57 protein-coding genes and 2 tRNA genes (1 of these 59 running past the window's edge) are annotated in these 57671 nt (G+C 33.4%); 26 read left to right on the top strand and 33 right to left on the bottom strand.

The window, feature by feature from the left end; translation table 11 throughout:
• The 5 genes from ACFS3A_RS21220 to sufD all read left to right on the top strand — a co-directional run.
• Positions 1 to 318, top strand: partial view of a HesB/IscA family protein gene (locus ACFS3A_RS21220; protein ID WP_012023267.1) — the 3' portion only. The gene continues 12 nt to the left of window position 1, outside the view; the window shows 318 of its 330 coding nt (coding positions 13–330); the start codon falls outside the window, past its left edge; it ends in the stop codon at positions 316 to 318.
• Between the two features lie 83 nt (positions 319 to 401).
• Entirely contained in the window at positions 402 to 1850 is a 1449-nt protein-coding gene (gene sufB / locus ACFS3A_RS21215; protein ID WP_379827565.1) for a Fe-S cluster assembly protein SufB, read from the top strand.
• A 159-nt stretch (positions 1851 to 2009) separates the two neighbouring features.
• Positions 2010 to 2756: a Fe-S cluster assembly ATPase SufC gene (gene sufC, locus ACFS3A_RS21210; RefSeq protein WP_029271512.1), complete on the top strand. Its 747-nt coding sequence runs from the start codon at positions 2010 to 2012 to the stop codon at positions 2754 to 2756.
• Positions 2757 to 2841: 85 nt separating this feature from the next.
• Positions 2842 to 3231, top strand: coding sequence for a four helix bundle protein (locus ACFS3A_RS21205; RefSeq protein ID WP_379827564.1), 390 nt, complete (start codon positions 2842 to 2844; stop codon positions 3229 to 3231).
• Between the two features lie 106 nt (positions 3232 to 3337).
• On the top strand, positions 3338 to 4654 hold the full coding sequence (gene sufD, locus ACFS3A_RS21200; RefSeq protein WP_379827563.1) for a Fe-S cluster assembly protein SufD: 1317 nt from the start codon (positions 3338 to 3340) through the stop codon (positions 4652 to 4654).
• Between the two features lie 106 nt (positions 4655 to 4760).
• Here the strand turns inward: sufD and ACFS3A_RS21195 are convergent, their stop codons facing one another.
• A complete protein-coding gene (locus ACFS3A_RS21195) occupies positions 4761 to 6110 on the bottom strand; it encodes a serine hydrolase domain-containing protein (protein WP_379827562.1) in 1350 nt (449 codons plus the stop codon).
• Positions 6111 to 6329: 219 nt separating this feature from the next.
• On the opposite strand from ACFS3A_RS21195, the gene ACFS3A_RS21190 reads away from it, so the two are divergent.
• The 6 genes from ACFS3A_RS21190 to ACFS3A_RS21165 all read left to right on the top strand — a co-directional run bounded on the left by ACFS3A_RS21190 (position 6330) and on the right by ACFS3A_RS21165 (position 10432).
• Positions 6330 to 7544 (top strand): aminotransferase class V-fold PLP-dependent enzyme, encoded by a 1215-nt coding sequence (locus ACFS3A_RS21190; RefSeq protein ID WP_379827561.1) that lies wholly within the window; start codon positions 6330 to 6332, stop codon positions 7542 to 7544.
• A 10-nt stretch (positions 7545 to 7554) separates the two neighbouring features.
• Positions 7555 to 7980, top strand: coding sequence for a hypothetical protein (locus ACFS3A_RS21185; protein WP_379827560.1), 426 nt, complete (start codon positions 7555 to 7557; stop codon positions 7978 to 7980).
• A 2-nt stretch (positions 7981 to 7982) separates the two neighbouring features.
• On the top strand, positions 7983 to 8408 hold the full coding sequence (locus tag ACFS3A_RS21180) for a SufE family protein (protein WP_379827559.1): 426 nt from the start codon (positions 7983 to 7985) through the stop codon (positions 8406 to 8408).
• 89 nt (positions 8409 to 8497) lie between these two features.
• Positions 8498 to 8821: an SUF system Fe-S cluster assembly protein gene (locus tag ACFS3A_RS21175; protein ID WP_017494560.1), complete on the top strand. Its 324-nt coding sequence runs from the start codon at positions 8498 to 8500 to the stop codon at positions 8819 to 8821.
• 73 nt (positions 8822 to 8894) lie between these two features.
• Positions 8895 to 9404 carry a DUF2480 family protein gene (locus tag ACFS3A_RS21170; RefSeq protein WP_379827558.1) on the top strand — a complete coding sequence of 170 codons (510 nt, stop codon included), beginning with the start codon at positions 8895 to 8897 and terminating at the stop codon, positions 9402 to 9404.
• A gap of 77 nt (positions 9405 to 9481) precedes the next feature.
• Complete coding sequence (locus ACFS3A_RS21165) at positions 9482 to 10432, top strand: DUF3078 domain-containing protein (protein WP_379827557.1); 951 nt, start codon at positions 9482 to 9484, stop codon at positions 10430 to 10432.
• 180 nt (positions 10433 to 10612) lie between these two features.
• Here ACFS3A_RS21165 and hflX read toward each other — a convergent pair whose 3' ends face one another.
• The 9 genes from hflX to ACFS3A_RS21120 all read right to left on the bottom strand — a co-directional run bounded on the left by hflX (position 10613) and on the right by ACFS3A_RS21120 (position 20812).
• On the bottom strand, positions 10613 to 11842 hold the full coding sequence (gene hflX / locus ACFS3A_RS21160) for a GTPase HflX (protein WP_179000738.1): 1230 nt from the start codon (positions 11840 to 11842) through the stop codon (positions 10613 to 10615).
• 164 nt (positions 11843 to 12006) lie between these two features.
• Positions 12007 to 12864 carry a hypothetical protein gene (locus tag ACFS3A_RS21155; protein WP_379827555.1) on the bottom strand — a complete coding sequence of 286 codons (858 nt, stop codon included), beginning with the start codon at positions 12862 to 12864 and terminating at the stop codon, positions 12007 to 12009.
• 498 nt (positions 12865 to 13362) lie between these two features.
• Positions 13363 to 13959: a transposase gene (locus ACFS3A_RS21150; RefSeq protein WP_379827554.1), complete on the bottom strand. Its 597-nt coding sequence runs from the start codon at positions 13957 to 13959 to the stop codon at positions 13363 to 13365.
• Positions 13960 to 14088: 129 nt separating this feature from the next.
• Positions 14089 to 15252, bottom strand: coding sequence for an IS3 family transposase (locus ACFS3A_RS21145; protein WP_379827552.1), 1164 nt, complete (start codon positions 15250 to 15252; stop codon positions 14089 to 14091).
• 235 nt (positions 15253 to 15487) lie between these two features.
• On the bottom strand, positions 15488 to 16708 hold the full coding sequence (locus ACFS3A_RS21140) for an MFS transporter (protein WP_379827551.1): 1221 nt from the start codon (positions 16706 to 16708) through the stop codon (positions 15488 to 15490).
• A 444-nt stretch (positions 16709 to 17152) separates the two neighbouring features.
• Entirely contained in the window at positions 17153 to 18196 is a 1044-nt protein-coding gene (locus tag ACFS3A_RS21135; RefSeq protein ID WP_379827550.1) for a Gfo/Idh/MocA family oxidoreductase, read from the bottom strand.
• A gap of 85 nt (positions 18197 to 18281) precedes the next feature.
• Positions 18282 to 19352, bottom strand: coding sequence for an NADPH dehydrogenase NamA (gene namA, locus ACFS3A_RS21130; RefSeq protein ID WP_379827549.1), 1071 nt, complete (start codon positions 19350 to 19352; stop codon positions 18282 to 18284).
• A 141-nt stretch (positions 19353 to 19493) separates the two neighbouring features.
• Positions 19494 to 20129, bottom strand: coding sequence for an ATP-binding cassette domain-containing protein (locus ACFS3A_RS21125; RefSeq protein WP_379827548.1), 636 nt, complete (start codon positions 20127 to 20129; stop codon positions 19494 to 19496).
• The gene (locus ACFS3A_RS21120) at positions 20123 to 20812 is read right to left on the bottom strand and encodes a hypothetical protein (protein ID WP_379827547.1); all 690 of its coding nucleotides are present in this window, start codon (positions 20810 to 20812) and stop codon (positions 20123 to 20125) included. Before ACFS3A_RS21120 ends, ACFS3A_RS21125 begins: the two co-directional genes overlap by 7 nt.
• Positions 20813 to 21289: 477 nt before the next feature.
• Here ACFS3A_RS21120 and rseP point away from each other — a divergent pair, with 477 nt between their 5' ends.
• The 3 genes from rseP to ACFS3A_RS21105 all read left to right on the top strand — a co-directional run bounded on the left by rseP (position 21290) and on the right by ACFS3A_RS21105 (position 22902).
• Positions 21290 to 22633, top strand: coding sequence for an RIP metalloprotease RseP (gene rseP, locus ACFS3A_RS21115; RefSeq protein WP_379827546.1), 1344 nt, complete (start codon positions 21290 to 21292; stop codon positions 22631 to 22633).
• An 83-nt stretch (positions 22634 to 22716) separates the two neighbouring features.
• A tRNA-Asn gene (locus ACFS3A_RS21110) sits at positions 22717 to 22790 on the top strand.
• Positions 22791 to 22828: 38 nt separating this feature from the next.
• A tRNA-Asn gene (locus tag ACFS3A_RS21105) sits at positions 22829 to 22902 on the top strand.
• A gap of 372 nt (positions 22903 to 23274) precedes the next feature.
• Here the strand turns inward: ACFS3A_RS21105 and ACFS3A_RS21100 are convergent.
• Together ACFS3A_RS21100 and ACFS3A_RS21095 are read right to left on the bottom strand one after the other, a co-directional pair.
• The gene (locus ACFS3A_RS21100; protein WP_379827545.1) at positions 23275 to 23952 is read right to left on the bottom strand and encodes a hypothetical protein; all 678 of its coding nucleotides are present in this window, start codon (positions 23950 to 23952) and stop codon (positions 23275 to 23277) included.
• Positions 23953 to 24102: 150 nt separating this feature from the next.
• Positions 24103 to 24423, bottom strand: coding sequence for a hypothetical protein (locus tag ACFS3A_RS21095; RefSeq protein ID WP_379827544.1), 321 nt, complete (start codon positions 24421 to 24423; stop codon positions 24103 to 24105).
• Between the two features lie 173 nt (positions 24424 to 24596).
• On the opposite strand from ACFS3A_RS21095, the gene ACFS3A_RS21090 reads away from it, so the two are divergent.
• Positions 24597 to 24992: a helix-turn-helix domain-containing protein gene (locus tag ACFS3A_RS21090; RefSeq protein ID WP_379827543.1), complete on the top strand. Its 396-nt coding sequence runs from the start codon at positions 24597 to 24599 to the stop codon at positions 24990 to 24992.
• A gap of 76 nt (positions 24993 to 25068) precedes the next feature.
• Here ACFS3A_RS21090 and gapS4b read toward each other — a convergent pair whose 3' ends face one another.
• The 3 genes from gapS4b to ACFS3A_RS21075 form a co-directional block, all read right to left on the bottom strand.
• Entirely contained in the window at positions 25069 to 26193 is a 1125-nt protein-coding gene (gapS4b, locus tag ACFS3A_RS21085; RefSeq protein WP_379827542.1) for a GapS4b family protein, read from the bottom strand.
• Between the two features lies 1 nt (position 26194).
• The gene (gene gapS4a / locus ACFS3A_RS21080) at positions 26195 to 27127 is read right to left on the bottom strand and encodes a GapS4a family protein (RefSeq protein ID WP_379827541.1); all 933 of its coding nucleotides are present in this window, start codon (positions 27125 to 27127) and stop codon (positions 26195 to 26197) included.
• Between the two features lie 217 nt (positions 27128 to 27344).
• Positions 27345 to 28541, bottom strand: coding sequence for a C1 family peptidase (locus ACFS3A_RS21075; protein ID WP_379827540.1), 1197 nt, complete (start codon positions 28539 to 28541; stop codon positions 27345 to 27347).
• Between the two features lie 230 nt (positions 28542 to 28771).
• On the opposite strand from ACFS3A_RS21075, the gene ACFS3A_RS21070 reads away from it, so the two are divergent.
• The gene (locus ACFS3A_RS21070) at positions 28772 to 29569 is read left to right on the top strand and encodes an AraC family transcriptional regulator (protein WP_379827539.1); all 798 of its coding nucleotides are present in this window, start codon (positions 28772 to 28774) and stop codon (positions 29567 to 29569) included.
• Positions 29570 to 29645: 76 nt separating this feature from the next.
• A complete protein-coding gene (locus tag ACFS3A_RS21065) occupies positions 29646 to 30506 on the top strand; it encodes a CPBP family intramembrane glutamic endopeptidase (protein ID WP_379827538.1) in 861 nt (286 codons plus the stop codon).
• A gap of 60 nt (positions 30507 to 30566) precedes the next feature.
• Here the strand turns inward: ACFS3A_RS21065 and ACFS3A_RS21060 are convergent, their stop codons facing one another.
• The 15 genes from ACFS3A_RS21060 to ACFS3A_RS20990 all read right to left on the bottom strand — a co-directional run bounded on the left by ACFS3A_RS21060 (position 30567) and on the right by ACFS3A_RS20990 (position 46675).
• The gene (locus ACFS3A_RS21060) at positions 30567 to 31727 is read right to left on the bottom strand and encodes a BamA/TamA family outer membrane protein (RefSeq protein ID WP_379827537.1); all 1161 of its coding nucleotides are present in this window, start codon (positions 31725 to 31727) and stop codon (positions 30567 to 30569) included.
• Between the two features lie 268 nt (positions 31728 to 31995).
• Positions 31996 to 32961 carry a SphA family protein gene (locus ACFS3A_RS21055; protein ID WP_379827536.1) on the bottom strand — a complete coding sequence of 322 codons (966 nt, stop codon included), beginning with the start codon at positions 32959 to 32961 and terminating at the stop codon, positions 31996 to 31998.
• A 74-nt stretch (positions 32962 to 33035) separates the two neighbouring features.
• Positions 33036 to 34211, bottom strand: a complete 1176-nt coding sequence (locus ACFS3A_RS21050; protein WP_379827535.1) for a helix-turn-helix domain-containing protein — start codon at positions 34209 to 34211, stop codon at positions 33036 to 33038.
• A 125-nt stretch (positions 34212 to 34336) separates the two neighbouring features.
• Positions 34337 to 34915, bottom strand: a complete 579-nt coding sequence (locus ACFS3A_RS21045; RefSeq protein WP_379827534.1) for a DUF4136 domain-containing protein — start codon at positions 34913 to 34915, stop codon at positions 34337 to 34339.
• A gap of 240 nt (positions 34916 to 35155) precedes the next feature.
• Positions 35156 to 35881, bottom strand: a complete 726-nt coding sequence (locus ACFS3A_RS21040; RefSeq protein WP_379827533.1) for a DUF6515 family protein — start codon at positions 35879 to 35881, stop codon at positions 35156 to 35158.
• 19 nt (positions 35882 to 35900) lie between these two features.
• Positions 35901 to 36641 carry a DUF2092 domain-containing protein gene (locus tag ACFS3A_RS21035; RefSeq protein WP_379827532.1) on the bottom strand — a complete coding sequence of 247 codons (741 nt, stop codon included), beginning with the start codon at positions 36639 to 36641 and terminating at the stop codon, positions 35901 to 35903.
• 25 nt (positions 36642 to 36666) lie between these two features.
• Positions 36667 to 38067: a DUF2252 domain-containing protein gene (locus ACFS3A_RS21030; protein ID WP_379827531.1), complete on the bottom strand. Its 1401-nt coding sequence runs from the start codon at positions 38065 to 38067 to the stop codon at positions 36667 to 36669.
• Positions 38068 to 38121: 54 nt separating this feature from the next.
• Entirely contained in the window at positions 38122 to 38925 is an 804-nt protein-coding gene (locus ACFS3A_RS21025; protein ID WP_379827530.1) for a hypothetical protein, read from the bottom strand.
• Positions 38926 to 38992: 67 nt separating this feature from the next.
• The gene (locus ACFS3A_RS21020) at positions 38993 to 40009 is read right to left on the bottom strand and encodes an HAD family hydrolase (RefSeq protein WP_379827529.1); all 1017 of its coding nucleotides are present in this window, start codon (positions 40007 to 40009) and stop codon (positions 38993 to 38995) included.
• Between the two features lie 68 nt (positions 40010 to 40077).
• Positions 40078 to 41760, bottom strand: a complete 1683-nt coding sequence (locus ACFS3A_RS21015; protein WP_379827528.1) for an arylsulfatase — start codon at positions 41758 to 41760, stop codon at positions 40078 to 40080.
• Positions 41761 to 42134: 374 nt separating this feature from the next.
• Positions 42135 to 43568: a pyruvate kinase gene (gene pyk, locus ACFS3A_RS21010; protein ID WP_379827527.1), complete on the bottom strand. Its 1434-nt coding sequence runs from the start codon at positions 43566 to 43568 to the stop codon at positions 42135 to 42137.
• A 5-nt stretch (positions 43569 to 43573) separates the two neighbouring features.
• On the bottom strand, positions 43574 to 44062 hold the full coding sequence (locus ACFS3A_RS21005) for an IPExxxVDY family protein (protein ID WP_144216172.1): 489 nt from the start codon (positions 44060 to 44062) through the stop codon (positions 43574 to 43576).
• 125 nt (positions 44063 to 44187) lie between these two features.
• Positions 44188 to 44928 carry a ribonuclease III gene (gene rnc, locus ACFS3A_RS21000; protein ID WP_091490410.1) on the bottom strand — a complete coding sequence of 247 codons (741 nt, stop codon included), beginning with the start codon at positions 44926 to 44928 and terminating at the stop codon, positions 44188 to 44190.
• A 10-nt stretch (positions 44929 to 44938) separates the two neighbouring features.
• A complete protein-coding gene (gene fabF / locus ACFS3A_RS20995) occupies positions 44939 to 46192 on the bottom strand; it encodes a beta-ketoacyl-ACP synthase II (protein ID WP_379827526.1) in 1254 nt (417 codons plus the stop codon).
• A gap of 246 nt (positions 46193 to 46438) precedes the next feature.
• Positions 46439 to 46675, bottom strand: coding sequence for an acyl carrier protein (locus ACFS3A_RS20990; RefSeq protein WP_007137004.1), 237 nt, complete (start codon positions 46673 to 46675; stop codon positions 46439 to 46441).
• Positions 46676 to 46850: 175 nt separating this feature from the next.
• Between ACFS3A_RS20990 and purN the strand changes: the two genes are divergently transcribed.
• Together purN and rnhA are read left to right on the top strand one after the other, a co-directional pair.
• The gene (gene purN, locus ACFS3A_RS20985) at positions 46851 to 47426 is read left to right on the top strand and encodes a phosphoribosylglycinamide formyltransferase (protein WP_379827524.1); all 576 of its coding nucleotides are present in this window, start codon (positions 46851 to 46853) and stop codon (positions 47424 to 47426) included.
• A 70-nt stretch (positions 47427 to 47496) separates the two neighbouring features.
• Positions 47497 to 47973, top strand: coding sequence for a ribonuclease HI (rnhA, locus tag ACFS3A_RS20980; RefSeq protein WP_379827523.1), 477 nt, complete (start codon positions 47497 to 47499; stop codon positions 47971 to 47973).
• A 56-nt stretch (positions 47974 to 48029) separates the two neighbouring features.
• Here rnhA and ACFS3A_RS20975 read toward each other — a convergent pair whose 3' ends face one another.
• Positions 48030 to 48377, bottom strand: coding sequence for a DUF6249 domain-containing protein (locus ACFS3A_RS20975; protein ID WP_379827522.1), 348 nt, complete (start codon positions 48375 to 48377; stop codon positions 48030 to 48032).
• A 399-nt stretch (positions 48378 to 48776) separates the two neighbouring features.
• Here ACFS3A_RS20975 and ACFS3A_RS20970 point away from each other — a divergent pair, with 399 nt between their 5' ends.
• The 7 genes from ACFS3A_RS20970 (at position 48777) to ACFS3A_RS20940 (ending at position 54481) form a co-directional block, all read left to right on the top strand.
• On the top strand, positions 48777 to 49364 hold the full coding sequence (locus ACFS3A_RS20970) for an RNA polymerase sigma factor (protein ID WP_379827521.1): 588 nt from the start codon (positions 48777 to 48779) through the stop codon (positions 49362 to 49364).
• Complete coding sequence (locus ACFS3A_RS20965; protein WP_379827520.1) at positions 49348 to 49752, top strand: hypothetical protein; 405 nt, start codon at positions 49348 to 49350, stop codon at positions 49750 to 49752. The genes ACFS3A_RS20970 and ACFS3A_RS20965 overlap by 17 nt, the downstream gene beginning before the upstream one ends.
• A gap of 1 nt (position 49753) precedes the next feature.
• Complete coding sequence (locus ACFS3A_RS20960; RefSeq protein ID WP_379827519.1) at positions 49754 to 50653, top strand: alpha/beta hydrolase family protein; 900 nt, start codon at positions 49754 to 49756, stop codon at positions 50651 to 50653.
• Between the two features lie 148 nt (positions 50654 to 50801).
• On the top strand, positions 50802 to 51056 hold the full coding sequence (locus tag ACFS3A_RS20955) for a hypothetical protein (RefSeq protein ID WP_379827518.1): 255 nt from the start codon (positions 50802 to 50804) through the stop codon (positions 51054 to 51056).
• On the top strand, positions 51014 to 51355 hold the full coding sequence (locus ACFS3A_RS20950; RefSeq protein ID WP_379827517.1) for a type II toxin-antitoxin system RelE/ParE family toxin: 342 nt from the start codon (positions 51014 to 51016) through the stop codon (positions 51353 to 51355). The genes ACFS3A_RS20955 and ACFS3A_RS20950 overlap by 43 nt, the downstream gene beginning before the upstream one ends.
• 221 nt (positions 51356 to 51576) lie before the next feature.
• Positions 51577 to 52500, top strand: a complete 924-nt coding sequence (locus tag ACFS3A_RS20945; RefSeq protein WP_379827516.1) for a PfkB family carbohydrate kinase — start codon at positions 51577 to 51579, stop codon at positions 52498 to 52500.
• Between the two features lie 82 nt (positions 52501 to 52582).
• Positions 52583 to 54481, top strand: coding sequence for an amidophosphoribosyltransferase (locus tag ACFS3A_RS20940; protein WP_379827515.1), 1899 nt, complete (start codon positions 52583 to 52585; stop codon positions 54479 to 54481).
• Between the two features lie 1294 nt (positions 54482 to 55775).
• Here ACFS3A_RS20940 and ACFS3A_RS20935 read toward each other — a convergent pair.
• Together ACFS3A_RS20935 and pth are read right to left on the bottom strand one after the other, a co-directional pair.
• On the bottom strand, positions 55776 to 56387 hold the full coding sequence (locus ACFS3A_RS20935) for a superoxide dismutase (protein WP_179000806.1): 612 nt from the start codon (positions 56385 to 56387) through the stop codon (positions 55776 to 55778).
• Between the two features lie 139 nt (positions 56388 to 56526).
• Positions 56527 to 57156 carry an aminoacyl-tRNA hydrolase gene (pth, locus tag ACFS3A_RS20930; RefSeq protein WP_379827514.1) on the bottom strand — a complete coding sequence of 210 codons (630 nt, stop codon included), beginning with the start codon at positions 57154 to 57156 and terminating at the stop codon, positions 56527 to 56529.
• Positions 57157 to 57671: the final 515 nt, after the last annotated feature.

The following is a 57671-nucleotide window of genomic DNA, read 5'->3' as shown; positions in this document are numbered from 1 at the left end:
TCTGATACTGCCAAAAAGAAAATCATCGATCTGATGACTGATGATGGTTTTGACGCCGCAAGCGACTACGTAAGAGTAGGTGTAAAAAGCGGTGGATGCTCTGGTTTGTCTTATGATTTAAAATTTGACAAAACTAAAGGAGAAGACGACAAAATATTCGTTGACAACGACATACAAATTGCTGTTGAGAAAAAATCATTTCTATATTTAGCCGGAACTATTTTAGAATTTTCTGGCGGATTAAACGGAAAAGGATTTGTTTTCAATAATCCAAATGCAAGCAGAACTTGTGGCTGCGGTGAGTCATTTTCACTATAAAAACACAAAGAGAATACCAAGACTAATAAAGATTTAATCTTTGAAATTTCTGAGATTAAATCTTTGAATCTTTAAAATCAACAATGAGCAAATACACAGAAGACGATTTAAAAATCGAACTGGAAACTAAAGAATATGAATACGGATTTTATACTAATATAGAATCTGAGACTTTCCCTATTGGCTTAAACGAAGAAATTGTAAGAGCTATTTCTCTTAAAAAAGAAGAACCTGAATGGATGACCGAATGGCGCATCGAAGCTTTCCGTTCCTGGAAAGAAATGATCGAGCCAGAATGGGCAAACGTACATTACGAAAAACCAGACTTTCAGGCGATCTCTTACTATTCAGCTCCAAAACAAGTAGATCCTAATAAAACTTTGGACGATGTTGATCCGGAATTATTAGAGATGTACAAAAAGTTAGGAATTTCTGTAGATGAACAAAAAAAGATGAACAATGTCGCTATGGATATTGTAGTCGATTCTGTTTCGGTAGCAACAACTTTCAAGAAAACTTTGGCAGAAAAAGGAATTATTTTCTGTCCAATTTCTGAAGCGATCAAAGAGCATCCGGAATTAGTTAAAAAATATTTAGGAACTGTTGTACCGCAAAAAGACAACTTCTACGCAGCATTAAACTCAGCGGTTTTCTCTGACGGAAGTTTCTGTTATATTCCAAAAGGCGTTAAATGTCCAATGGAACTTTCAACTTATTTCAGAATTAATCAAGCAGGAACGGGACAATTCGAAAGAACTTTGGTTATTGCTGACGAAGGAAGCTACGTTTCTTATCTTGAAGGATGTACAGCTCCAAGCCGTGACGAAAATCAATTACACGCTGCTGTGGTTGAATTAATCGCTTTGGATGATGCTGAAATTAAATATTCTACAGTTCAAAACTGGTTCCCCGGAAACAAAGAAGGAAAAGGTGGAGTTTACAACTTCGTAACAAAAAGAGGTTTATGCGAAACAAACGCTAAAATTTCCTGGACACAAGTTGAAACAGGTTCTGCTGTAACCTGGAAATATCCATCTTGTGTATTAAAAGGAGATAATTCAGTAGGAGAATTTTATTCTATCGCCGTTACTAATAATTATCAACAAGCGGATACAGGAACTAAAATGATCCATTTAGGAAAAAACACTAAATCGACTATTATTTCTAAAGGTATTTCGGCTGGAAAATCACAAAACAGTTACCGTGGTTTAGTGCAGATTTCGCCAAGAGCGGAGAATGCAAGAAACTTTTCACAATGTGACTCCTTATTAATGGGTAACAATTGTGGTGCACATACTTTCCCTTACATCGAAAGTAAAAATCCATCGGCTAAAATTGAGCACGAGGCAACTACAAGTAAAATTGGAGAAGATCAGGTTTTCTACTGTAATCAAAGAGGTATTCCGACTGAAAAAGCGATCGCCCTTATTGTAAACGGATTCAGTAAAGATGTATTGAATAAACTTCCAATGGAATTTGCTGTTGAAGCTCAAAAATTATTAGAGATTTCTTTAGAAGGATCTGTAGGTTAAAAAAAGTTTCAGGTTTCAGGTTTCAAGTTTTTGATCCGAAACTTACTTTTACAACCATTAAAAAAGAATTTTATATCATATTAAAATAAAAGATTTTTCAAAGTTTCGTTTTTCAGCACAACTGAAAACTTGAAACTTGAAACTTTAAACAAAAAAAAGATGTTATCAATAAAAAACCTTCACGCCTCAATTGGTGATAAAGAAATCCTTAAAGGAATTAATATAGAAGTTAAAGCTGGAGAAGTTCACGCGATAATGGGACCAAACGGTTCTGGAAAAAGTACGCTTTCTGCTGTTATCGCAGGAAACGAAAACTACGAAGTTACAGACGGAGAAGTTATCCTAGACGGAGAAGATCTTGCTGATTTAGCTCCAGAAGAAAGAGCACACAAAGGTGTTTTTCTTTCGTTTCAATATCCTGTAGAAATTCCTGGAGTTAGCGTGACTAACTTTATGAAAACCGCTATCAACGAAACTCGTAAAGCAAACGGACAAGAAGAAATGCCGGCAAACGAAATGTTGAAAGTAATTCGTGAGAAATCTGAACTATTAGAAATCGACCGCAAATTTCTTTCTCGTTCTTTAAACGAAGGGTTTTCTGGAGGAGAGAAAAAAAGAAATGAAATTTTCCAAATGGCAATGTTAGAACCAAAATTAGCAATCCTTGACGAAACGGATTCTGGTCTTGATATCGATGCTTTAAGAATCGTAGCAAATGGTGTAAACAAATTAAAAAGCGACAAAAACGCAATCATTGTTATCACGCACTACCAACGTTTATTAGATTATATCGTTCCTGATTTCGTTCACGTTCTTTACAACGGAAGAATTGTAAAATCTGGAGGAAAAGAATTGGCTTACGAGCTGGAAGAAAAAGGATACGACTGGATCAAAGCAGAGAATTAAAATTTGTTTCAGGTTTCATGTTTTTTTAGTTTCAAGTTGAATTACATTTTGTAAGTTTAAACTTAAAATTATTTAAGCAGAAATTATGGCGACAATCACTCGATTTGAAGATTTAGAAATCTGGAAAGAGGCTCGACGATTAGCAAAAGAAATTCATCTTATTGCGGTCCACACAGAGTTAAGATCCGACTTAAGATTCAAAAATCAAATAAAAGATTCTTCGGGCTCTGTAATGGATAATATTGCAGAAGGTTTTGAAAGAGATGGAAATTTAGAGTTTCGACAATTTTTATCAATTGCAAAAGGTTCAGCTGGAGAAACGAGATCTCAATTATATCGTGTTTTTGATTTTGAATATATTTCAGAAGAAAAATTCGAAGCTTTAAAAAAGGATTATGAAAATTTAAGCGGTAAAATAAAAAACTTTATCACTTATCTAAATAAAAAAGATTTCAAAGGAAATAAGTTTCATTAGAAAAACATGAAACATTAAACCTGAAACAATATGGATTCACGGGAGTTAAGTTCCAACAGTCAACCTGAAACTTGAAACCTGAAACTCCGAAGGAAACAAAAGAACAATGGATTTAAAAGAAAAATTAGTATCGTCTTTTATGGCTTTTGAAGAGCGTGTCGATGTACATTCAGATTTACATGACATACGCACAAATGCTTTAAAAAACTTCGAAAATAAAGGTTTCCCAACCAAAAAAGAAGAAGCTTGGAAATATACATCGCTAAATGCCATCTTAAAAAATGACTTTACGGTTTTTCCAAAGCAGGAAAATGCAATTGAATTTAACCAAGTAAAAAAATACTTTTTACACGAAATTGACACTTACAAATTAGTATTTATCGATGGCGTTTTTAGTTCGCATTTGTCTTCTACAACGCATGATGGAATCGATGTTTGTTTGATGTCATCGGCATTGACCAAACCAAAATATAAAATGGTTATTGATACTTACTTCAATCAAATTGCAAGTAAAGATGATAGTTTGACTTCATTGAATACAGCTTTTGCAATTGAAGGAGCATTTATCAATATTCCGAAGAAAAAAGTGGCCGACAAACCAATTGAAATTATGTATTTCTCAACTGGAAATGAAACAGCTTTAATGGTGCAGCCTAGAAATTTGGTAATTGTTGGCGAAAATTCACATGTTCAAATTATCGAGCGTCACCAAAGTTTGAACGAAAATCCGGTTTTGACAAATTCTGTTACCGAGATTTTTGCTCAAAAACGTGCAATTGTTGATTATTACAAAATTCAAAACGACAATAGCGAAGCGAATTTAGTTGATAATACTTATGTTTCTCAACAACAAGAAAGCCACGCTTCAGTTCATACTTTCTCATTTGGAGGAAATCTGACTCGCAATAACTTAAACTTTTACCATTTCGGAGAAAGATTAACAAGTACGCTTAACGGAATTTCTATTTTGAATGACAAACAACACGTTGATCATTATACTTTGGTAAACCACGCGCAGCCAAACTGTGAAAGTTTCCAGGATTATAAAGGAATTTTCTCTGATCGTTCGACAGGAGTTTTCAATGGAAAAGTTTTGGTTGAAAAAGAAGCTCAAAAAACAAATGCTTTCCAAAAAAGCAACAATATTTTATTGAGCGATAAAGCAACGATCAACGCAAAACCACAATTAGAGATTTTTGCAGATGACGTAAAATGTTCTCACGGTTGTACTGTTGGACAATTGGATGAAACAGCAATGTTCTACATGCAGTCACGCGGAATCCCGAAAAAAGAAGCTAAAGCTTTATTGATGTACGCATTCTCAAATGCCGTTATCGAAAGCATCAAAATACCAGAATTAAAACAAAGAATTACTAAAATCATTGCCATGAAATTAGGCGTGAATTTAGGATTTGATTTGTAGATATTCTTAACCGCAAAGAGCGCTAAGGTTTACACAAGGTTCGCAAAGTTTTTTATTAAGCTTTGCGAACTTTGCGCTTTTTACTTGGCGTCTTTGCGGTTAAATTTTATTTTTTCACAGAAGAAATTATCCCTTTCAAAAACCCATTAAAATCAAAACTTTTATCACCTTCCCTCACTCCCATTCTCACAATAACCATATCCAAAGATGGAATAATCGCTACCATTTGTCCTTGATAACCACTGCAATAAAACATATCACGCGGAACGTCTGGGAATTTTCCTCCGGCATTTAACCAAAATTGAGCACCATATTTTCCTTCAGAAGTATTTGTTGGCGTTGCGGTATATTTTACCCAACTTTCATCAAGGATTTGTTCACCGTTCCAGTTTCCTTTATGAAGATATAATAATCCAAATTTTGACCAGTCGCGTGGCGTCGCCCATCCGTAAGACGAACCTACGAAAGTTCCGCTCATGTCTTGTTCCACAATCATCGAGTTCATTCCGATTTTGTCGATTACGGCGCTGTACCAAAAATCCAGATATTCTTGCTGTGTTTTAAATTGTCTTCTTAAAATCAGAGATAATAAATTGGTTGTTCCTGATGAATAATTCCAATGTGTATTAGGTTTGAATTGTACTGGTTTATCCAATTGTACTTTTCCCATATCTTCTGCCTGAAAAAGCATTTTTGTAGCATCGCAGATCGTGCTGTAATTTTCTTCCCATTCTAAACCTGAATTCATATGAAGTAAATCATTAAGTGTAATATTTTTACGTTCATCGTTTTTCCATTCTACAACTGGAGCAGGTTTATAAATATCAATTTTTCCCTGTTTCGCCAAAACACCAAAAGCCGAACTTGTAATGCTTTTTGTCATCGACCAGCCTAAAATTTTACTGTTTTTATTAAAACCTGTATCGTATTTTTCGCCGATTAATTTGTCTTTGTATAAAACCACAACGGCGCGGGTGCGTTTTGCTTTTCCGCCATCTTTATCAAAAGAATCATCAATTGCTTTTTTTAATTTTGTATAATCCACATTCGCGAAAGCGGTATCTTTCGGTTCGTTATTTCCATATGGAAAAGGAAGATTATTAACCAATTTTGTTCTCTTTGGAAGCAAATAAGGTTTCGAAACATCATAATTATCATTAATTAATAAAGCGCCTAAACCTTCTCTGTAAATTGCTTTTCTTTCTTTCAATCCGTAAACAGAAGAAACAGCAAATTTTCCGGCATCATCAATGGAGTTTTTAGCCAAATCAATCATATCGATATCATTGTCGGTTTTTTGAATTAAATCTAACGAACGATTATCAATAAAATGTCCGGATGCAACACTTTTAGCTGAAAAACCAGAAATTAAATCAAGCTTTGGATAAGTTGTAAATCCGAAATACAAAAATGCAAGAACCACTACAAGTAAAAGTACTTTGAGAATTTTTTTCATGATATGTGAGTTTTTTTATTGCAATATAAATAATTTATGTTCATGATATTAGAACTCAAATCACAAATCTGTTCGGGATAATTCAGAAAATTGATTTGATTTTTATGGAATCAGCATTTGCGCCTTATAACAATGGTGCCATAAAAGGAAATTATAGAATTGATGCATAAACAAATTTAGTTTTAGTACTTTTGTAGATAGATTTTTTCTAAATAAGACATGCTAGATATTCAAAAAATAAGAGCTGATTTTCCTATACTTTCACAAACTGTAAACGGAAAGCCATTAGTATATTTCGACAACGGAGCGACTTCGCAAAAACCACAAGTTGTGATCGATGCAGAAGTAAAATATTATAACGAAATTAATGCCAACATTCACCGTGGTGTGCACACTTTAAGTCAGTTAGCGACTGATGCTTATGAGGTTTCACGCGGTAAAGTAAAAGATCATATCAACGCAAAACATGCTCATGAAGTTCTTTTTACTTCGGGAACAACACACGGAATCAACCTGGTTGCAAACGGTTTTGCCTCGATTTTAAAACCTGGTGACGAAGTTGTGGTTTCTTCTTTGGAACATCACAGCAACATTGTGCCTTGGCAGATGTTATGCGAAAGAACTGAAGCAGTTTTAAAGGTTATTCCTATTGATGAAAACGGAGAATTAATCATTTCAGAATTCGATGCTTTACTTTCGGAAAAAACGAAAATTGTTACCGTAAATCATATTTCAAATGCATTGGGTGTAATCAATCCAATCAAATATATTATTGATAAGGCGCATGCTGTTGGTGCTGCAGTTTTAATTGATGGCGCTCAGGCCGTTCCGCATTTAAAACCAGATGTTCAAGAATTAGATTGCGATTTTTATGCTTTTTCAGGACATAAAATGTGCGGTCCAACCGGAACTGGAATTCTGTATGGAAAAGAAGAATGGTTGAACAAACTCCCTCCTTATCAGGGCGGAGGCGAAATGATTAAAGAAGTTACTTTCGAAAAAACAACTTACGCTGATCTTCCTCATAAATTTGAAGCCGGAACGCCAAACATCGCTGGCGGAATTGTTTTAGGAACTGCAATTGATTATTTAAACGAAATTGGTTTTGATAAAATTCATGAATATGAAAATGAATTGTTAGAGCACGCAACAAAACGTCTTAATGAAATTGAAGGCATTAGAATTTACGGAAACACTAAAAATAAAGCTTCTGTAGTTTCGTTTAATATTGATGGAATTCATCCTTATGATATTGGTTCTATTATCGATAAATTAGGAATTGCTGTTAGAACCGGACATCATTGCGCACAGCCAATCATGAATTTCTTCTGTATTCCGGGAACAATTCGTGCTTCTTTTTCTTTTTATAATACAAAAGAAGAAATCGATCAAATGGTGGATGCAGTTAAGAAAGCGCAAACAATGCTAAGCTAAAAAATATCTTATGAGAATATTGTCTTTATTGCTTTTAACTCTTTTTGTTGCGACTGGATGCTGCAGTCAGAAAAAAACAAATATGACTTCAACTCAAATTGAATATTCAGCACACTCAAGAGGTTATTACAAAACCATAGTTGTGCAAAACAAAACTGTTTTGATTACTAAGCAACGTAATGCTGAGCCTGAAAAAATCAATATTGATGATGCAAAATGGAACGAAATAGTAGCTGCATATTCAAAAGTAAATTTAGACAATCTTTCTTCTTTAAAAGCTCCAACAGATAAACGAACTTATGATGGTGCTGCAATAGGAAATTTAAAAATAACTAAAGAAGGTAAAACCTATGAAACACCTGGTTTCGACAATGGTTTCCCTCCAAAAGAAATCGAAAAACTAGTGAATTTATTAGTTGATTTTGCTAAAGAATAATTATGACGATAAAAGAAATACAAAACGAAATAATAGACGAATTTTCGATGTTCGACGACTGGATGCAGCGTTATGAATACATTATCGAACTAGGAAAAAGTCTTCCGTTAATTAAAGAAGAATACAAAACCGACGAGAATTTAATCAAAGGCTGTCAGTCTAAAGTTTGGTTGCAAGGCGAACAAAACGATGACAAAATTGTTTTTACAGCCGACAGTGACGCTATTTTGACAAAAGGAATAATTGCAATTTTAATCCGTGCATTCTCAAATCAGAAAGCTAAAGATATCTTAGAAGCTGATACTGATTTTATAGATGAAATTGGCTTAAAAGAACATTTATCAGCAACGCGCGCCAACGGTTTGGTTTCAATGATAAAAAACATCAAAATGTACGCTTTGGCTTTTGATGCTAAAAACAAAAATTAAATTTTTTCGCCACGAATTTCACAAATTTCCCGAATTAAAATTAGTGTGAATTCGTGAAATTCGTGGCAAAAGAAAAAACAAATAACAAAATGGAACAAGAAATAGACACAAACGAATTAGGAGAATCAATCGTAAAAGTTTTAAAAGGAATTTACGATCCTGAGATTCCTGTAGATATTTATGAATTAGGATTAATTTACGACGTAATGGTAAACACAGATTACGAAGTAAAAATCCTTATGACACTTACTTCACCAAACTGCCCTGTTGCAGAAAGTCTGCCAAGAGAAGTTGAAGAGAAAGTAAAAACAATTGAAAACATTAAAGATGTTGACGTTGAAATTACTTTTGATCCGCCTTGGAGTAAAGATTTAATGAGCGAAGAAGCGAAGTTAGAATTAGGAATGCTTTAATAAGTATACAGTTCACAGTCTCAGTCTCAGTGTTCAACTGCGACTGAAAACTGCGACTGAAAACTAAAAAGAAATGGAAGAAATCATCAATAAAGTAGCCAATAGTGCTTTAGAAGTTTTTGATCTTGAGGATTATTATCCAAAAGGAATTCGTACTCAAATTGACATTTCACAATGGCTTTTGGAAGGATTTCTATTGAAAGAAAAAGACTTTAGAGAGTATCTTAAAAACCATGATTGGTCACAATATCAGGATCAATATGTTGCTGTGAACTGTAGTACAGATGCTATTATTCCGGCATGGGCTTTAATTCTTGTTGGAGTTCATTTGGCGCCTTTTGCAAAAAAAGTAGTAAACGGAACTATTGAAGATCTTGATGCAAGTCTTTACGAAGAAATTCTAAGTAAAATCGATTATTCAGTTTATGAAAATAAACCTGTAATTGTAAAAGGCTGTTCCAGAAAACCAGTTCCAATGCGTGCTTATATTTTAGCAGCAAATAATCTTCAGCAATTTGCACGAAGCATCATGTACGGAGAGGCTTGTTCTGCAGTACCTTTATACAAACAATCTAAGAAATAACCTGCAATAACCGCTGGTGAACCTTTATCTTTCGATTGGTTTTTAGTATATTTGATAATACACTTAAACTAAATACCATGAGAAAGATCTTTTTATTACTCTTCGTTTTAGCAAACCTTACTTTTGTTCAGTCCCAAAATACCGAAAAAGAATTAGCCCAAAATACCGAAAAAGCCGTAAAAAAGCTCAATGACACAATTGAGAAAGATGGCTGGAAAGCAAAAGGTACAGTCTCCCTTTTATTAAATCAATCAAGCTTTAACAACTGGATCGCGGGTGGTGAAGATAGTTTCTCTGGAACTTTAGGAATCAATTATGATTTCAATTATAAAAAAGACGATGTAACTTGGGACAACAAAGTCTTGGCTTCGTACGGTTTATTACAAACCAAAAATACTGATTTCAGCAAAAAAACAGACGACCGTTTAGAGTTTAACTCAATCGTAGGAAAAAGAGCTTTTGGCGAATGGTATTACTCTTTCTTCTTAAATTTTAGAACTCAATTTACGACAGGATATATTTATGGACAGGATGCTAATGGAAAAGAAATTAGAACGGAACAAACTAAATTCATGTCTCCTGGATATCTGACTGCTGGACCTGGTATTTACTGGTCAAAAGATGAAAATCTAAAAATAAATTTTGCCCCTCTGACTTCAAAATTTACTTTTGTAGACAATGCTTATACAAGTGGAATTGATCGATTTACAGGCTTGCCTTATGTTGATGGCGATTATTTTGGTGTTGACGAAGGAAAAGCCATGCGATATGAACTGGTTTTTTATGCATCAGTTTATTACAAACTAGCCATTATGACTAATGTAACAGCAGAAAACACACTTAATTTATATTCTAATTATCTGGAAGATCCTCAAAATGTAGATATCAATTATTCTTTGAACATCATTATGAAAATCAACAAATTCTTGTCTGCCAATTTTGCTTTTCAAGCGATATATGATGACAATGCTTTCAGAGGACTTCAAACCAGACAAGTATTTGGTTTAGGCGTTAATTTTGGATTTTAATAATTAGAAGCCAAACAATAGGCTTTTTAATAAACATAGTTCCCGCTCTCGGCTTTATCTTACTAGCCCGACGTCGGGCTAGCAAGGATACCGCCTCCATCGGGGCTAAATTCAAACAATAGGCTTCTTTTAAACATAAAAAAACGGCTTTTGAAAATTTTCAAAAGCCGTTTTCTATTTTTATTCTTCTTCTTTTTCTATTGCATCTTTATAATCCGGATACAAGAATTTATTATAAGGAAAACGTGTAATGTGAATTTGTCGAACCGCTTCGTAAACTACTTCTCTGAATTCTTCAAAATTCTCTTTATTTCTAGCCGAAATAAATAAGGCATTATCCTCTCCAACGTTACTCATCCAAGTTTGTTTCCACTCGTCAAGCGTCCAGTGTTTTCTGGTTTTTTCAGTAATCAAATCATCTTCATCAATGGTCAGGTGTTTATAAGCATCAATTTTATTAAAAACCATAATGGTTGGTTTATCATTGCTTTTAATTTCCTGCAAAGTCTTGTTCACAGATTCAATATGATCTTCAAAATCAGGGTGCGAAATATCTACGACATGTAAAAGTAAATCGGCTTCACGAACCTCATCCAATGTACTTTTAAAAGAATCTACCAATTGTGTTGGCAGTTTTCGAATAAAACCAACGGTATCAGAAAGTAAAAACGGCAGGTTTTTAATTACCACTTTTCGAACTGTTGTATCTAAGGTTGCAAACAATTTGTTCTCTACAAAAACATCACTTTTTCCGATTGCGTTCATCAAAGTCGATTTTCCAACATTCGTATATCCAACCAAAGCCACACGAACCATTGCGCCACGATTGCTTCGCTGAATACTCATCTGTTTATCGATCGTTTTGATTTTATCTTTCAATAACGAAATTCGGTCACGTACAATACGTCTATCTGTTTCAATCTCTGTTTCTCCAGGCCCACGCATCCCGATACCTCCTTTTTGACGCTCAAGGTGTGTCCATAAACCAGAAAGTCTTGGCAGTAAATACTGACACTGTGCCAGTTCTACCTGAGTTCTTGCGTATGAAGTTTCGGCTCTCTGCGCAAAAATATCCAGAATCAAATTGGTTCTGTCCAGAATTTTACAATCAATAATTCTAGAAATATTTTTTTGCTGTGAAGGCGTAAGCTCATCATCAAAAATTACTGTCGATATTTTGTTCTCTTTTACAAAAAGATTAATGTCATCAATTTTTCCCGTACCCACAAAAGTTTTGGGATTTGGGCGCTCCATTTTTTGCGAAAAGCGTTTAATGACTTCACCGCCTGCGGTAAAAGTCAAAAACTCCAATTCGTCTAAATATTCATTTAGTTTCTCTTCACTTTGATTTTGAGTAACGATACCTACAATTACGGTTCTCTCAAAATTTATAACTTCTTTTTCTAACATAGTCTTGAATAAGCTGCAAATTTAATGATTTGTAAGCTACAATCAATTATACAATTTCGTTTTTAAATTTATATATTGCTTACAGACAATAAAAAATGGAACCTCGTTAAGTTTTACCTCAACAAAATTCCATTTATCTGAATTGGTCTCTCAGTATGAAACGTTTACTCGTAAATAAACGTTTTTTCGGTTTTTACAATTCCATTCTCTTCAATTTGAGAACAAGAAATTGGAAAGTTTAATTTGTTGTATTTGTATTTTCTGCTTACCGCAACTAATGCTGTAGATGACGGACTGAAATTCATTTCATTGTTGTATGAAATCGCTTCAAAAGGAAATTCCTCTTCATGGTAGGAGATCATTGGTACAATCACTTTATAATTATCTCCAAAAAGATTCTGAACAATCAATTGATCTACCGATTTTTTATCATCATAGGTATAGGTTTTAGAGATTTTATCTCCAACTAAACCTTTGTGTTTAGACACGTTATCGTTTACATAAACGTATTCCAATTTTCCAATTATAGCTTTATTTCTATCACGAGAAGTACGTCTCACAATAATTCCGTTTTCAACAAGATATTCGATATCATCTAATAAATTTTGGTGATTAGTACTGCTCTTAGTAGTTACTTTTACCCTTGCTCCTTCATAAACGAATGCAACCGTTTTAGTAATGTAATTTGGCCCTTCCTGATATTTTTTTACAAATTTGGTAATATTATTATCAGCGTTGTAAGTATAATTAATTACTTCTTTCCAATCGCTTCCTATTTTATCCTTAACGGTCATATCTAATAATCCGTTTTTATTGTAATAGAAATGCTGTACGACATCTGAAGTTGTGATTGTCTGAAGTTTCCCGTCTTTAAAGACCATTGTTTTATTTACAATTTCACCGTCTTTAGAGTTTTGGTAATTTGTTTTTACAATGTTAATCTGCTTTAGTTTAACATCATCCTGACTATGCATCAAGAATGGAAACACCATCAATAAGATGGCAGCAAAGTAGGTTCTCATATTTGTTTTTGTATTGATTTGGGATGACCAAAATACAAAATTCAATTAGATTTTAAGAATTTGAAATACAAAAACTACAAACTTTTCAATAAAAACCTAAAAACCAACCCATTATTTATTAAAATAAAAATTATCTCCTACTTTTCACCAAATAGTTTTACACTGATTTTTGTTTATATTGTTTTATCTATTTGAAAAACAAAAAATTAAAAATGCAATTTAAAGTTCTTAAAAGTTTATGTATACGATTTAAGTATATCAGAATAGTGCAATAAATCGTAAATAACGAAACAAACTATTTGTAAATAATTGTCAGCTCTCAGTTTGTGATATATTTCAAAAACACAATATCTAAAAGAGATGACAAAATATTAACTTAAAAATTCAGAGAATCGAAAAAAAATGCACGAGAAAATTTGTTGCTTTAATTTCAACATTAAACTTAATTAGTTTTGGTTTTTATAATAAAAAGCAAAGACAGGTTTATCCTGCTTTAGTTTAATTTTTAGAAATTTTACAATATAAACCTAATTCACACATATATCTTTTTGTCGTTGAACTAGATATTTTATAACCGTTTTTTTGGAGTATTTTTGCTATTCTTTGCGCACCATATCGCTGTTGAAAATTGAAAAAAACTTTCGTAATTTCTTCTTTTATTAAAATTCTTTTTTGTTGTGTTTCCGAAAGACTCTGGTTTTTCCAATTACTATAGGTACGTGTACTAAAATTTAATACTTTGCACATCTTTCTTATAGAGTAATTTTTTTCATGATTTCGTATAAATTGAAAAATTTCAAATTTTCCTTGATACATACAATCTCCTGCTTTCTTAAAAATTTCAAACTTCAAATCTAAATCTTTAATTTTTTTTTTAAGTTCATATTTTTTTTTATCATCTGGACTTAATCTCAAAGTACCTGTACCCGGAAAACTTCCAGTTCCATATTTTTGATAATCCTGTCGCCATCTGGTAAGTAATGAAGAAGTTATATTAAGTTCTTTTTCAACTTCTGCAATATTGCCTCTTTCATAACTTAATTTGACAGCCTCTACCTTGAAATCAAAGCTATAAACCATTGGTTTCTTTTTCATTTTTGCAAAAATTTTATTTACGTGCCTTAAATATTAAATTAGAAAATGGTTTTTGATAAATAAATTCATATCATTAGTAAACTACTTTTAAGTTTTAAATTGATAATTAAAAAAAGCTAAATCTCAAAGTTAATTATCTTGGTTAAACTCTTCTATGTTTTTAAAATTCAAAGCAGAATGTATTCTTTTTTTATTGTACCAATTTTCTATAAAATCAAATATTTTTTCTCTCATTTCTTCTTTAGATAGGAATTTAGTTTGCCTATGTATTAATTCTCTTTTTAGCGTATTGAAAAAGCTCTCAGCTACGGCATTATCAAGATGATTCCCTTTACGGTTCATACTTCTTGTTACACATTGATAAGAATCTAATTTATGTACAAAAGCTCTACTTGCATATTGTACCCCTCTATCAGAGTGAAATATTAAAAAGTCTTTAATTTCTCGATTACTTATTGCCGTTTCCCAGGCAGGTAAAACGGTACTTTTAACAGACAAACTAGTCCCTAAGTTCCAACCAATTATTTTTCTATCATATAAATCCATAATTATAGTCAAATACATAAATCTTTTATCTATTTGTATATAGGTTATATCTGAAACCCATACTTTTGAAGGTGCATTTACAGAAAAATTTCTGTTTAATACATTTGGAGAAGTAAATAAATTGTGTTTTGAATCTGTAGTTACTTTAAATCTACGTTTAAGCTTCCTATACAAGCCCATTTCTTTCATGTGAAATGCTACTTGTGCTATTGATATTTTGGTCCCTCTGTTATTAAGTTCTCTGGTGATTTTAACAGATCCGTATTGTTTATTAAACTCATAATAAATTGAAATGATTTTTGTTCTAAGTAGCAATATTCGTTTTTGACTTTCTGAAATAACTTGCTTTTTCCATACACGAAAAGTGCTTTCAGATACTCCTAAAATCTGACACATTTTATTTATAGGATATATTTTTTCATTTTCACTAATGAACGAAAAAACAAAAGATTTTCCCATTGATAGATACTTCGAACCATTTATCAAAATATCAAATTTTTGTTCAGATTCTTTGAGTTTTTGCTCAAGTTCGAAAATTTCTTTTTTATCCGGATTTATCCTTTTCTTACCCGTTCCAGGAAAACTTCCTTTACCAAATTGTTGATATATCTGACGCCATTGAGTTAATCTTGCTGGGTTTATTTCAAGTTCAATGGCCAGCTCTTTAAGAGTGGCTCTTTTATAACTTAAATTTACCGCTTGTTCTTTAAAAAGAGGAGAATATATTATTCTTTGCTTCCTTAACATCAGATTTAATCAATTAAAATACTGATAACTAAGTTAATACATTTTATTCAAAATATTTAATATTCTCTACAAATCATTTTTTGATTAAAACATTCTTTTAATCATGAGTTTTACAAATTAGATTGCGATAAGTTCCCTTTACTCAAATGAAACGATATAAAAAATATCTACATATAAAATCAAATAAATTTCGTAAAAAATCAATAATAAACTGTCGTTTTTTAAGCTTTAAATCTTAAACTGTCGTTCTAATTTTAGAAACCATAAAAGCAATCAGCACTCCAAAAATTCCAATAAAAGCAAAAGAAAACTGAAGTCCAAAACTTTGAGCAATATGCCCAATTACCGGAGGCCCCATTAAGAAACCAAGGAAGCTCACACTCGAAACAATTGTTAAAGCTTCTCCTGCTGGAACCGTTGGATTTTTACCTGCAATGCTATAAACAGTAGGAACAATAGTTGCAACTCCCAAACCAACAAACATAAAGGCAATGGTGCAAGGAACGATATAAGGAAGAAAAACAGCCGTAAAAAGTCCAGCCGAAATCATAACGCCGCTAATCTGCATGACACGCTCACGACCGAATTTATTGATTAGGCCATCGCCAAGGAATCTGCCGCTGGCCATCATAATCATAAAAGAAGTATATCCTAGAACAACCAAAGGTCCCGGCGCTTTTACAATATCTTTAAAATAAACACCACTCCAATCGAACATTACGCCTTCGCTCGCCATACTGCAAAATCCGATAACACCCAGCCAAAGCAAAGCCGAATCTGGTTTTACAAATAGCTTTTTTTTCTCTTCTTTGGCTTTTGACTTCTCTTTGGCTCTAACCAAAAATTTAAAATTAAATGCCACCATCAATAAAACAATGATTCCAACAATTATAAAATGATGCAACGGATTTAATTTTAAAGTCAACATCCCCAATCCAACCAATGCTCCTGTGAATCCTGCAAAACTCCACATTCCGTGAAACGACGACATTATTGTTTTTTTGAATAAAACTTCAGTATAAACGCCTTGTGTATTTACGGCAATATTGGCAAGATTTCCAAACAAACCGAACAGAAATAACCCAAGGGATAATTGCAATGCTGTTGTTGCCAATCCTAAATTAATAAGACAGAAAACATACATGATAAGAGAGAAAATCAAAATACGATGGCTTCCAAATTTTGTTACCATTTTTCCTGAAAACGGCATAATGGCCAATTGACCAACCGGAAGTGCAAAAAGTATAGAACCTAAATCGCCTTCTGTTAAATGCAAGGCTGTTTTGATGTCAGGAATTCGGCTCGCCCAAGTTGCAAAACTTAATCCCATTCCGAAATAAAACATTCCAACGGCAAATCGAACTCGGTTTAAATAAGAGGCTTTTGCTTCTCTAAATACTTTCTTGATTTTCCCTTTGGTTTGAAAAAGCGCTAATGGATTAAAGTTTATCAGCATATTGAATTTTTATTGAATATTGTCAAAAATACTAAAAACGCTTGGTAAAGTGTACAGAGCCTAGGGTTATGCACAATTTACAACGTTATTGTTTATAAATTCGAAGGTTATTAATTGAAATCTTCTTATTAAAATTACAATTTTTCGGGTTTAGTCGAATTATAATTTGTTACGTTTTTTAATTGAAGCAAAAAAAAGAAGCAACATCAAAATTGATACGGCTTCTTTTTGTTTAATCGATTGTTCCGTAGGAACATCTCATCGGTAGAAAAATATTATTGTTATCATTAATTTTACGTTCCATAGGAACGTTTGATTTTTGACATCATTTTCCACATTCCAACCTATCAAACGTTCCTACGGAACGTAAATCGGATGGGTATTATTTTTTTTACCGATGAAACATTCCTACGGAATGATAACGTTATCAAATAATTACAATCCTTATGATATACTGATTACCTTTTGTTGGGCATTACTTGCAATTGCAGCTTCTATAATCTGCATTACTTTTACGCCTTCATCTGCGGTAACAGGCTCTGGTTTATGATTTGCAATAGAATCGTAAACGCCGTCAAAGAAACTAAAATAATTGCCTTGAAGCGTTGATACTTTCTCTCTCACAATTTTTCCATCTATTTCGGTATGTAAAAGTCCCTGCAGATTTTCATCTTCTGTTCCCCAAGAATCTAAATTTGGCTTTTTACCCACTTTTAAATCATCTTCCTGAACATCTCCACGAGGTTTTAAAAACGATCCTTTTTTACCATGAAGTGTATAAGCCGGATTGGCTTCTCTAACAAAAAAACCTGCTTTTATTCTAACTCTGAAATTAGAATAAAATAATGTCAAATCGATCCAATCGTCTACAACAGATTTTTCTCTTGTTACGCGAATATCTCCAAACACCGATTTTGGACAGCCAAATAAACTCACTGCCTGATCGATAATATGTGGCCCTAAATCTTTCAAAACTCCCGCACCATCGTTTGCCGTTTCTTTATGCGCTTTCGGACTCAATAACGGATTGTATCTGTCAAAATGAAATTCGGCTTCTACTAAATCTCCCAAAACGCCGTCATCGATAATTTTTTTAACGGTTTTGAAATCACTGTCCCATCTTCTGTTTTGAAAAACGGCTAATTTCAATCCTTTGTCTTTTGCAATTTTTGCCAGTTCTTTTGCTTCCGCCGCGGTTGTGGTAAACGCTTTTTCTACAACCGCATGTTTTCCTGCCAGAAGTACTTTTTTTGCATATTCAAAATGCGTTCCGACTGGCGTGTTTACAATTACTAAATCTACATCGTCTGCCAAAAGTTCGTCCAGAGTGGCATAACTTTTCACGTATGGATAATCTTCCTGAATTAACTTTTTACTTCTTTCCCAAGAACCTAATAATTCAAATCCTTGATGAATATCTAAAAACGGAGCGTGAAAAACTTTCCCCGACATTCCGTATGATAATAATGCTGTTTTTATTTTCTGCATGTTGTTATGGTTTTTTAGCCACGAATTCACGAATTTTTTTTTTTTAATAAAACCTTTAATTCGTGAATTCGTGGCGGAAAAAATATTAAAGTTTAGCTCTTTCGTATTGTTTTGGCCATTGAATATCGGCGTTTAGTTCTTTGGCAAAATCCAAAGGTAAATTCGGATTTCTCAGTGATTCTCTTGCGAATAAAATCAAATCGGCCTGACCGTTATTTAAAATTTCTTCGGCTTGTTTGCCTTCAGTAATTAAACCAACTGCTCCAGTTGCGATATTCGCTTCTTTCTTTACTTTTTCAGCAAAAGGAACCTGATAACCCGGGCCAAGTGTAATTTTTTGATGCGAAACCAATCCGCCTGACGAAACATCGATTAAATCTACTCCTTTTTCTTTTAATATTTTGGAAAGTTGTACCGATTCTTCTGGATTCCATCCCCCTTCTGCCCAGTCCGTTGCTGAAATTCTAACCAATAATGGAAGATTTGAAGACCATTCGGTTTGAACGGCTTCTAAGATTTCTAACGTAAAACGAATTCGGTTTTCAAAACTTCCTCCGTATTCGTCTGTTCTAACATTGGTTAAAGGTGATAAAAACTGGTGCAATAAATAACCGTGTGCAGCATGAATTTCCAAAACCTGATAGCCTGCTTCGACTACTCTTTTGGTTGCTGATTTGAAATCGGAAATTACTTTTTGAATTCCGTTTTTATCTAAAGCTTCCGGAAGAAACGGTTCGTTGTCGTGATATGGAATCGCACTTGGCGCAACCGTCTGCCATCCGCCTTGAGCGAAATCCAACTTTTTATTGCCCAGCCAAGGAGCCGAAACACTGGCTTTTCGTCCGGCATGAGCCAATTGAATTCCGGGAATCGAATTCTGAGAAACAATAAATTCGTTAATTTCTTTTAGTTTTTCGATATGCTCGTCTTTCCAAATTCCAAGATCTGAAGGAGAAATTCTGGCTTCTGGAGAAACTGCAGTCGCTTCCTGAATAATTAAGCCTGCTCCTCCGCTGGCACGGCTTCCTAAATGAACCAAATGCCAATTGTTTGCAAAGCCGTCTTCGGCAGAATATTGACACATCGGAGAGATTGCAATTCTATTTTTTAAGGTAATATTTTTTATAGTTAGGGGAGAAAATAATTGTGAAGCCATACTTGTAACTTTTAATGGTTTTATACTACCAATTTATAAGGTAATGTTCAAAAAAGTAAAGTTACGGCATCTTGTTAAAACGAGATATTGAAATGTTTATTAATTAACAAACATTTAAATGAAAGTTTAGTTCATGATTGTTTATCTCAAAAATAATTCTTTCTCAATTTCTGAATACTGGCTTTTTTCAAACTCAGTAAGATTTTTATTTTTGAGCAGAAAAATTTTATCACAGTCTTTATAGAGGATTTCTAAAATATGAGACGAAATAAAAACAATGCTGATTTTAGAAAGTTCCCGAATGTAATTCATTAATAAATAATTCGATTCTAAATCGAGTCCATTAAACGGTTCATCTAAAATGTATATGGGAAATTCTTTTTGAAAAACAGCATTCAGATATGTTTTCTTTTTCATTCCGGTAGAAAACTCTCGTATTAGTTGATTATTGGGAACCTCAAATATTAAATTCGTATTTTTTGTCTCAACATCCAATAAATGGGCATAAAAATCATAAAATTCTACAGCGGTAAGTTCTCCATAAATGGGAGGATCTGTTGGAACCCAGCCAGCATTTTGCAATACTACTTCCTTTTCATTTATCGAGCAGTTTCCCTCAAACTTTTCTAAACCTAAAATACATTTAAAAAGCGTTGTTTTACCTTGACCGTTTTTACCAATAATACCATAAATACCTGGTCGATCAATAGAAACATCAATGTTTTCTAAGATTGATTTATCTTTATATTTTTTTTGATCAATGATAATTTTTAGCATGTTTTGAGTTCGTTTAAGGTTTTAATCGCTTTTTTATAAATAAAAGGCAACGCTAAGAATGGTACTCCAAATAAAAATAAACTTCCAGCCATGAAAATCGTAAAAAAAATATGCTGTAAATAACTATTATTAAAATAGATATACTTAAACAACAGATTAATAATTGGCGCAATGAATATAAAAATCAGAAATATCAATTTTTCCCATTGCAATAATAAACACATCGTTAACGCGATAGGAAATACTAAATAACAAGTATTGATAATTGAATTTTTAAACTGAAACCTCAAGTATTTTTTGCTATCAAAAGGATTATGTTTTATTTCTGCTATTGTTTCTCTTTCAAAGGATGGAACGCATGCTATTAATGATAATCCTAAAAAAACTGCATACAAAAGATTTTGATTGTTGCTTTTTACCGCCATAAAAACAACGATAAGCAACAACGGAAGTATATAAACCAGTTTGTATTTTCTAAAAGAAATATGCCAGTAAATATTAAAGGTATTGAAAGGATATTTAATTATTTTTAGATTGAATTTGGGCAAATTGATTAAAACTATTTTAAACAACATAATTGCCCCAATAAATACAAATTCGCTTTTTACTAAAAGCACCAAATAAAATGGAAAAGAATAAATAAGGTATTCTGTAAATAGGATTAGTTTGTAATTTCTTTTCATTTTTAAAAGCTCCAAATCCGACCTTTGCAAATGGTAAACGATTATTTCCAGAAAAAGAAAAGGAACATAATTACGTAATGGTTCAAAATTTAGATAAATCAAAAATGCGCTGACAAAATATAGCAGTATAATAAGAAATACAGCCAAAATATCGTCTTTAGCGACTAATCTCCTAAACCGAACAAGAAACAAATAATGTAAAATTGTTTTCAATGTTTTTTCGTCATTTAATGTTTGTTCTAATCTCCATCTTTTTAAATAATGAAGTCAAAGTCAGTTAAATCATTTTACAAGTACATCCTTAAACTGTTTGTAACATAATAATCAAATATGTTACTAATAAATAAACATTATTTGATTTATTAAAAGTATGAGCAATTATTAACAAACATTTAAAACCTTAAACGTTATCTTGCGCTCTTATATTAAAATAGAAAACGCTACTTTTGTGCGTTAAATACGAACTAAAAATAAAAAATGGATATAGTTATCAAACTCTCTCAATTTCTATTGAGTTTATCTTTACTTATTATTCTTCATGAATTAGGGCATTTTATCCCTGCTAAATTATTTAAAACAAGAGTCGAAAAATTTTATTTGTTTTTTGATGTTAAATATTCCCTTTTCAAAAAGAAAATCGGAGAAACAGAATATGGTATCGGATGGCTGCCACTTGGGGGTTATGTGAAAATTTCTGGAATGATTGACGAAAGTATGGACAAAGAGCAAATGGCTCAAGAGCCACAGCCTTGGGAATTTCGTACTAAACCAGCCTGGCAACGTTTAATTATTATGCTTGGCGGTGTTACTGTAAACTTTATTCTAGCTTTTATTATCTATATCGGAATGGCTTTTGCCTACGGAGACACTTATATTGCAAACTCTGATTTAAAAGATGGTGTTGCGATCGAAAATCCTGCTATGCTTAAAGCTGGTTTTAAAACGGGTGACAAAATTATTTCTATTGATGGAAAAACAGTCGAGAATTATGACAGCGATATGAACATGAATGTCATCATGGCAAAACATGTTTTGATCGAAAGAGACGGAAAACAACAAACTATTACCATGCCAACTGATTTTGTTGACCAGCTTTCTAAAACAGAAAAAGGACTTCTTATAGGTATTCGTACACCTTTTGCAATTGGAAAAATAGCTGAAGATTCTCCAAACCAGAATTTAAAACCAAAAGATTTAGTTCTTTCTCTTAACGGACAAAAAATTAAATATTTTGACGAGGCAAAAGCAATTTTAGAAGCAAATAAAGGAAAACAAATTTCTGCTGTTGTTTTACGCGACTTAAAAGAGACTCCGGTTGATTTGAAGGTTTCTTCAACAGGAACTCTAGGTATTGTTAGAGGTGGTTTAGATTTAAAATCATTAGAAAAATTAGGTTACTATAAAATCAGTACTAAAGAATATGGTTTCTTCGAATCTATTCCGGTTGGTCTTGAAAAAGGTAAAGATCAATTAATAGGTTACGGAAAACAATTGAAAATGATTTTTAATCCGGAAACTAAAGCGTACAAACAAGTGGGTGGTTTTGCTGCAATTTTTAATATTTTTCCTACTTCATGGAGTTGGGAAGTTTTCTGGTCCATCACTGCTTTGTTATCAATTATGCTTGGAGTGATGAATTTATTGCCAATTCCTGCTCTTGATGGAGGCCACGTGATGTTTTTATTGTATGAAATCGTGAGCGGTAAAAAACCGAGCGATAAATTCCTAGAGAACGCGCAAATGGTTGGTTTTGTTTTACTTATTTCACTACTACTATTTGCTAACGGTAACGACATTTACAAAGCCATTGTTGGCAAGTAAAAAAAAGTCAAAAAAAGAGTGAAAATGTTTTTGAGAAACTAAAAATAGTTTTATATTTGCACTCGCTAAAAAGAGCAACACTTTCCTCCTTAGCTCAGTTGGTTAGAGCATCTGACTGTTAATCAGAGGGTCCTTGGTTCGAGCCCAAGAGGGGGAGCAACTTTTTTTAGCAAACATATTTACCTTTAAGGTGATTCCTCCTTAGCTCAGTTGGTTAGAGCATCTGACTGTTAATCAGAGGGTCCTTGGTTCGAGCCCAAGAGGGGGAGCAAAAAAGACTATCAGAAATGATAGTCTTTTTTTTTTACAATATTGTCATTTCGACTGAAAAGAGAAATCACACAAGAAACTCTACAAAGCATATCTACAATTCGTGTCGATTTCCGTATGTAATTTCTCCCTTCTGCTAAAATGACAAAACTATGCGTTTATTTAAATTATGATATTCAATCACAAGCATCGTTTCAACCACTGTGACACATACTATTATGCTTATGATTGTGTTCCCGTGGTTGAAACCACGGGCTATACTTTATAAACTTTGCGACCTTTGCGCTTTTCTTTTGTGTCTTTACGGTCAAAGTTTTAGGCATCTTCGCGAACTTTGCGCTTTCCTTAGCGTCTTTGCGGTTAAAAAAAACTCATTTCACTACCAAAGTTTCGCTTTTAAATCTTTTCATCAAAAGATCTGCTTTTTCTAATTGATTGATCGCTTTTAAAGACTGTGCATATCTGTAGTAATAAATAACATCAGGATCTTTGACTAGAATAAACAACTGCTCGTAATATCCGGCTGCTGTGTTAAGATTTCCGTCGAAGTAAAGTCGGTCTGCAACTTTTTGAAGCATTTCAGGACTCTTGTATCCTTTTTCTAAAACTTTTTGATACGCACCTGTCACATCGACTTTTACGTAGTTTACGGATTCAGCCGGAGCTGTTTCAGCAACTTTAACAGGTTCAGCTGTAACTGCTGCGATTTCGACAGAAGTTTCGGGGTGAGTAATGCTTGTCTTTTTCTGTTTCTTCTTTACATATCTCGGAATAATTGTTCTCGTATTATTGGGCCCCAAATCGTTGGTGTAAACCATATCTAATTTGGTTACTTCATAAGTGGTAATCCTGCCACCAAAAAGTTTATTAATCCGTTCTTCTACATAATACGATTTGATGACATAATCGCTATTAGAAGCAAGATTATCGGTTAGTATTACCGTTTTCCCTTTTTCTGAAGAAACAGGCGTAAGCGCTGCTTTTTGGGCAAAACAGTTAAGAGAAATTAACAGCAAGAGGGCAATTAAAAACGTTTTAAGGTTTTTCATAAAATGGTTTAATAAAATTAATGGTTGGTTAAATTTTATTAAATATATCGCATTCAATCTGTTACATTTTTAAAATCTCTGTAACTAACCCGAAAAAACGTTTAAATGTCCTTTTTACCACAAGCCTTCCTGATTACGGAAAAAGCTTCCTTAATTTGTATTTTTCAGTGGAAAAGATGGATTTAGAGAAGTATAATTAATTCCTAATTCTGCACAGGCTTGCTGTATTTCTTCATTTGAAAATGGTTCAAGAGCTTTTACGAGCATTTTACTGGTTCTAATACAACTCAACATTTTAATTCGCAAAGGAAGACTGTTTCCGGGTTCTGTCTCCAGAAGATATTCGAAAATTTCGTTTAAATATTCCGGATGATTCCTGAACTCTCTATCAAAAGAAATATCCGAAACGAATTTAGAAAAAGATTCTAGTACCTTATTTTGGCTGACATTGTTTTCATTCTCTGTGTTCATGACTTTATATTTATGGTTTCAAATAGTTATTGTAAGAAAAATTATATTTTTGTTTCGGCTAAATAAACAATAGAATACATTCTAACAAAATATTTTAAGATTGTATTTCACAACAAAAAAGATTGTATTTTACTATATTCCTAATTTTTAAGGATTTTTAATATCTTTGAAGTATGAGCACAGCAACAAAACCCAAACATATCGGAAGAAACATAAGCCGCATTAGAGAGCTTAGAGGAATGAAACAAGAAGCACTTGCCATTGCCATTGGCGTAAGCCAGCAATATATTTCAACTCTTGAAGGAAGCGAAACGGTTGAAACTGAAAAACTAAACTCTATTGCAGAGGTTTTAGGTGTTTCGGCTGAGGCAATTGAAAATTTTTCTGATGAAGCGGTTTTGAACAATATTCAAAATAATCACGAAGGCTCTGTAATCCACAGCGGACCAACTTTAAACCACAATTGCACTTTCAATCCTATTGATAAAATTGTAGAACTTTATGAGCGTTTGGTTCAGGCTGAAAAGGATAAAGTGGAGTATTTGGAGAGGTTGATGAAGGAGAAGTAAATTTCTGGTTTTAAAAATATATAAAAAGAGGCGTAATCAATACGCCTCTTTTTATGTTCTGTTTTGTTTTGAATAACTAAACAGACTCTATTACAGTTTCTTTTTTCTTGAATAAATTATAAGATCTTAATTTATGGGAATCAATATAACTTATGACTTTCTTTCTTAATTCGTTTTCCGAAGCAATACCTTTACAATCCTTATTAATTGTAAAGTTAATTACATATTGAACTTCTGATGTTTCATCTTTTTTTGATATATATTCTGGAAAATAAATTTTTATTACACATTCACCCTTAACACCATCAATGTTAAATTTATACTTTAAAGATAAAGACGCGAAAATTACTTTTTTATGGTATTTACTATCTGTTACTAAAGGATGATTTTGCAGTTTTTTTCCATTTAATTTTAGCGATTCTAATTCATCTAGAAACTTCTTTAAATCTTCCGGAGTTTTTTCCTCTTCATCTAAATAAATATCGATATCTGAAACAGAAACAAAATCCAAATAAACACACATTTTTGTGGTAAAAGAATACAGAAATTGAATTCTATCAGGATTTGAAAAATCATTAAACCTTATCCTAATATAATCCGATTTAGAAGAGATTATATCTTCCTTTACAAATGCTTTTTTTATTTCCTTATTAATCAGATCATTGATAAATTTAGTTTCCTTAGATGTAGAATTCTGTTCAACTTTTAACTCAATAGCCCCGTCTTCACGTTTACTAACGTATACCGTTCCTTTATGCGTAGTAAGATTATTTGTCCAATCATCTAATAAATTGACTCTTTCAATTTCATAATCCAAGACCCCAACCTCATCTTCAAAATAAAATACAGGACTTCCCTTAATTGTGAAATTTTGTTTATAATCGCTTGAATTTTCAACTAATTCATTGAGATCAAACCCACCTCTAATAATATTTGGCAAACTAAAATCCTTACTACATTTTAAAACAGCAGAATTTATCTTTACATTATCTTCTTTCTTTTTTTGAGTTTCATATAGCTCAACAAATTCATTTGGTGTTATAAGTGTTTTAATAAGTAACGGAACTGAATTATCTTTTTCATTCCCTCCCAAAAAAACCCCCTTATCCCTTAAAAACAAATTCAAATTTGAACTTGTTATGTTTGACTTAACAAGTAACTGTCTTAACCTATCTCCATATGGTAATATCTTATCTTTCATACTATCGATTTTTAAAGTCTAGTGTGTGCTTTGTAACTGTTAGATTTGATTTAAAACTGTCATTCCCAAAAAACGAAAGAGCCTTTTCTACATCTGATGAATTTTTAGTTTCATTGTAATCAGGAAATGTAATAATCACATTACTTGACGAATCTAAATGATCAAAACTTTTAACAAAAGAAAAAATTCTTAATAAATCTTCATATTTAAAATTGTCCCGAACGCCAATGATGAAGGTTACCTTATTATCGATCTCAACTCTTAAGGGAATAATATCTGAAAACATATATTGAATTGGTAAAAACTCACCATAACTCTTTGATTCCAAACTCAATGCATTCAATCCGGAATTATGATACACAAAAGACACAATCCCTTGATTGAATTTATTTTTTACATTTTCAATTAAATTTACAAAAAATGTTATTCTAGCATTATCTAAAACAATTATTCTATTAAAATGGTAATCTGAACTTACAGTCATATTTGACACTTTAGAAATCACATCAAAATCTAAATCACTCTCATTTGATGCCCAAACTAAAATACCTGTAATGTCAGTTTTAGTAACATTCGAAAAACTTCTGTTAATCTCAGAATTGAGCTTAGAATTTTCATAACATTCTAGTGTATAAACTAAATCTTTAAAATGTTTTTTAAAGTCTCCTTTAGGCGCCTTAGGGTATTCATTAGCGGTAAACTTAACAGAAATAATTCCGACATCTAAGACCTTGTCCTGCAAAGGAGAATGTACTGTAATCAAACCGTCAATTCCATGACTTGTTTTTGGACCATCTCCCATTTTATGCTTTTCTCCATCGTTGCACGAAATACTATTTTTCTTTCTCAAAGTTTTATATCCTAAAATATTCTCAAATAAATATTCTACGATTTTTTCCCCCTCTTCCCCGACACTCTTAGACCATTCTCCCATAGATATGCTTTAAAATTTTAATTATTACTTCATTTTATATAATTCAATTAAAATAACTTTTAACGATTTGCAATCTAGGGAAAATATTACAAAATAAAATATCCTTAATTTCAAAATTATAATTGATTATCAACATAATTTTTAACATCTAAAACGCAAAAAGCGCCACAATTTACATTGCAGCGCTTTTCTATTTTCTATAAAACTCTAAGTCTAATTAAACCCCTAATTTCTTAGCAAGCTCACCAGGAATTCCTCCTTTGTTTACTAGTAATGCAGTAGTTTTATATTTTACGAAGTTCTTAGTTACAAACAAGAAACCTTTGTAGTCGTTTGTTTCTCCCCAAGAATTTTTTACGATGTAGTATTCTTTTCCGGTTTGGTCTTTTGCTAAACCAATAATGTGCATTCCGTGGTCGTCTGTTGTAGTGTAGTTATCAAACGCTGCCTGACGCATTTCAGGAGTAATTTCCGGTTCTGCTTTTGGTCCGTTAAATAAGTCTGCTTTTTCTTCTGCAGTCATATCGTCGAATTTTTTAGACGCTACATACGCCACACCGTTTTTCCAGCTGAATGTTTTCTCACTAACATCTGTTGCCCACGCTACAGTATATCCTTTTTTAAGCGCATTGTCGATAACATCTGTCATGTCGTTCAGTTTTACGTTGTAAACCTGATCTAGTGACCAGTTATCCGGAACCATCATAGTTGTTTTTTGGTAGTATGGAGTATTTGTGAAAGATGATAATTCTACATACTCATCAGGGTTAATTCCTACTACTTCTTTAGCAAAAGATTGTGGCGTATAGTTTTTTCCTTTGTATGTAAAGTTTTCCGGCACTTTTCCTAAATAAGAATCGATAACTGCTGCGTAAGCTTTTTGCCAGTTTGGTGTCAATTCTCCGTTAGGGTTTTTAACAACAGCTGTCAAAAGTCCTTCGATAAGAGCACCCATTTCGCCAAATTTATTTTTGTCTGTTCCATAGTTTAATCCCGTGTAAACTTCTCTTGGCACAGCTCCGTATTTTTTGTACATATTAACTACATCGTGAAGAGCACCTCCATCACCAAGCGTAATTGCTCCGTGCATACGAACATAGTTAATTCCTTTTTCAACATACACGTTTCTTGCAGAAAAAATCTGAGATAACTCAACCGGCTGTTTTCCTAAACGAATCATTTCTGACTCTAAGAATGAGTTTGTTGAGTAACTCCAACAAGTTCCCGATGAACCCTGATTTTTTACTGATGTTGTTCCTAAGTTAATTACTTCTGTAAATTTGAAGTTCTCTTTACTTTTGTCGCTTGCGTTTAGTTTAAGTGAATTTACTAACACGTCCTGCGCAAAACAGCCTGCTGTTCCAGCTAAAAATACTGAAGCTGCAAACACTGATTTGAATGAAAATGTATTCATAAGTTATGTTTAAGATTTAACAAAATTAGTCTCTAATGTTTCTAATTTGTTACAAAACAATTAATTTTTTTGTAATTTATTGCTATTCTGCGGTTAATTTTTTCACAATCTTTTTATTTAGATGTATAAGATTACAAATTATGCAAAACTAATTGTCATTTATAATTAAACTTTTAACATAAATTAATTAATAGTAATTTGGTTCCCGCTATTCCAAAAGCAATCTTGAAATGTACGAACTGGAAAAAGAAAAATATCTAGGCAGCACCAAAAATATCTTCAATACCAATCAGGGAATTGCAGTTGTTGAAACGGAGTACCAAAACAAGGTTTACGAGGGATGGCATTCGCATAATAATGCTCATATTACACTTTTTCTAAAAGGAGGAACTACAGAGAAAAGGAAAAATTTTAATGAAACCGTTGGTGCTGGTTCTTTATTATTTTATCACAGCGACGAACTGCATTTGAACCAAAATACGCTTTTTCCGTCCAGAAACATTAATATCGAAATTGAAGAAAATCTCTTGAAAGAACTTCAAATTAATGAAGCCACTATTGAAAAATCTATTCAAAACAGCTCACTTACTAAATTTTTAATTCTGAAAATTTTTAAAGAAACGCAAAGTGCTGATGTTTTTACCAACGATAATATTAGAATGTTGTTCTCGCAACTTTCTCAAGCTAATACTTATTTGGAACGTTATGAAAAGAGTCCATTTTGGGTAAAAAGTCTGCATGAATTATTAAATGACTGCTGGAACGAAAATCCGAATCTTCAGGACTTAGCAACAGTTTTAAACTTAAATCCGATTACAATCTCCAAACATTTTCCAAAATATTTTGGATGCACTTTGGGCGAATATATGCGTCGAATCAAAATTAATCGCTCGCTTCCATTGATACAAACCAAAGAAAACAATTTAACCGAAATTGCTCTGGAATGCGGTTTCTCTGATCAGAGTCATTTTATCAGAACTTTTAAAACTCAAACTGGCTTTCTGCCAAAACAATTTCAAAAATTATAAAAGAGGCAAATTTCATTCTATTTTTTGATTTTGATGCAGGCTACTTTTGCTTCATCAAATCATTAAAATCAACCAAATGGAAACCCTTACCCTAAAACAAAAAACATTCAATTCTCCTATAACCAAAATTATACTTGCCTTACTTACTTTTATGGCCGTTGTTGTTATCGGACAGCAGATTGCTTCAAAATTACTTGCCTTAACTCCATTAGACAAAGACTACAGAAGTCTATTAAAAGGACTTTTTGTTTCGGCATCCTGTATCCTGAGCTATATTTTGTTCTTTAAAAAATACGATAAAAGGGCGGTAACCGAATTTGCCTCAAAAGGACTTGCAAAAAATCTTTTTATTGGAGTTGCGATTGGTTTTACATTGCAATCCTTAACTATTTTAGTAATGTACCTCAACGGAAATTACAGTATTACAAAAGTCAATCCTATCTCCTACATCTTGATTCCGTTTGCAATTATGTTTACTGTTGCCATTATTGAAGAGGTTTTGGTACGTGGAATCATATTGAGAATTATGGAAGAAAAACTAGGAACTTACATTTCCCTAACCTTTACCTCAATTCTATTTGGAATCTTGCACTTGGCAAATCCTCATGGTACTTTGATTTCTGGAATATGCATTACTACTGCAGGTTTTTTATTGGGAGCTGCGTTTATTTACAGTCGCAATTTATGGTTTCCAATCGCTTTGCACTTTGCATGGAATTTTACTCAATCTGGAATTTATGGAGCCATTACATCCGGAAATGAAAAAACAAATAATTTAGTAGAAGCTCAAATACAAGGTCCCGAATTTATAACTGGAGGCGCATTCGGTCCTGAAGGATCAATACAAGCAATCGTTTTTTGCGCACTAGGTACAATTGTTTTACTGCTATTGTGTCATAAAAACAATAAAATTATCAAACCGTACTGGAAGAATTAGTCAGTCATTGGTTCAAATTCCCGGTAGTAATTATCGGGAATTTCACTTTTTACTAAACATTTATCTTAGCCAATTGCTTCCAAAAACAATATAATATGCCCAATCTTCCGGACCTTTTGCCACATCAACTCCCATTCTGAGTTTAAACTTTCGCGCCAGCAAATATCTAAAACCGGTTCCGTAACTGTAAACAACTGGTTTTGCAAAAGCCTGATCCCAATCGTTAAAGGCGCTGGCTAAACCTCCGTATCCCATAATACTCCAGCGTCGGTAAAAATCCCATCTTAATTCGGCTTCAGTCACTATGCTGGTTTTTCCCTGATATCTCGCTGCCGGAATTCCTCTTAGATTGATTCCGGGTAATAGATAAAATGGCGGGTTCCCAAACGCCTGTTCCCCTTCAATCCTCAGCCCGCCAATTAATTTTTTTGTTAAGGGATAAAACCCAATTGCAGATAAATTGACGCGCCAGGCATCATAATCACTTCCTAAAATATTATCAGACCAAAAGAAATCTGATTGTAGCCTGATTCCTTTATCTGGTGTAAATATATTGTCGCGTCCATCAAACTGTATTGCTGCTCCCAACTGACTTATAGTACTTTTTATATCTTTAGGTTGTACAAATGGCGGCGGAAGATCTACATCAGGAAGGTTTATTTTTGAATTTAAAAAAAGATACTGTGGTCCCGCACTCCATTTCGGATTATTGAATTGTTTGAGCCACTGCGTATAAAAAATCGTGGACTTAAAATTGAGTTTGAATTCCTGATCGGGTAAATTCGGTCGATTATTGGCATAAAATGACAAATTCATATCACCATAACCTGCCATGACACGATATAATATTTTGGGTTTTATCAATGTTCCCGAACGAAAAGCGCCGACCATCCAGCTTTTGTTTCCGGTATACATTCCGATTCCTCCCGTTATATCTGGGTTTATAAAACGTTTCTTTCCGTTTTCATCCACAACTGGAGCATGTTTTTTAAGAAATACCGGCACAACTGCGCCTCCAATTCCTCCTAATGCTGGTTCGGTAATGACGGTTGGAACTACTATGAAGCCGTGTGCATAAATAATATAATCGCTTAAATCGAAAGCACCGTCAAGAGAATCTTTTACACTGATGTGCTGCTTTTGCGCATTTACGGCTTGGAACGATAAGAGAAACCAAAGTGAGAATAAGATAATTTTTCGAGTTGTTTTTTTATTTTCCATATAAGAGAATCTGAATCGTTTTACATTAAAAACTAACACGTTGGATACAATTATTTTAAACACATAGAAACATAGTTTTTAGAAGACTTAAAAAAGACGTTTCACTAATTTAAATTCACATAGTTTATCTATGTGTGGAAACGTGTTTCTTTTGATCTCCTTTTTTTTCGACACAAAATCTATGTTTCTATGTGTTAAAGTATTTTTTTTATTTTACCCTACGGGTTAAAAATCAACCTTATTCTAAAACCTTAAAAAATCTCATAAATCACTTTTTCTTTAAGCTGAAAACATGTGCCAAAGTGATGAAAAAAGTATTACCCTGAAATCTATTTACCGCACCAAATTCTGAAACCCATCTAAAACCTGCTTGTGTCATACAGCCAATATGAAGATAATTAACCTCAGCTCCTACAGCTCCAATATGATCTTTGTCCGGTTCAAGGATTAGACTTCCAACTGGAATTTTATCATCTGAGACTTTGTATTGGAAATAATAAATTAATCCGGCATTCAATATTCCTTTTGGAGCCGTTTTTTCCGCATTCATACAATAGAATGTTTTGCCTAAACCACCTTCAATACTTAAAATATCTCCTGTTTTAATTTCGGTATCTTTCTTTTTACTGTTGATTTCATAGGCTGCTAAAGCAGAAAAATGAAACGTTTTTTTCTCATTAAAATACAAAGTTGTTCCTGCCGAAATTTCATTCATAAACATTCCCAGTCCGCTGTTGTCACTTCCTCCTAATTCATATTTCCCAGTCGGAATATACATTTGATAGCTGAAAACAAAATCGGCTTTTTTATTGTGCCAGCCCAGCTGAAGTGGCTGTAGATACATATCTGTGAAAGCAAAATTGCTTTTAGAATCTATATAACTTCCCTGAATAGTATTAGAAGCTCCTGCCAGCAAAATTGTAGCGCCGTAATTGGCACCTAAAATTTTAAAATCGCTAACATAATTAGCTCCAACACCTGTTATAAACATGGTTAAGTCGGGATTTCCCATATTATCGCCATCGCCGTTTCGTAGACAATTTGCGGTATAAATATAAGCTGGAACATAAACACTTACTGTATTTTCGGGAGCCTGAGTGCCCGACTGCAATCCCATTGCACCCAATATATGCCCGCCTTTTAATTGTGCGTTGCTATGAAATGAAATCAATGCAAAGATTACGGTTAAAACTAGTCGTAATGCTTCTTTGGAATTCGTATTTTTTGCTTTCATGCTGAAAATGTTTTAAAATGAATTAAGACTTTACAACCACGGCGAATAACTGAATTTTTATGGAGGAGAGTATTTTATTTGAAATAATAAGCGCTTGTGCGATCCGGATTTATTCTGATGGTTTTAAAATATTCTGAAGGAGATTTTCCAGTGTGTTTTATAAAAGCTCTAAAGCAGGTTGTACGAGATTTAAAACCAGACCCCCATGCCATTCCTTCCAGAGACAAATCTTTCCATTCCGGATCGTTTATTTTGTCTTTGAAATACTCTATTCTTTTAAGGTTTACATAATCCTGAAAATGAAGTCCGAATTCAGAATTTATCAAATTGGATAACAGATGGACAGAAATTCCTGTTTCATCTGAAAGGTCACGAATTACAAAATCTTTCTTTAAAAACAGCTTTTGAGCATTTAAAACATAGTCTAATTTTAATAGATAATCTTCCTTTTTGTCTACAGTTAATTCGTGTGTTATAGGCAAACTGTTCTTAACTTCTTTTGATTTTATTAAAACCGTATTATCGCTTACAAAATCAAACGCTTCTTCTTCATCATGAAAAATCTGAGGCCTGAAATACAGCCAGCCAACCGTAAAAAATAAAACAGTCGAAATTAAAAAATAACAGGAAATGTCTACCACATCTATTTTTCTCAGCAAAAAATGATGTACAAAAAGTGCCGAAAACAAAAACAAAATCATCAAATTATAAACCCTAATCCAATTGATTACTTTACTTCTGTGAAATTGGTTTCCTTTGAATTTTTTCAGATCATAGTTTAAAATCAACATGGTTTGAAAAAACACATAAAAAAGCCAAATTGTCAAAGTCAGAATAGAAAATGGATTTTTGATAATTGATTCTATTGCAGCAACAATTTTAAAATTGGTAAAACTTCCAATATACACAAAAAGGGTCAGAATAAAATAAATCCCAAAAGGAATAAAATGAACCCAATCGTATTTTTTGCTTTTGTTGTTTGGAGACAAAATGTTTCTAACGTATAAGAAAGAACATGGCGCTGCTAAAAAAATAAACGATTTTGTAATGGTAAATAAATCCGGGAATTCTTTAAACATATTGGCCGACAGATAAAAATTGTAGATACTTACTACAGCAAGGCTCAGTAAAAACATTCCTAAAAAGAAACTTTTTGAATAGTTTTTTTTGGAAAAAAGAACCATAAACGAAGTAGCAAGACCTGCAATCGTGGCAATAAAAAAGAATAGAGAAAGTAGTATATCGATCATTTTTAAGCGGATTTGTTTGTTAATACTTCTTAAAAAGAATTTCGAAAGGGGACTTTAATTTGGAAAACAAATGTGCTTATAGGCTGATTAGACCAGCACATTTGTTTTTTTATAATAAGCAAGAGTTATTTTTTCTCTGCTCCGGGAGGAAAACCGGCTAGTATTTTTTTGATAGAACTATTGATAAATTCTTCCGGATTATCCGGTTTACTGTCGATTTCGGCATTTCCTATTCCCTGCCAAACCAATTTTTGCGTTTTGGCAGATACAATATCAATTACCAGTGAACCATCTACATAATCATAAGTATTGAATGTTGTATTGGCACCGCCCATCATGGCACCGCCTCCCCAATATCCATAAGGACGGTACATACCTCCATATCCATAAAAATCTGTATTGGCACTAACTGAAGTTTTATTTTTTAAGATCGACACAGCATTTACTCTTAAATCCGGATTATCAGATTCTGTAAATCCTTTAGCAAGCATTTCATTACGAATAGCTTTTGTCACACGATCAACATTTAGTTGATTAACCTGACCTTGCTGTGCTTTTAAATCATAAACCGCAAAGGTTCTGTATTCTCCAAAATTGGCAGAGTGATCATAATCTGTTGTGACTTTTACAGTTGGAGAGCAACTGTAAATTAATCCCAAAAACAACATTGGGATGATACGAAGATTTGTTCTTTTGATATTCATGTTGTGGTATTTAAATTAATAATTAAATCTGTTTAACTCGAATCTTATTAAAATCTAAAAATCATGAATGGAAGGAAAGGCGTAGAATGTCTTAATAATTGCTCAACCAACACAAGTATTTGTATAACAATTATTTAGCTTGCTACCAAAGATAAATTATTTTATTTAATTAACACAATTAAATAAATAAAATCTTACGTCTGTTTACTGTCTCTTCATATTAATTTAAAGATTTGAAAATTATTTACCTTGTACAACTACATAACTATCCTGCCCGTCTTTTGAGATTGGCTGATAATAAACATTATTGTAAATCATATATTTTTGCCCGTCTATGTTTTTTTCTTCTGCACCTTCGGGCAAATGTGAAACTACTGCTCCAACCGGTGGTGTTACTACTTTATATTTAGCGGTGTCTTTTATATAGTAAGTCCCTCCATAATAATAGTAATCCATTCCATCAACAGTAATGGTCACATATCCTTTAGGCAATTCCGGAATTGTTGCTCCCAAAGGTGCCGGAACAACTTTGTATCCATTTGATTCTTTTGTGTAATAAACACCATCATCGTAATTGTAATTATTATTTTCTACAGAAATTACGATCGCCGCAGTAGTCAGTGTTGTCAAAAAGAATCCCACCGGATACCATGTTGGTCCCCAATAATAAGGTACAAACGGATGATAGATATAAGGAAATGGTACCGGATAAGGATGAAACGGTGGCGGTGGTGGCAAAGGTCTCGGATAAGGATGCGGAGGAATTGGTCTTGGCGGAATTGGACGCGGTGTAGGTCCTGGCGGAATTGGTCTTGGATTTGGATGTATTGGCATTGGACGGGGCATTACCGCATGCGGTGTAAAATGCCCAAATCGCTGCGCTGTTATGGATTCAGGCATAAGCATCATTACAAATACTACGACCAGAATCCATGATTTTATATTTTTAAGCAGATCTAATTTCATGATAAAGAATTTAAACGGATTATTTTTTCTCTTCTCTAGGCTGTAATTTTACTTTTGAAGCCTTTGGCGGTATCGAAAATTCAAACATAAAATCTGAAAAATCAGGATTAATCACCCAGTCTTTATAAACTGCTTCATATTGCGGTTTATTGGTGTCATTCGTATAAACAATTACCATTTTGATGGGCAGGAAATTATCATCATTTCCAATCCAGAACTGAAAACTTTTATTTTTGTCTTTTCCGGCAATATGAAAGCATTCTTTATCATCCAAAATTGTTTTGCCTAAATACATTAAAGTGCCTTGCTCTGACTTTAAATCATCCAGAAAAGTTTCATAAAAGAAATCAGCAGCGGGAAATTCTATTCCGAATTTTTTACTGGTGTCGTCTATAGTCTGAATAACCGATTTTGGTGCATCTGTAACCGCATAAGTATTATTATCAAAAGAATAATAATAAAGCGTTTTTCCGTTGTACCATAAACTTCTGTTTCCTTTATCTCCGGTTGACGTTATTTTCATTTTATCCGGAAATTTTATCGAAACTTTTTCATTTACAGAATGCTTAACCAAGCCCAGACTTTCGTTAAAAATATCATACGTCATAATCGATTTAAAACTGCATGATTTTATGTACTGTAACGATTCTGTTGTCTTGTTTAAAATATATACTGCAGCAGAATCTATACGCTGTGTCTGACTTTGTGTTGTAATTGTTGTAATCAGAAAACCGATTAAAAACATCATTTTTCTATTCATACCAATACTTTTTAATTACTGAAAATTATATTTCTGCCGAAATAGGCAATCTTCCTTCTTTTACAGCTTCGACCAATTTATTGTAATCGAGCTCATTTTGATGTGCATAAGAAATCGAGAACCTTGAGATTGCATTCGCAAATTCATTATTGTTTCCAATGTAACCCGAAAGTACCGATGGATCTCCTGAGCGTGCATGTGCCCGTGCAAGTGCCCAGCCACAGGCTTTTGCATAATCTGCCATGTTTTCTGCTTTCATAATTTCGATGACGGGTTTTATTTTAGCATCCCGCAGCTGACGGATATAGAAAAACCTGCCCCTGTCATCGTTTGTCCACCCTAAAAACATATCCGATGCGGACTGCATTAACTTTTGTCCCATTACAATCCGTTCGCCTTGATGTTTGTATTTTGGCTTGTTTTTTACATTGGCTTCTAAAACGCTTTGTCTGGCTTCTTTAAACTGTAAAAAAATTGGTTCCCCTGTTGCCGACATCAACAAACTAATCCCACAGAGCGTTCCTACACTTCCTACTCCAACCACTTTTATCGCAAAATCATTTATAGAATATCGGCTTAATAAAACCTGTTTGTCTTCCGGAAGTGATTCTACATATCTTTTATGAATGATTTTAGCTTCTCTTAATGTATAATTTTCATCGGTCCCTGATGGATGATAAATCAACGGCGGATCATCTTTTATTCTGGCCCGAACTCCATCCTGATAGGTCATTTTTGCAAATTCTTTTTCATGGGCTGTAGATTCAGCTGCTTTTTTAATTCGTTTCTGCTGAAATTCTTTTAACTCTTCATCTTTTCCTAACTCAATAAGATCAGCCAAATCAATATCTGCGTACCAAATCTGTAATGCTGATAGTTTACTGTATTCCAACATGTGTCTTTTGTAACTGTCTGCCACATGCCATGCAAATTCTTTACAATCTTTATTGGAAAATTTTCTCCATTTTCCGGCAATCGCAAAACTTGCAGCAAGTCTTTTAACATCCCATTCCCACGGTCCATGAAAAGTTTCGTCAAAATCATTAATATCAAAGACCAGTTTACGTTCCGGAGTTGCAAATCCTCCGAAATTCATTAAATGACAATCTCCGCAAAGTTGTAATTCTATCCCGGTGTTTGGTGTGTTTACCAAATCTGCCGCCATAATTGCTGCTGCACCTCTGTAGAATGCAAAAGGCGATTCGATCATTCTTCTGTATCGAATGGGTAGTAATTCTTCAATTCGTCCAATACTGGTTTTGATCAAAACAGCAATTGGGTCTTCGCGATCTTCCGACGCAATCCATTCCTGATGAGAAGAACGAGGAACAGTTTTTCTAATCGCCGCTCCCTTATCGTAACGCTCTGCTTTTGACGCCAAAGGATCAAAAAGATTCTCGGTATTATTTGCTGCCTTTTCAGTCATAAAATGATTATTGCTCTTTTGCAAAATTCCTGTTTTCCAATTTTTAAAAATATTTTATGAGCCAGGAAACACAAAAGCCACCACTGCCCTTAGCCCCCAGTCCGGTTTTATAGATTGATGTCCAACAACCGGAATTAAAGGCATAACCGCAAATTGCATAGTCTGACCTCCTAATTTTGTAATGGCCCCAACATTTGGACTAATAGTAATAAGAGTGGTATTTCCCTGCCAGTTTTGCGTAATTTCTGAAGTAATTCCTAAGCTTGCGCCACTTTTATAACTATGGGTTAAAAATATCTGAGTGTAAAACTGATTGAAATCAGCACGTTCAGATGCACCTGCTACCGACCAAATTTGATTGGCCAAAAAACCTATAGAAAGTCCTTTGCCCTGATGCATCACCAAAACGCTTGGCCCAATTCCGAATTTTTCTGTTCCTAAAAATTTTTCCGTAGCAGTTGGTACTAAAAAAGCTGGCCCGGCACCAAAGATGATTCCTTTTGTTTTAGGAGCAAAAAAAGCGGTTATCGTTGCATCACTCAAACCAAACTCATGTGTGTTTTCGCCCGTAACATCCTGTTGATCTACAACCGGAAGAATATACCGTGTAATTAAATTTAGATTTTCACTCAATTTAAAAGGAACAACGGGTTGTATATTAATCTGATATTTTATTCCGTTATAAGGTCCAATCCCATAAGTAAGGTTATTTTGAAGAGGAACGCTAATTAGACTTGCCACAGGATTTGCCATTTTATCAGCTAGCTCTTGCGCACTATTTTCTGCTTTTGCAGGCTCCTCCTGAGCAGAAATTGTAAAAGTGAAAAGAATCAATATTGCTAAAAAAGTATATTTCATGTGGCTTAATTTTATTTGTTAAAAACTTCACTCTCTAACCTTTGTATCGCAAAAAATTCATTTTTATTTAATCTGCAAAAACCTTTTTCCAATCGTCCTTGATACTAACAACATGATATTTATATTTTGCTGCAGTACTTAATGAGAGATTGTCTTTTTCCTGATAATTGTACTCTCTAATCGAGTCATTGTGATTTACAATTAGTTGAAAAGATGGATATTTACTTCCCGATGAATATCTTAACATTGCAAGATCTCCGGCTCCGCCTTCATTTCCACAGGCAAAAACCGGCCGCTGACCAATGTGCAATTGTATACCAACAGGTTTCCCTTCTTTATCATTAAAATGATCTAAAGCCGGTTCTCTTAAAACTGTATTTTTAATATCATCATATTTATATTTAAAAGAAGTTCCAACAACCTGGTCTTTTGGGATACCATAAAAATCCTGAGATATAGCACGAACCACTTCTATAGTTCCTCCTGTCACAATAAAGGTTTTAAAACCGTTTGCCCGGAGATAATTCAAAAGTTCCAGTTGAGGCTGATATCTGATTTGTTTTAATGGAATATTTTTGCCCGGATATTGAGCTCCAGAAAAAAACTCTTTTGTAGAAGCTTCAAATTCATCTTCAGTCATTCCGGTATGAGTTGCGGCAACTAATTCTATAAGTGCTTTATCGCCTCCTTTTTCAAAAAAGGTTTTGTCTTTTTCGACTACGGCTTTAAAAGGCTGTTTCCTGGCTAGTTCAGGATTAGCCTCTACCATTTTTTTGACACGGTAAAAAGCAAAAAGTTCCTGTACATAAGGTTTTTCAGCCCATAAAGTTCCGTCATTGTCAAAAGTGGCAATTCTATTTTCTACCGGAATAAAATCTGGACTTCCTTCTTTGGTCACTTTTTCAACATAAGCAATAATGTCGCTTTTTAAAGTTCCATCATTCCAACTTGGCAAAGGATCGCCGTTATTTTTGACTACTGCTGTACTATCTTTAGGATTGACAGTAGTGGTGTCTTCTGATTTATTTTTACAAGAAATCAGCAAAAATAAAAACAGGGACAAAACATATATTTTCTTATACATGATATTGATTTTTTTTTAAGTTAATAGAGCCTGAAGTATGGGAGATTCAAGCTCTATTCTTTATGTTTTTATTTTTTCTTTTTTGAAGCTGTCTCTTCGTCTTCTTTTAATTTAGGAAGAACATTTTTCTCAATATATTTTTGAGCTTTGATATCTTTCATTGCCTCTTCCATAATCGTATAAGCCGAGAAGCTTGGCGGAATTGATCTTGGAGGATAATCTTTAAATGTTTCTGCAAATACAACTACATCCTGAATTGCACCATACATTAACTGCACGTGATTCATCTGCCAATCCCAGAAAGTATTGGAAGTAATATCAGCTCTTTCGAAAGGATCTTGGTATAAATTGAATATTTTCTGTAAACGAAGTTTAGTAAAAGGTTCTGCCCAAACTCCCATTGTTCCGCCTAAACGTTGTTCTGCGAAAACATATTTATAATCTCCTTCTCTCAACCCTACTAAAAGACCATCATCATCGGTGTAAAAGAATTTATCTCTGGCACTTTTTGGTGTTTTGCCCTCTAAAAATTTGCTTTGATCAAAACCATCCAAATGCACTTTATAGGTTTTTCCGTTCGCAGAGTACCCTTTCAAAAGTTTGTTAACGATATCTGGTTCTCCTGCTATTGAAGCGAAAGTAGGAATCCAGTCATTGTGACTCATCAATTCAGTCGTTACAGTTCCTGGTTTAATATGTCCCGGCCAACGAACAATACAAGGTACACGGAAAGCTCCTTCCCAGTTGGTATTTTTTTCAGAACGGAATGGTGTCATTGCGCCATCAGGCCAAGTGTTCATGTGAGGGCCATTATCTGTAGAATACACTACAATTGTATTGTCTGCAATTCCTAAGTCATCTAAAGCTTTTAAAATGCTTCCAATAGTTTCATCGTGTTCGATCATCCCGTCAATGTATTCACTGTCTCCGTGGGTATATCTTCCTCTATGTTCTGCTCTAACGTGTGTACGAAGGTGCATACGAGTTGAATTAAACCAGCAGAAAAATGGCTTTCCTGCAGCATGTTGTCTTTTGATAAAATCTATAGCTGCTGCTGAAGTTTCATCATCTACAGTTTCCATTCTTTTTTTGGTAAGTGCTCCAGTATCTTCAATTTTTTGTTTTCCAACTCTCCCAAAACGAGGATCAGTAGTTGCATCATCAACATTTGTTGCAGTACATTTTAAAACACCTCTAGGGCCAAATTTTTTCAAATATTCCGGATCTTTTGGATAATCCGGTAATTCTGGTTCTTCTTCCGCATTTAAGTGGTAAAGGTTCCCAAAGAATTCATCAAAACCATTTACAGTTGGCAAACTTTCGTTACGGTCACCTACGTGGTTTTTACCAAACTGACCTGTAACATAGCCTAAACTTTTCATGATTCCTCCAACAGAAGGATCTAATTGGCTCATTCCCATAGGCGCTCCCGGAAACCCTACTTTTGTAAGACCTGTCCTAAGACCGTGCTGTCCTGTTAAAAATGCTGCACGACCTGCGGTACAGCTTTGTTCTCCATAATAATGCAGGAAACGTAATCCTTCATTAGCCAGACGATCGATGTTAGGAGTTGTATATCCCATAAGCCCATCGCTGTAAGCACTTATATTAGTAGTTCCTATGTCATCTCCCCAAAGCACCAAAATATTGGGTTTCTTGCTCTGAGCGTTTACAGAAACTCCTGCGAAAAATAGTAATGTTAATACCCTAATGGTATATGAAAATCCGCATTCTAGTTTGATTTGTTTCATGATAATAAAAATTCGTTAATGATTTTGTTATGTATATGAGATTGTAAATCCAAAAAGCAAAATGGGAAATCGTAAATCTTAAAAAAATCTTTAGGCGGGTTACATTTTATTGAGATGTTTCAAATTCATTTTTATATAAAAACCTGAAACACATTTTTTTAACTTTTTTTTAAGCATCTCAAAATTAACTAATAAATAAGCGAAGAATTGTATTTATTTGGTGTCAGCTTGTTTCATTTTATAAAATGAAACAAGAAAAATGAAGAATTTGCACCAAAACGTTTCATTTTATAAAATGAAACGCACAAAAAACAGTACGAAACAAAAAAGCCGCTTATTGAATAAGCGGCTTTTTAAAATATTGTAGTAGAAATTTAGTCGATTTGAGATACTCTCATCGTATTAACCATTCCTTTTTCTTTGATTGGCATTGCTGCAAGATTAATTAAATAATCTCCTTTTTGAGCGTATCCTTTTTCAACTGCAATTTGATTTACATCTGTTACAGTATCATCTGTACTTTCGTCATTATCGTAATAGAAAGATTTAACTCCCCATAATAAATTCAATTGTGTTAAGATTCTTCTGTTTGAAGTAAATACCAGAATATGAGCTGTAGATGGTCTCCATGCTGAAATCTGGAAAGCAGTGTAACCGCTGTTTGTCAAAGTACAAATTGCTTTAGCTTCGATTTCGTTAGCCAATAAAGCTGCCTGGTGACAAACTGTTTTAGTTACAAAACGGTTTGTTTTAATTTGAGGTGTATTTTGAGGAACCTGAATAAGTGGTGAATTCTCAACAGCTTCACAAATTTGAGCCATTCTTTGGATAACTTGTACCGGGTAATTTCCTGTAGCAGTTTCTCCAGATAACATTACAGCATCTGCACCATCCATTACTGAGTTAGCAACGTCATTTACTTCTGCTCTTGTTGGAGTTAAACTTGTAATCATTGTCTCCATCATCTGTGTAGCAACGATAACCGGAATTCTGGCAGTTTTAGCTCTACGGATCAAATCTTTTTGAACCAATGGTACTTCGTGAGCAGGAAGTTCAACTCCAAGATCTCCACGAGCAACCATTAAACCATCGCAATAGGCTACAATTTTGTCCATGTTCTCTAGAGCTTCCGGCATTTCAATTTTAGCAACGATTGGAATTTTAACTTCTGAATGTTTAGCGATCAATTCTTGTAAATCTTGTAAATCGCGTGGAGTTTTCACGAATGAAAGTGCGATCCAGTCTACTTTTTGCTCAATTGCAAAAATAGCATCTGCAATATCTTTTTCAGTTAAAGCTGGTAAAGAAATTTTTGTATTTGGAAGATTAACACCTTTTTTAGACTTTAATTCTCCACCTTGAATAACTTTAGCGACAACTTCTGTTTTTTTATCTGTTGAAACAATTTCAAAAATAAGTTTACCATCGTCAAGCAAAATACGCTCTCCAACATTTACATCATTTGGAAAGTTTTGATATTTCATGAACGCTTTTTTAGCATTTCCGATAATATCTTCTGCAGTTGTAAAAGTGATTTCGTCACCATCATTTACTACTGTGCCTTCTTCCATTACACCAACTCTAAGTTTTGGTCCTTGCAAATCTCCAAGGATTGCAGTAGTGTAACCAAACTCTTCGTTTAGGCCTCTAATAATATTAATTTTTTCTTTTACTCCTTCGTAATCTGCATGCGAAAAATTGATTCTAAACACATTAACACCTGCTTCGATCATATCTTTAATGATCTCTCTTGTACTACAAGCGGGGCCAAGTGTAGCAACAATTTTGGTTTTCTTGTTTGTTAGCATTTTTTTTAAAAAATTAGATTGTTTTTTGATTTTATATTGTCCGTATCGACAGCATAAATTGCTGCAATACTTTCGATTGTTTTTAATTTTTGTTGAATTTCTGAAAAATTAAGCGCCTCTTCGCTATTGTCTATTTTCAGGAAAAAATCGACTTTTTTGAATTCAGGAAGTAAATGAATTGTTGTCGAAACCTCACTTGTTTCATTAGAAAACAAATTCTGAAAATCATTTGTACTCACAGAAATGATTTCATTTTTATTCTGAATTAAATTCCAGGAAACAGCTTTTTCTTCATCATAATAATAGAATCTTGAAAAATTTGCTTCCCCTTCCTTAGTCTGAGCATGGATCTCGTTTTTGCTCTTACTTAAGTTTATCGGAAGGTTTTTATTGATAAAATAGGCTAATCTATAATCTTCTAATGAAGTATGAATTGCCATTAAATAATAATCAATTTCGTCAAATTCGTCTAAATCCAATCTATGAATAGCCATGTCTTGAAAAATCAAGTTGTAAATATACTATTTCTAAACGGAGCTTCAACAGTTATGACATGGTTGTTTTGTTAAATTATAAACGAAAACGTTATAGCATTGTGATACTTACAACATTTTTGTAACTATTTCTTGTCAATTTTTTCCTGAAATGCAAAATAAGCTCTCTGCGATGCTTTTTCTTCTGCTTTCTTTTTTGAAGTTGCACGCGCTCTTGCCACAACTTTGTCATCAATACTCAATTTGACACCAAATAAACGCTGTCCATCTATACCGTTATCTTCAAAAATGTCATAATGAAAAACTCTTTTTTCCTTCTGGCACCATTCGATAACAAGACTTTTATAACTTATCACTTTTCCTTCCAGTCGGGCAATATCGACATAAGGAGTGACTACTCTTTTTTGAATAAATCGTTCGCAGAAAGAATAGCCTTTATCTAAATAAATGGCACCTATTAGAGACTCAAATATATTACCATGAATATTTTCTCCAAAATGCTGAATAGGCACTTTACTCTCTACAAATTGTACTAAATTTAAATCTTTACCTAATTCATTCAAATGTTCACGACTCACAATTTTTGAACGCATTTTGGTTAAATAGCCTTCATCGCCATTTGGGGCTTTGTTAAATAAATGTGCAGCAATAACAGCACTTAACATAGCATCTCCTAAAAATTCCAAACGCTCGTAATTAATGGGATGTCCGTTAGAATCTAATTTATTTGAAGAACGATGTGTAAACGCTCTTCTGTAAAAATCTACATTCGAAGGCGGAAAACCAAGAATTTTCTGAATAGTGTCAAAAAAAATCCCGTCTTCTAGAGAACGGGATTTAGAAAATATTTTTTTGATAATATTCATATACAGAAAATTAGTCAACTAGTTTTTTAAACAATACACAAGCATTATGTCCACCAAAACCAAATGTATTACTCATCGCAACATTTACCTCTCTTTTTTGAGGTTTGTTTAAAGTAAGGTTTAAAGATGGATCAATATTTTCGTCAACAACTGTATGATTAATCGTTGGAGGAACAATTCCGTTTTGCATCGCCAAAATAGAAGCAATAGCTTCGATAGCTCCGGCAGCACCAAGTAAATGTCCTGTCATCGATTTTGTTGAGTTGATGTTGATGTTTTTAGCATGGTCTCCAAAAACGGCACTAATCGCTTTTAACTCTGCAACGTCTCCTAACGGAGTTGAAGTTCCGTGAGTATTGATATGATCTACCTGATCAGGCGTCATTCCTGCATCTCTTAAAGTATTTTCCATTACGGCAATAACTCCAATTCCTTCCGGATGTGGTGCAGTTAAATGATAAGCGTCAGATGACATTCCGCCTCCTCCAATTTCGCAATAGATTTTTGCTCCTCTGGCTTTAGCATGTTCGTAATCTTCAAGAACCAAAGCTCCTGCTCCTTCTCCTAAAACGAAACCATCTCTGGTTGCATCAAAAGGTCTTGAAGCCGTTTCCGGACTTTCATTTCTTGTAGATAATGCATGCATTGAGCTGAAACCTCCCATACCAGCAATTGTAACTGCTGCTTCAGAACCTCCGGAAACAATAACATCGCACATTCCTAAACGAATGTAATTAAAAGCATCGATTAACGCGTTTGCAGAAGATGCACAAGCAGAAACCGTAGTATAATTTGGTCCCATATAGCCATTACGCATAGAAATATGTGCTGGTGCTATATCGGCAATCATTTTAGGAATAAAGAACGGATTGAACTTTGGAGTTCCATCGCCTTTTGCGTAATACATTACTTCGTCCTGGAAAGTTTCTAAACCTCCAATTCCTGCTCCCCAGATAACACCAACTCTTTGTTTGTTTACGTTATCATTTGTAATTCCAGCATCTTTGATAGCTTCATCACTGGCAGCAACAGCGTATTGTGCAAATTTATCTAATCGACGAGATTCCTTGCGATCCATGTAATCTTCAATATTGAAGTTTTTCACTTCGCAGGCAAATTTCGTTTTATGCTTTTCTGTATCATAATATGTTATAGGAGCCGCTCCGCTAACCCCATTCACAAGTGCATTCCAGTATTCCTGGATATTATTCCCGATAGGAGTAAGTGCACCTAATCCTGTTACAACAACTCGCCTTAATGCCATAAATATGTGTTTTGTACTTTAAACAAATAAAACCCACGCTTTCTTAACTTGTTGTTACTTAAGAGCCATGGGAATTACAATAAAATATATCTTTTTGATTGAAAATCAATCTAATTTTAAAATTTAAAAAAATAATAACACCCGATCCTTAAAAATTTCAAATTTCAAAACTCTCCAATTGGTCCCGATAGCTATCGGGATGGAATTTCAAAAAATTGGGATTTTTAGAAATCGGGTGTGGTATTATTATTTTTTAGCTTCTTCGATATAAGAAATAGCTTGACCAACAGTAGCAATGTTTTCTGCTTGATCGTCTGGAATTTGAATATCAAATTCTTTTTCGAATTCCATAATAAGCTCAACAGTGTCTAATGAGTCAGCTCCTAAATCATTAGTGAAGCTTGCTTCTGTTACAACTTCGTTTTCGTCAACACCTAATTTGTCTACGATAATCGCTTTTACTCTTGATGCAATGTCTGACATAATCTTTAATTTTAGAATTTAATTTGTTGGCAAAAATAAAAAACTTTATTTTAAAACAACTATTTAGTTTATAAATGTGACACTAATTTATAAAATTAATTTCAAGAAAGCCGTTTGAAAGCTATTTATTTTCGATTTTTATTCCGTTTTTTGCAGTCTTAAAATAAATTCAATCATGAAAAAAATTATCGTTTTTGCCTCAGGATCAGGAACTAACGCAGAAAACATCATAAAATATTTTTCGAACACTGAAACGGCAAAGGTCGTTTCGGTTTTTACAAATAATGCTTCAGCAAAAGTTATTGACAGAGCAAAAAATCATCAAATTCCAGTCGAAATTTTCGAAAAAAACGAACTTTTAGAACGAAATGTATTACAAAAAATACAAAAAATCGACCCGGATTTGATCGTTCTTGCCGGTTTCTTATTAAAGTTTCCTGAAAACATAATTGAACAATATCCAAATAAAATAATCAATATCCATCCTGCACTTTTACCTAAATACGGAGGCAAAGGAATGTACGGAATGCACATACACAGAGCTATCGTAAATAATAAGGAAAAAGAAACCGGAATTTCTATTCATTATGTGAATGAACATTATGATGAAGGCGGGATTATATTCCAGGCAAATGTTGCATTAACAGACGAAGACACTCCTGAAACCGTTGCAGAAAAGATTCACGAATTAGAACAAACTCACTTTCCTGAAATCATCCATAGATTATTAGATGCAAATTCTACTATTTAAATTCCAAAATATAAATTTTAATTTTAGACAAAGTCGTAAATTCTGCAGTCTAAAATACAATCTAAAATAAATGAATCACGAAGTACATATATATACAGATGGCGCGGCAAAGGGAAATCCCGGCAATGGCGGTTACGGCGTGGTAATGGAATTAGTTGGCACGCCGCATAAAAAAGAGTTTTATGAAGGTTTTCGCTTAACCACTAATAACAGGATGGAATTACTGGCTGTAATTGTTGGATTAGAAAAACTTAAAAATCCAAATATGAAAGTTCTGGTAGTTTCAGACTCTAAATATGTGGTGGATTCCGTTGAAAAAAAATGGGTCTTTGGTTGGGAGAAAAAAGGATACAAAGACAAAAAAAATCCGGATTTATGGAAACGTTTTTTAATTGCTTATCGAAAACACCAAGTCGATTTCAAATGGATTAAAGGACATAACAATCATCCACAAAACGAACGCTGTGATCAATTGGCCGTTATGGCATCCATGCAGCCGAAACTTTCTGTCGATGTTTATTACGAAACTATCGCATCTAAAGAATAAAAAAACGCATCAGCTGTCTGATGCGTTTTTTTGTACTAACTTTATTTACTTACTATTTAATCTTTATCTAAATCTTTTGCTGTTTTAAACCCAGTCAAAAGTCCAATTCCTGCCATAATGAAAATAATTGAAGGATAAACTGCACCGTCGTTTAGAGATGTATAAGTTGTAATAAGCAATGCTATAAAAATTCCAACACCGCTACCTATTAATAAGAATGCCAAATTTACCACAAAGATTTTCCATGCCGGAACTCCGTTTCCTTTTCCCTGAATAAAAATACTGGCATCTACCCCTTTTTCTATAAGAGCCAAACGCTCTCTGTTTCTTGTTGAATAAACTAAATAAACGATCCCGAAGATCATTAAGAAAAAGCTAATTGGAATTAAAATTTTGTCGTCCATGATAATTTACGTTTTTAATTGATTGATATATTCCATATGACGAGGCTTTTTAAAACCAGGTTACAACTTTTAGTAAAAAATTTCAAAAAAGAAATTCCAAATTCCAAAAATAACTGATTATCAGGTAATTTTACAAAAAACTGACAAAGCTATTTTTGTCATCTCGACGAAGGACAGATCACACATGAAACTCGACAAAGATTGGCGCTTTACTTTGCGGAACTCCTAGTGCGATCTGTCCTTCGTCGAGATGACAATATTGCGATCAAACTTTGATAAAGTTCAACACCTCAATTGGAATTTGGACCCGAGCGATAGCGAACCGTCGAAGCAATTTAAAAATTGATTTTTTTTCTAAAAACTTGTAACCTAAATAAACAAACTGTCGTCTTATATAATATGAGCACAATAAATGATCAACATTATATCGATAAAATACTGCAGGGCGAAACCAATGCCTTTGCCGTTCTTGTGGATCGTTATAAGGATATGATTTTTACACTGGCTCTAAAAATGGTTAAAAACCGGGAAGAAGCCGAAGAAGTGGCTCAGGATACTTTTATTAAGATTTACAATTCATTGACAAAGTTTAAAGGTGAATCTAAATTTTCGACCTGGATTTATAAGATTGCTTATAATACGTGTCTGGATAGATTAAAGAAAAGCAAGAAAGAAGATTTAAATATTTCAATAGATGAATTTTCATCACATTTAATCAAAACAATGGATAATGCTTTAAGCTCCTTGGAAGAAAAAGAACGAAAACAAACCATTCAGAAATGTTTAAATTTATTACCCAGTGATGAAAATTTCCTTTTGACTCTATTTTATTTTGATGATCAGAATTTAGAAGAAATTGGAAAAATAATGAACATATCGGCCAATAATGCCAAAGTAAAATTATTTAGGAGCCGACAGAAATTAGCCGTAATTTTGAGACAGCAGTTAGAACCAGAAATAATAGAATGTTATGAAAGAGATCGATAAAAATATAGGACAACTTATTGAGAACATGATGGCCGAAGACAAACTGCAGTCGCCATCATTCGATTTTACTTCTAAAATAATGGCTGAAGTCCATGTATTAGAAGAGAAAAAACTCAAAGCATACAAACCATTAATTTCGAAACCAATCTGGATTTTGATTGGACTGGCTGTAGCCACTTTAGTAATTTATGTTTCTCTTTTTTCTGTATCCCAAAACGATCTTGAAATCGAAGAAATTGGAAAACTATATTCCGGTAAAATTTCGAACACTTTTTCAGGAATTCATTTTTCTAAAAATATCTTGTACGCCATTTTGATTGTTCCAATTATGATCTTGGTTCAGGTTGGGATTTTGAAGAATTATTTTGACAAGAAATATCAATTGTAGAATGAAAAATAAAACAGTCATTTTGAAACACAAACTAAGAGTAAAAAAAACATACAGATATTCTATCTTACTATTATTATTAGTTCTAACTAATTATGTCTCCGCATTTCCACCAAACTTTACTACTAAGGAAATAAAATTTGTTAGCGAAGGAGTTTCACTTTCCGGAACTGTTTTTACACCTAAAAACATAGAGGCCGCCGTTGTGATTGTTCACGGATCTGGACAAGAAAAAAGAATGACAGACTTTGCGACAACCCTCGCCAACAACGGAATTGCAGTTTTAACGTATGATAAACGCGGAGTTGGAGAATCTGAAGGTGTATATGCCGGCCCTGAAGTAGGAACCAACAACGTTGATTTCTCAAACCTAAATCTTTTGTCTTTAGATGCGAGTGCTGCTGTAAACACTTTGTCAAAATCTCTATCCAATAATAAAGTACCAATCGGTTTAATAGGTGGTAGTCAGGCTGGATGGATAATTCCATTGGCTGCAGAGAAAAATAAGAAGGTCAAATTTATGACCATATTTAGCGGAGCTCTTATAACAGTTAAAGAACAATTGAGATTCCAGTTTTATACCAATGGAGATAAAAAATTTTGGGACACACATTCAGAAGAAGAGGCAAGAAAACATGTATTTAATGACCCTAACAAATATGAGTTTATTGATACAAATCCCAATGATGTTCTTTCTAAATTATCAATTCCGGGAATATGGATTTTTGGAGGCAAAGACATTCAGGTTCCTGTGAAATTATCAATTGAATATCTTGATAAATTAAAATCTACAGGAAAACATTATGAATATAAATTGTTTCCAAACTTGGGACATAATACAGCATTTTCAAACGATGAAGAGCCAATGAAAGATGTTATCAATTGGATTAAAAGACAATAGCGTTAAATACAAACTACAACATATCTTGAGCTTTCTAGAAAATTATTTAGACCCGAAGTATTCTGTTGTAGAATTGTTAAAAAAACTTATATCACTGATGATGAATTTATTTATCGTATTTTTGTAAAGTTCATTAAATGATTGAAAAATGATACAAAAAACCATTACTCCTAAGGACAAAATTGTCAATCTTTCATTTGAAATTCCAAAAAACTATGTTGGAAAATCATTGAAAGTATCGATTGATTTCGAAAACGAAGTTGATCAAATTGAAAGTGATTTATCCAAAGAAGACTTTGTTAAGTGGATCGAAAATGCTGAAAAATCCAAGACAATGTCTTTAGAAAAGTTTAATGAGAAATGGGAAGAAAAAAAATTGAAAATACAAAACAATATACGCTAGATATTTCTGAGAATTATTTCCAAAATTTAGAAGAGATTGTTGATTATATCACTTTCGAAAAACACCAACCTCTAAATGCAATTAAAGTTGGTAACGGAATAAACAAAACAATGGTTAAAATCATTGAAAATCCATTAATTTATTCTGAGTGCGAAAATCTACCAACAAAATCTAAAATTTACAGAGAAGCAACTTACAAAACTTGGTTAATTATATTTAAAGTTAAAAACTATCACATTACAATTCTTGGAGTTTTAAGCGGAAAAAGAAAATCATCTTCATTTAAAAAACTAAGATAAAAGCAAACGCTGTAAAATATTCGCAATTATTTTCAAAAAACTTGCATCTTAAATTCAAAAAACCTATTATAAACACTGCTAAAAACCAATTTTAACCCATTCATTTACAATAGTTTTACTTCGAAATCGTTCTCTTTTTTTTAAGAAAATTTTGAGAACCCAAACCATTGCAAGATTGTAACTTATGAAGTATCTTTGCACCCTAATTCGAAATTCATAAAATGAATAAACTATTGATTGTTGGAACAGTTGCTTTCGACGCGATTGAAACTCCTTTCGGAAAAACAGATAAAATATTAGGTGGTGCTGCAACCTACATCGGATTATCGGCATCATTTTTTAACTTGCAATCGGCCATTGTTTCTGTAGTTGGCGACGATTTCCCTCAAGAACATTTAGATCTTTTAACTTCAAAAAATATTGATATCTCCGGTATCGAAATTGTAAAAGGAGGAAAAACTTTTTTCTGGAGCGGTTTGTACCACAACGATTTAAATTCAAGAGACACTCTTGTAACTGAGTTAAACGTATTAGCTGATTTTCAGCCAAAAGTTCCTCAAAACTATAAAGATGCCGATGTTGTGATGTTAGGAAACTTACATCCGTTAGTACAAAGCAGTGTTTTAGATCAAATGGAGAAAAAACCAAAATTAGTAGTTTTAGACACTATGAACTTTTGGATGGACTGCGCTCTTCCGGAATTATTAGACGTTATTAAACGTGTAGATGTTATTACAATCAATGACGAAGAAGCCAGACAGCTTTCTGGCGAATATTCATTAGTAAAAGCGGCTGCCAAAATCCAGGATATGGGACCAAAATACGTGGTGATCAAAAAAGGAGAACACGGCGCGCTTTTATTCCACAATAGAGAAGTATTCTTTGCACCGGCTTTACCATTAGAAGAAGTTTTTGATCCAACTGGAGCAGGAGATACTTTCGCAGGTGGTTTCTCTGGGTTTATTGCACAGAGCGAAAACATTTCTTTTGGAAACATGAAGAATGCAATTATTTACGGTTCAAATTTAGCTTCGTTCTGCGTCGAGAAATTCGGAACCGAAAGGATGGAATCATTAAGCAAAGCAGAAGTAGCGATTCGATTACAGCAATTTAAGTCGTTAACTCAGTTTGACATAGAAATATAATGCCTAAGAGCCTCGATAAAACGGGGCTTTTTTATTACGTTAATACACACAACTTACAACAACACACAAATAACAAAAAACAATGAGCGACGCTTTAAAACACGAATGTGGTATAGCCTTAGTCAGACTACTAAAACCGCTTGAATATTATAAAGAAAAATACGGAACTGCATTTTACGGAATCCAGAAAATGTATTTAATGATGGAAAAACAGCACAACCGCGGACAAGACGGTGCTGGTTTTGCAAGCATTAAACTGGATGTAGAACCAGGACAGCGCTACATTAGCAGAGTTCGTTCGAATCATTCACAACCAATACAAGACGTTTTCAAACAAATCAATGAGCGCGTTAGTGAAGAACTAAAAGCACAGCCTGAATTGGGAGACAACATGAAAGATTTAAAAGCAAATATTCCTTATGTAGGCGAATTGTTTTTAGGTCACGTTCGTTACGGAACTTTTGGAAAAAACAGCATCGAAAGTGTTCACCCATTTTTACGTCAAAGTAACTGGATGCACCGTAACTTGATTTTAGCCGGAAACTTCAACATGACCAATGTTAAAGAACTTTTCGAAAATCTGGTTGAATTGGGTCAGCATCCAAAAGAAATGGCTGATACTGTTACCGTAATGGAAAAAATTGGTCACTTCTTAGACAAAGAAGTAATGCAATTGTACCAAGACTGTAAAGCTGAAGGATATTCTAAAAGAGAAGCTTCTCCAGTAATTGCAGAACGTTTGGATATTGCTAAAATATTAGCTCGTTCGGCTAAAAACTTAGATGGAGGTTATGCTATGGCTGGTTTATTAGGTCATGGTGATGCTTTTGTATTTAGAGATCCGGCAGGAATTCGTCCAGCATACTTTTATCAAGATGATGAAGTTGTTGTTGTAGCTTCTGAAAGACCAGTTATTCAAACTGTATTCAATGTACCTTTTGAAAGTGTTCAGGAAATTGACCCAGGAAATGCTTTGATCATTAAGAAAAGTGGAAAAGTTTCGATGCAGCAAATCTTAGAACCAACAGTTAAAAAAGCTTGTTCGTTTGAAAGAATCTATTTCTCAAGAGGAAGTGATGCAGAAATTTACCAAGAACGTAAAGACTTAGGAAAATTAATTTTACCTGCCGTTCTTAGCGCCATTGACAGTGATACCGATAATACTGTTTTCTCTTACATTCCAAATACAGCTGAAACTTCTTTTTATGGTTTAGTTGAAGCTGCTCAGGATTTCTTAAATCAAAGAAAAAACAATTATATTTTAGAAAATAGAAATACACTTACTGCAGATACTCTTCAGGAACTTTTAGCTGTAAAAATACGTACAGAGAAAGTAGCCATTAAAGATGCCAAACTTAGAACCTTTATCACTGAAGACAGCAGCCGCGATGATTTAGTAGCTCACGTTTACGATGTTACGTATGGCGTAATCAAACCTGAAGATAATTTAGTAATTATCGACGATAGTATTGTTCGTGGTACTACATTGAAAATGAGTATCATTAAAATGATGGATCGTTTAAAACCAAAACGTATCGTAATCGTTTCATCTGCTCCACAAATTCGTTACCCTGATTGTTACGGAATTGATATGGCAAAATTAGAAGGTCTTGTTGCATTTAGAGCAGCACTTGCATTATTGAAAGAAAGAAACCTTTACCATATTGTAGATGAAGTGTATGCTAAATGTAAAGCACAAGAAAATTTCTCAGATACTGATGTTGTAAATTATGTAACCGAAATTTATGATCAATTTACAAACGAGGAGATTTCAGACAAAATAGCAGAAATGTTAAGCTCTCCGGAAATCAATGCTGAAGTGAAAATCATTTTCCAGACAGTAGAAGATCTTCACATCGCTTGTCCTAAAAATTTAGGCGACTGGTACTTCACGGGAGACTACCCAACTCCAGGTGGAAATCGAGTTGTAAACCGTGCTTTTATGAATTTTTACGAAGGAAAAGACGCCAGAGCTTATTAAAAAAGTATTAATAAAAGGTTAATTTGTGCATTTCATCGGTTTTTTTTGCCGTTCATCCTGTTTGTTTGGTAAAATTGAAAAGCTACAATACTTTTGAGATACCATAACATTAGTAGGTTAAGTTTATGGTAGATTTGGGGCAAAAAGGGTGGAAGCAATTCCACCTTTTTTATTGGAATAAACTCAAATATTTCAAAAGCAACATCTTACATTCTCTTTATCGGAAATACTTACCTTTTATCTAAAATCTTTTTTTCAACAAAATACTTGTTCTACATTTACTAAACCATAACATTAGTAGGTAAAGTTTATGGTAGATTTGGGGCAAAAAAGGCGGAAGTGATTCCGCCTTTTTTATTTCTTTTTTTTAGAGAAAAGAATATAGAACAAAGAATATAGATTATCTCTTTAAAAGAAAAAAAAGTAAAACTCCCCATCTTTCCATAACCTACAATCTTCATTCTATTCTCTTCATTCTATTCTCTTTATTCTATTCTCTTTATTCTATTCTCTTTATTCTATTCTCTTTATTCTATTCTCTTTATTCTATTCTCTTTATTCTATTCTCTTTATTCTATTCTCTTTATTCTATTCTCTATATTCTATTCTCTATATTCTATTCTCTATATTCTATTCTCTATAAATTATCATCTTAAGTGTTTTTCCTTTAACAGGACAAGATCATAAAACATATTCCATTTATCGGATATACTTACCTTTTATCCGAAAAGTTTTTTTCAAAATAATCACTGCTATACCTTTACAAAACCATAACATAGTAGGTTAAGTTTATGGTAGATTTGGGGCAAAAAAGGTGGAAGCAATTCCACCTTTTTTATTTTCCTTTTTTGAGAAAAGAATATAGATTGCCACTTTAAAAGAAAAAAAAGCAAAACTTCCCATCTTTTCATAACTCACAATCTTTATTCTATTCTCTTTATTCTATTCTCTTTATTCTATACTCTTTATTCTATACTCTACAAATTATCATCTTAAAATATTTTTCCTTCAACAGGACAAGATCATAAAGTACATTCCATTTATCGGATATACTTACTTTTCATCCGAAATGTTTTTTTTACACTAATCACTACTATACCTTTACTAAACCATGACATTAGTAGGTTAAGTTTATGGTAGATTTGGGGCAAAAAAGGCGGAAGAGATTCCGCCTTTTTTATTTCTTTTTTTAGAGAAAAGAAAATAGATTATAGAATAAAGACCGCTAAAATTTTGGGCATAAAAAAAGACGAACCAACGTTCGTCTTTTTTCTATATTCTATGCTCTATTTGCTTATTTGTCTAAAGCAAATCTTCTAGCCACTTCTGTCCAGTTAATTACACTGAAAAAAGCTTCAATATAATCTGGTCTTCTGTTTTGGTAGTTTAAGTAGTAAGCGTGCTCCCAAACATCCATTCCTAAGATTGGAGTTCCACCGTTACCAGCAACTTCCGGCATTAACGGATTATCCTGATTTGGAGTACCTACAACTTCTAATTTTCCTCCTTTTTGAACTGTTAACCAAGCCCATCCTGAACCGAACTGTGTTGCTCCAGCTTTAGCAAATTTTGCTTTAAACTCATCAAATGATCCAAAAGAAGCTTCAATAGCTGCTAATAAATCACCTGTTGGCAATCCTCCTCCGTTTGGAGACATTACAGTCCAAAATAAATTGTGGTTGTAAAAACCTCCACCATTGTTACGAACTGCAGCGTTAGATTTATCTAAGTTGATTAAGATATTTTCGATTGTTTTTCCTTCCAAATCTGTTCCAGCGATTGCTGCATTAAGATTTGTAGTATAGGCATTGTGGTGCTTTGTATGATGGATTTCCATTGTACGTGCATCAATATGTGGTTCTAATGCATCGTATGCATAAGGTAATTGTGGTAATTCAAAAGCCATGGTATTACGATTTTTATGGTTTATAATAATTTATCCCAAATTTAGACATTTAACTTTGGAATTGAAAATACTATTTCGTTATAATTGAATTAAATTCACTGATAATTTACATTTTCACAATATAAACATCTGAAAATCTTTATTTTCCATTAAAAGTTGTCATGGTATTTTCTAAACCGGCAGTTCCAAAAGTTTTAATAATTTCTGCAGAAACCTCGAAACGTTCCGGAAGTTTTGCCTCTTCTTCTGCATTCCATTCTCCTAAAACATAATCTATCTGCTGACCTTTTTTAAATTGATCGCTAATACCAAATCTATATCGGGTGTAATTTTGTGTATTTAGAACTAAATTAATGTTTTTTAGTCCGTTATGACCTCCGTCACTTCCTTTTGGCTTGATACGGATAGTTCCAAATGAAAGATTTAAATCATCTGTAATAACCATAATATTTTCCAGTGGAATATTTTCTTTATCCATCCAGTATTTTACGGCTTTACCGCTTAAATTCATGTAAGTATTTGGCTTGAGCAGAAAAAATGTTCTTCCTTTGAATTTATATTCAGCCAAAGCGCCAAGTTTTACCGTTTCGAATGAAAGTCCTTCTTTTTTTGCTAAAAAATCAAGAATTTTAAATCCGATATTATGTCTGGTGTTCACATATTCGGCTCCTATGTTTCCTAAACCTACGATTAAATATTTCTTCATATTATCTTCTATGTTCTCTTCTTTTGGTGTTGATGAAAACAGTTTTGTTATCCATTTTATCATTTGACAAAAATAGGACTAATTATTTTTAACCGCAAAGAGCACGAAGGATTTACGCAAAGGACACTAAGAAATAGCACGCGGATAACACTGATTTGCTATCGCAAAAACGCTGACTTACACGGATTTTATTATAATCCTTTATAAAAGTAATTGTCGATGATTATGTTTGATTATCTCTTAAAACCCGAGAATCACAAGAACTTACAATCTTATGAAAAAGATTTTTTCTTGCTAGCCCTGACAGAAGCGGCATCCTTTTTCCTGCTCCTTTAGCAGGGAAAAGATATAGCGGATGGCAGGAACGTCACGTCTACTAAAAACGAGGAGTTCCTGCTTCTAAAAAATAACCAAAAAAACTTAGCTCCTTAGAACCTCAGCATCTCAGATCCTGAGTCGTCCTGAAATAGGTTGACAGGTTTCACAATATTAATTAAAACCAGTAAAGTTCTCTTTGCTGGTTTTTTGATATACAAAATTAGGTGTTTTCATTTTCAAGCTTAAATGCGGCCTTTTTT

This window comes from Flavobacterium notoginsengisoli (assembly GCF_042686225.1).
Lineage (GTDB): Bacteria > Bacteroidota > Bacteroidia > Flavobacteriales > Flavobacteriaceae > Flavobacterium > Flavobacterium notoginsengisoli.
Note: the sequence above shows the minus strand (reverse complement) of the source record. Positions and strands in the feature narration are given on the sequence as shown.

Bases quoted from the DNA above. Each gene is read 5' to 3' on its own strand.
- sufB (WP_379827565.1), top strand. From the start codon at position 402: ATGAGCAAATACACAGAAGACGATTTAAAAATCGAACTGGAAACTAAA.
- sufC (WP_029271512.1), top strand. From the start codon at position 2,010: ATGTTATCAATAAAAAACCTTCACGCCTCAATTGGTGATAAAGAAATC.
- ACFS3A_RS21205 (WP_379827564.1), top strand. From the start codon at position 2,842: ATGGCGACAATCACTCGATTTGAAGATTTAGAAATCTGGAAAGAGGCT.
- sufD (WP_379827563.1), top strand. From the start codon at position 3,338: ATGGATTTAAAAGAAAAATTAGTATCGTCTTTTATGGCTTTTGAAGAG.
- ACFS3A_RS21195 (WP_379827562.1), bottom strand. From the start codon at position 6,110: ATGAAAAAAATTCTCAAAGTACTTTTACTTGTAGTGGTTCTTGCATTT.
- ACFS3A_RS21190 (WP_379827561.1), top strand. From the start codon at position 6,330: ATGCTAGATATTCAAAAAATAAGAGCTGATTTTCCTATACTTTCACAA.
- ACFS3A_RS21185 (WP_379827560.1), top strand. From the start codon at position 7,555: ATGAGAATATTGTCTTTATTGCTTTTAACTCTTTTTGTTGCGACTGGA.
- ACFS3A_RS21180 (WP_379827559.1), top strand. From the start codon at position 7,983: ATGACGATAAAAGAAATACAAAACGAAATAATAGACGAATTTTCGATG.
- ACFS3A_RS21175 (WP_017494560.1), top strand. From the start codon at position 8,498: ATGGAACAAGAAATAGACACAAACGAATTAGGAGAATCAATCGTAAAA.
- ACFS3A_RS21170 (WP_379827558.1), top strand. From the start codon at position 8,895: ATGGAAGAAATCATCAATAAAGTAGCCAATAGTGCTTTAGAAGTTTTT.
- ACFS3A_RS21165 (WP_379827557.1), top strand. From the start codon at position 9,482: ATGAGAAAGATCTTTTTATTACTCTTCGTTTTAGCAAACCTTACTTTT.
- hflX (WP_179000738.1), bottom strand. From the start codon at position 11,842: ATGTTAGAAAAAGAAGTTATAAATTTTGAGAGAACCGTAATTGTAGGT.
- ACFS3A_RS21155 (WP_379827555.1), bottom strand. From the start codon at position 12,864: ATGAGAACCTACTTTGCTGCCATCTTATTGATGGTGTTTCCATTCTTG.
- ACFS3A_RS21150 (WP_379827554.1), bottom strand. From the start codon at position 13,959: ATGAAAAAGAAACCAATGGTTTATAGCTTTGATTTCAAGGTAGAGGCT.
- ACFS3A_RS21145 (WP_379827552.1), bottom strand. From the start codon at position 15,252: ATGTTAAGGAAGCAAAGAATAATATATTCTCCTCTTTTTAAAGAACAA.
- ACFS3A_RS21140 (WP_379827551.1), bottom strand. From the start codon at position 16,708: ATGCTGATAAACTTTAATCCATTAGCGCTTTTTCAAACCAAAGGGAAA.
- ACFS3A_RS21135 (WP_379827550.1), bottom strand. From the start codon at position 18,196: ATGCAGAAAATAAAAACAGCATTATTATCATACGGAATGTCGGGGAAA.
- namA (WP_379827549.1), bottom strand. From the start codon at position 19,352: ATGGCTTCACAATTATTTTCTCCCCTAACTATAAAAAATATTACCTTA.
- ACFS3A_RS21125 (WP_379827548.1), bottom strand. From the start codon at position 20,129: ATGCTAAAAATTATCATTGATCAAAAAAAATATAAAGATAAATCAATC.
- ACFS3A_RS21120 (WP_379827547.1), bottom strand. From the start codon at position 20,812: ATGAAAAGAAATTACAAACTAATCCTATTTACAGAATACCTTATTTAT.
- rseP (WP_379827546.1), top strand. From the start codon at position 21,290: ATGGATATAGTTATCAAACTCTCTCAATTTCTATTGAGTTTATCTTTA.
- ACFS3A_RS21100 (WP_379827545.1), bottom strand. From the start codon at position 23,952: ATGAAAAACCTTAAAACGTTTTTAATTGCCCTCTTGCTGTTAATTTCT.
- ACFS3A_RS21095 (WP_379827544.1), bottom strand. From the start codon at position 24,423: ATGAACACAGAGAATGAAAACAATGTCAGCCAAAATAAGGTACTAGAA.
- ACFS3A_RS21090 (WP_379827543.1), top strand. From the start codon at position 24,597: ATGAGCACAGCAACAAAACCCAAACATATCGGAAGAAACATAAGCCGC.
- gapS4b (WP_379827542.1), bottom strand. From the start codon at position 26,193: ATGAAAGATAAGATATTACCATATGGAGATAGGTTAAGACAGTTACTT.
- gapS4a (WP_379827541.1), bottom strand. From the start codon at position 27,127: ATGGGAGAATGGTCTAAGAGTGTCGGGGAAGAGGGGGAAAAAATCGTA.
- ACFS3A_RS21075 (WP_379827540.1), bottom strand. From the start codon at position 28,541: ATGAATACATTTTCATTCAAATCAGTGTTTGCAGCTTCAGTATTTTTA.
- ACFS3A_RS21070 (WP_379827539.1), top strand. From the start codon at position 28,772: ATGTACGAACTGGAAAAAGAAAAATATCTAGGCAGCACCAAAAATATC.
- ACFS3A_RS21065 (WP_379827538.1), top strand. From the start codon at position 29,646: ATGGAAACCCTTACCCTAAAACAAAAAACATTCAATTCTCCTATAACC.
- ACFS3A_RS21060 (WP_379827537.1), bottom strand. From the start codon at position 31,727: ATGGAAAATAAAAAAACAACTCGAAAAATTATCTTATTCTCACTTTGG.
- ACFS3A_RS21055 (WP_379827536.1), bottom strand. From the start codon at position 32,961: ATGAAAGCAAAAAATACGAATTCCAAAGAAGCATTACGACTAGTTTTA.
- ACFS3A_RS21050 (WP_379827535.1), bottom strand. From the start codon at position 34,211: ATGATCGATATACTACTTTCTCTATTCTTTTTTATTGCCACGATTGCA.
- ACFS3A_RS21045 (WP_379827534.1), bottom strand. From the start codon at position 34,915: ATGAATATCAAAAGAACAAATCTTCGTATCATCCCAATGTTGTTTTTG.
- ACFS3A_RS21040 (WP_379827533.1), bottom strand. From the start codon at position 35,881: ATGAAATTAGATCTGCTTAAAAATATAAAATCATGGATTCTGGTCGTA.
- ACFS3A_RS21035 (WP_379827532.1), bottom strand. From the start codon at position 36,641: ATGAATAGAAAAATGATGTTTTTAATCGGTTTTCTGATTACAACAATT.
- ACFS3A_RS21030 (WP_379827531.1), bottom strand. From the start codon at position 38,067: ATGACTGAAAAGGCAGCAAATAATACCGAGAATCTTTTTGATCCTTTG.
- ACFS3A_RS21025 (WP_379827530.1), bottom strand. From the start codon at position 38,925: ATGAAATATACTTTTTTAGCAATATTGATTCTTTTCACTTTTACAATT.
- ACFS3A_RS21020 (WP_379827529.1), bottom strand. From the start codon at position 40,009: ATGTATAAGAAAATATATGTTTTGTCCCTGTTTTTATTTTTGCTGATT.
- ACFS3A_RS21015 (WP_379827528.1), bottom strand. From the start codon at position 41,760: ATGAAACAAATCAAACTAGAATGCGGATTTTCATATACCATTAGGGTA.
- pyk (WP_379827527.1), bottom strand. From the start codon at position 43,568: ATGCTAACAAACAAGAAAACCAAAATTGTTGCTACACTTGGCCCCGCT.
- ACFS3A_RS21005 (WP_144216172.1), bottom strand. From the start codon at position 44,062: ATGGCTATTCATAGATTGGATTTAGACGAATTTGACGAAATTGATTAT.
- rnc (WP_091490410.1), bottom strand. From the start codon at position 44,928: ATGAATATTATCAAAAAAATATTTTCTAAATCCCGTTCTCTAGAAGAC.
- fabF (WP_379827526.1), bottom strand. From the start codon at position 46,192: ATGGCATTAAGGCGAGTTGTTGTAACAGGATTAGGTGCACTTACTCCT.
- ACFS3A_RS20990 (WP_007137004.1), bottom strand. From the start codon at position 46,675: ATGTCAGACATTGCATCAAGAGTAAAAGCGATTATCGTAGACAAATTA.
- purN (WP_379827524.1), top strand. From the start codon at position 46,851: ATGAAAAAAATTATCGTTTTTGCCTCAGGATCAGGAACTAACGCAGAA.
- rnhA (WP_379827523.1), top strand. From the start codon at position 47,497: ATGAATCACGAAGTACATATATATACAGATGGCGCGGCAAAGGGAAAT.
- ACFS3A_RS20975 (WP_379827522.1), bottom strand. From the start codon at position 48,377: ATGGACGACAAAATTTTAATTCCAATTAGCTTTTTCTTAATGATCTTC.
- ACFS3A_RS20970 (WP_379827521.1), top strand. From the start codon at position 48,777: ATGAGCACAATAAATGATCAACATTATATCGATAAAATACTGCAGGGC.
- ACFS3A_RS20965 (WP_379827520.1), top strand. From the start codon at position 49,348: ATGAAAGAGATCGATAAAAATATAGGACAACTTATTGAGAACATGATG.
- ACFS3A_RS20960 (WP_379827519.1), top strand. From the start codon at position 49,754: ATGAAAAATAAAACAGTCATTTTGAAACACAAACTAAGAGTAAAAAAA.
- ACFS3A_RS20955 (WP_379827518.1), top strand. From the start codon at position 50,802: ATGATACAAAAAACCATTACTCCTAAGGACAAAATTGTCAATCTTTCA.
- ACFS3A_RS20950 (WP_379827517.1), top strand. From the start codon at position 51,014: ATGGGAAGAAAAAAAATTGAAAATACAAAACAATATACGCTAGATATT.
- ACFS3A_RS20945 (WP_379827516.1), top strand. From the start codon at position 51,577: ATGAATAAACTATTGATTGTTGGAACAGTTGCTTTCGACGCGATTGAA.
- ACFS3A_RS20940 (WP_379827515.1), top strand. From the start codon at position 52,583: ATGAGCGACGCTTTAAAACACGAATGTGGTATAGCCTTAGTCAGACTA.
- ACFS3A_RS20935 (WP_179000806.1), bottom strand. From the start codon at position 56,387: ATGGCTTTTGAATTACCACAATTACCTTATGCATACGATGCATTAGAA.
- pth (WP_379827514.1), bottom strand. From the start codon at position 57,156: ATGATAAAATGGATAACAAAACTGTTTTCATCAACACCAAAAGAAGAG.